General features: G+C 68.8%; 50 protein-coding genes (1 of these 50 only partly in view). 32 read left to right on the plus strand and 18 right to left on the minus strand.

Features of this window, described 5'->3' with window-relative positions:
- Window positions 1–383 carry the final stretch of an L-threonylcarbamoyladenylate synthase gene (locus VHAB30_RS27100; protein WP_159279220.1) on the plus strand. It extends 625 nt beyond the left edge of the window, so 383 of the gene's 1,008 nt are visible here — the last part of the coding sequence; its start codon lies off the left edge, out of view; the stop codon is at window positions 381–383.
- A 27-nt stretch (window positions 384–410) separates the two neighbouring features.
- Here VHAB30_RS27100 and VHAB30_RS27105 read toward each other — a convergent pair whose 3' ends face one another.
- The 3 genes from VHAB30_RS27105 to VHAB30_RS27115 all read right to left on the minus strand — a co-directional run bounded on the left by VHAB30_RS27105 (window position 411) and on the right by VHAB30_RS27115 (window position 4,162).
- Entirely contained in the window at window positions 411–2,012 is a 1,602-nt protein-coding gene (locus VHAB30_RS27105; protein WP_159279267.1) for an alpha/beta hydrolase family protein, read from the minus strand.
- Between the two features lie 133 nt (window positions 2,013–2,145).
- Window positions 2,146–3,567 (minus strand): D-alanyl-D-alanine carboxypeptidase/D-alanyl-D-alanine endopeptidase, encoded by a 1,422-nt coding sequence (gene dacB / locus VHAB30_RS27110; RefSeq protein ID WP_159279221.1) that lies wholly within the window; start codon window positions 3,565–3,567, stop codon window positions 2,146–2,148.
- A 7-nt stretch (window positions 3,568–3,574) separates the two neighbouring features.
- Window positions 3,575–4,162, minus strand: a complete 588-nt coding sequence (locus VHAB30_RS27115; RefSeq protein WP_159279222.1) for an NUDIX hydrolase — start codon at window positions 4,160–4,162, stop codon at window positions 3,575–3,577.
- A gap of 78 nt (window positions 4,163–4,240) precedes the next feature.
- Between VHAB30_RS27115 and VHAB30_RS27120 the strand changes: the two genes are divergently transcribed.
- The 6 genes from VHAB30_RS27120 to pyrF are packed head-to-tail and all read left to right on the plus strand — an operon-like array spanning window position 4,241 to window position 9,017.
- Window positions 4,241–5,008 carry a DeoR/GlpR family DNA-binding transcription regulator gene (locus VHAB30_RS27120; RefSeq protein ID WP_095747246.1) on the plus strand — a complete coding sequence of 256 codons (768 nt, stop codon included), beginning with the start codon at window positions 4,241–4,243 and terminating at the stop codon, window positions 5,006–5,008.
- A gap of 47 nt (window positions 5,009–5,055) precedes the next feature.
- Window positions 5,056–6,084, plus strand: coding sequence for a DMT family transporter (locus VHAB30_RS27125; RefSeq protein WP_159279223.1), 1,029 nt, complete (start codon window positions 5,056–5,058; stop codon window positions 6,082–6,084).
- Window positions 6,077–6,790, plus strand: coding sequence for a tRNA (adenosine(37)-N6)-threonylcarbamoyltransferase complex dimerization subunit type 1 TsaB (gene tsaB, locus VHAB30_RS27130; RefSeq protein ID WP_159279224.1), 714 nt, complete (start codon window positions 6,077–6,079; stop codon window positions 6,788–6,790). The genes VHAB30_RS27125 and tsaB overlap by 8 nt, the downstream gene beginning before the upstream one ends.
- Window positions 6,787–7,329 carry a ribosomal protein S18-alanine N-acetyltransferase gene (rimI, locus tag VHAB30_RS27135; protein ID WP_062483095.1) on the plus strand — a complete coding sequence of 181 codons (543 nt, stop codon included), beginning with the start codon at window positions 6,787–6,789 and terminating at the stop codon, window positions 7,327–7,329. The genes tsaB and rimI overlap by 4 nt, the downstream gene beginning before the upstream one ends.
- Complete coding sequence (locus VHAB30_RS27140) at window positions 7,326–8,159, plus strand: uracil-DNA glycosylase family protein (RefSeq protein ID WP_159279225.1); 834 nt, start codon at window positions 7,326–7,328, stop codon at window positions 8,157–8,159. The genes rimI and VHAB30_RS27140 overlap by 4 nt, the downstream gene beginning before the upstream one ends.
- 33 nt (window positions 8,160–8,192) lie before the next feature.
- Window positions 8,193–9,017 (plus strand): orotidine-5'-phosphate decarboxylase, encoded by an 825-nt coding sequence (gene pyrF / locus VHAB30_RS27145; protein WP_062477481.1) that lies wholly within the window; start codon window positions 8,193–8,195, stop codon window positions 9,015–9,017.
- Window positions 9,018–9,024: 7 nt separating this feature from the next.
- Here pyrF and VHAB30_RS27150 read toward each other — a convergent pair whose 3' ends face one another.
- Window positions 9,025–9,759, minus strand: coding sequence for a helix-turn-helix domain-containing protein (locus tag VHAB30_RS27150; RefSeq protein ID WP_062477478.1), 735 nt, complete (start codon window positions 9,757–9,759; stop codon window positions 9,025–9,027).
- 138 nt (window positions 9,760–9,897) lie between these two features.
- Here VHAB30_RS27150 and VHAB30_RS27155 point away from each other — a divergent pair, with 138 nt between their 5' ends.
- The 6 genes from VHAB30_RS27155 (at window position 9,898) to VHAB30_RS27180 (ending at window position 15,850) form a co-directional block, all read left to right on the plus strand.
- Window positions 9,898–10,755 (plus strand): hypothetical protein, encoded by an 858-nt coding sequence (locus VHAB30_RS27155; RefSeq protein WP_159279226.1) that lies wholly within the window; start codon window positions 9,898–9,900, stop codon window positions 10,753–10,755.
- 63 nt (window positions 10,756–10,818) lie between these two features.
- Complete coding sequence (locus VHAB30_RS27160; protein ID WP_159279227.1) at window positions 10,819–12,774, plus strand: MFS transporter; 1,956 nt, start codon at window positions 10,819–10,821, stop codon at window positions 12,772–12,774.
- Window positions 12,775–12,984: 210 nt separating this feature from the next.
- Entirely contained in the window at window positions 12,985–13,431 is a 447-nt protein-coding gene (locus tag VHAB30_RS27165; RefSeq protein ID WP_062477469.1) for a hypothetical protein, read from the plus strand.
- Complete coding sequence (locus tag VHAB30_RS27170) at window positions 13,428–14,228, plus strand: DUF2145 domain-containing protein (RefSeq protein ID WP_062477466.1); 801 nt, start codon at window positions 13,428–13,430, stop codon at window positions 14,226–14,228. Before VHAB30_RS27165 ends, VHAB30_RS27170 begins: the two co-directional genes overlap by 4 nt.
- Window positions 14,229–14,271: 43 nt before the next feature.
- Window positions 14,272–15,381 carry a serine endopeptidase gene (locus VHAB30_RS27175; protein ID WP_159279228.1) on the plus strand — a complete coding sequence of 370 codons (1,110 nt, stop codon included), beginning with the start codon at window positions 14,272–14,274 and terminating at the stop codon, window positions 15,379–15,381.
- Between the two features lie 91 nt (window positions 15,382–15,472).
- On the plus strand, window positions 15,473–15,850 hold the full coding sequence (locus tag VHAB30_RS27180) for a DUF3597 domain-containing protein (protein ID WP_095747238.1): 378 nt from the start codon (window positions 15,473–15,475) through the stop codon (window positions 15,848–15,850).
- A gap of 71 nt (window positions 15,851–15,921) precedes the next feature.
- Here the strand turns inward: VHAB30_RS27180 and VHAB30_RS27185 are convergent, their stop codons facing one another.
- Entirely contained in the window at window positions 15,922–16,704 is a 783-nt protein-coding gene (locus VHAB30_RS27185) for an SDR family NAD(P)-dependent oxidoreductase (protein WP_159279229.1), read from the minus strand.
- A gap of 135 nt (window positions 16,705–16,839) precedes the next feature.
- On the opposite strand from VHAB30_RS27185, the gene VHAB30_RS27190 reads away from it, so the two are divergent.
- Window positions 16,840–17,220, plus strand: a complete 381-nt coding sequence (locus tag VHAB30_RS27190) for a hypothetical protein (RefSeq protein ID WP_159279230.1) — start codon at window positions 16,840–16,842, stop codon at window positions 17,218–17,220.
- Here VHAB30_RS27190 and tgt read toward each other — a convergent pair.
- Window positions 17,217–18,389, minus strand: a complete 1,173-nt coding sequence (gene tgt / locus VHAB30_RS27195) for a tRNA guanosine(34) transglycosylase Tgt (RefSeq protein ID WP_159279231.1) — start codon at window positions 18,387–18,389, stop codon at window positions 17,217–17,219. The genes VHAB30_RS27190 and tgt overlap by 4 nt on opposite strands.
- 8 nt (window positions 18,390–18,397) lie before the next feature.
- A complete protein-coding gene (gene queA, locus VHAB30_RS27200) occupies window positions 18,398–19,441 on the minus strand; it encodes a tRNA preQ1(34) S-adenosylmethionine ribosyltransferase-isomerase QueA (RefSeq protein WP_159279232.1) in 1,044 nt (347 codons plus the stop codon).
- Window positions 19,442–19,566: 125 nt separating this feature from the next.
- Between queA and VHAB30_RS27205 the strand changes: the two genes are divergently transcribed.
- Genes VHAB30_RS27205 through recG form a run of 3 tightly spaced genes read left to right on the plus strand, consistent with a single transcriptional unit; the run spans window position 19,567 to window position 23,857 of the window.
- Window positions 19,567–20,250, plus strand: coding sequence for a DUF4166 domain-containing protein (locus VHAB30_RS27205; protein ID WP_159279233.1), 684 nt, complete (start codon window positions 19,567–19,569; stop codon window positions 20,248–20,250).
- Entirely contained in the window at window positions 20,247–21,737 is a 1,491-nt protein-coding gene (locus VHAB30_RS27210) for a TIGR01777 family oxidoreductase (RefSeq protein WP_159279234.1), read from the plus strand. The genes VHAB30_RS27205 and VHAB30_RS27210 overlap by 4 nt, the downstream gene beginning before the upstream one ends.
- Window positions 21,738–21,748: 11 nt before the next feature.
- On the plus strand, window positions 21,749–23,857 hold the full coding sequence (gene recG / locus VHAB30_RS27215; RefSeq protein ID WP_390904056.1) for an ATP-dependent DNA helicase RecG: 2,109 nt from the start codon (window positions 21,749–21,751) through the stop codon (window positions 23,855–23,857).
- Here the strand turns inward: recG and serB are convergent.
- Both serB and VHAB30_RS27225 read right to left on the minus strand, forming a co-directional pair.
- Window positions 23,847–24,533 carry a phosphoserine phosphatase SerB gene (serB, locus tag VHAB30_RS27220; RefSeq protein ID WP_159279236.1) on the minus strand — a complete coding sequence of 229 codons (687 nt, stop codon included), beginning with the start codon at window positions 24,531–24,533 and terminating at the stop codon, window positions 23,847–23,849. The two genes, recG and serB, sit on opposite strands and share 11 nt — an antisense overlap.
- A complete protein-coding gene (locus VHAB30_RS27225; RefSeq protein WP_223301447.1) occupies window positions 24,530–25,438 on the minus strand; it encodes a LysR substrate-binding domain-containing protein in 909 nt (302 codons plus the stop codon). The genes serB and VHAB30_RS27225 overlap by 4 nt, the downstream gene beginning before the upstream one ends.
- Before the next feature lie 198 nt (window positions 25,439–25,636).
- Between VHAB30_RS27225 and VHAB30_RS27230 the strand changes: the two genes are divergently transcribed.
- Genes VHAB30_RS27230 through VHAB30_RS27245 form a run of 4 tightly spaced genes read left to right on the plus strand, consistent with a single transcriptional unit; the run spans window position 25,637 to window position 30,797 of the window.
- On the plus strand, window positions 25,637–26,707 hold the full coding sequence (locus VHAB30_RS27230; RefSeq protein ID WP_062477439.1) for an ABC transporter ATP-binding protein: 1,071 nt from the start codon (window positions 25,637–25,639) through the stop codon (window positions 26,705–26,707).
- 15 nt (window positions 26,708–26,722) lie between these two features.
- Window positions 26,723–28,369 (plus strand): ABC transporter permease, encoded by a 1,647-nt coding sequence (locus VHAB30_RS27235; RefSeq protein ID WP_062477436.1) that lies wholly within the window; start codon window positions 26,723–26,725, stop codon window positions 28,367–28,369.
- A gap of 32 nt (window positions 28,370–28,401) precedes the next feature.
- Complete coding sequence (locus tag VHAB30_RS27240; RefSeq protein WP_159279237.1) at window positions 28,402–29,382, plus strand: ABC transporter substrate-binding protein; 981 nt, start codon at window positions 28,402–28,404, stop codon at window positions 29,380–29,382.
- Complete coding sequence (locus tag VHAB30_RS27245) at window positions 29,379–30,797, plus strand: L-serine ammonia-lyase (protein ID WP_159279238.1); 1,419 nt, start codon at window positions 29,379–29,381, stop codon at window positions 30,795–30,797. The genes VHAB30_RS27240 and VHAB30_RS27245 overlap by 4 nt, the downstream gene beginning before the upstream one ends.
- Window positions 30,798–30,816: 19 nt before the next feature.
- Here VHAB30_RS27245 and VHAB30_RS27250 read toward each other — a convergent pair whose 3' ends face one another.
- Window positions 30,817–31,443 (minus strand): LysE family translocator, encoded by a 627-nt coding sequence (locus tag VHAB30_RS27250; protein ID WP_159279239.1) that lies wholly within the window; start codon window positions 31,441–31,443, stop codon window positions 30,817–30,819.
- Window positions 31,444–31,797: 354 nt separating this feature from the next.
- Between VHAB30_RS27250 and VHAB30_RS27255 the strand changes: the two genes are divergently transcribed.
- From VHAB30_RS27255 to VHAB30_RS27275, 5 genes are all read left to right on the plus strand, one after another.
- Entirely contained in the window at window positions 31,798–33,414 is a 1,617-nt protein-coding gene (locus VHAB30_RS27255) for a C15 family peptidase (protein WP_235926931.1), read from the plus strand.
- 28 nt (window positions 33,415–33,442) lie between these two features.
- On the plus strand, window positions 33,443–33,703 hold the full coding sequence (locus tag VHAB30_RS27260) for a hypothetical protein (protein ID WP_225616844.1): 261 nt from the start codon (window positions 33,443–33,445) through the stop codon (window positions 33,701–33,703).
- 111 nt (window positions 33,704–33,814) lie between these two features.
- Window positions 33,815–34,795 (plus strand): TRAP transporter substrate-binding protein, encoded by a 981-nt coding sequence (locus tag VHAB30_RS27265; protein WP_235926932.1) that lies wholly within the window; start codon window positions 33,815–33,817, stop codon window positions 34,793–34,795.
- A 3-nt stretch (window positions 34,796–34,798) separates the two neighbouring features.
- Window positions 34,799–35,332, plus strand: a complete 534-nt coding sequence (locus VHAB30_RS27270; RefSeq protein ID WP_095747225.1) for a TRAP transporter small permease — start codon at window positions 34,799–34,801, stop codon at window positions 35,330–35,332.
- 9 nt (window positions 35,333–35,341) lie between these two features.
- Window positions 35,342–36,655: a TRAP transporter large permease gene (locus VHAB30_RS27275; RefSeq protein WP_159279240.1), complete on the plus strand. Its 1,314-nt coding sequence runs from the start codon at window positions 35,342–35,344 to the stop codon at window positions 36,653–36,655.
- Between the two features lie 32 nt (window positions 36,656–36,687).
- Here VHAB30_RS27275 and VHAB30_RS27280 read toward each other — a convergent pair whose 3' ends face one another.
- Window positions 36,688–37,392, minus strand: coding sequence for a GntR family transcriptional regulator (locus VHAB30_RS27280; protein ID WP_235926933.1), 705 nt, complete (start codon window positions 37,390–37,392; stop codon window positions 36,688–36,690).
- Between the two features lie 283 nt (window positions 37,393–37,675).
- Here VHAB30_RS27280 and VHAB30_RS27285 point away from each other — a divergent pair, with 283 nt between their 5' ends.
- The 6 genes from VHAB30_RS27285 to VHAB30_RS27310 are packed head-to-tail and all read left to right on the plus strand — an operon-like array spanning window position 37,676 to window position 44,217.
- Window positions 37,676–38,416, plus strand: a complete 741-nt coding sequence (locus VHAB30_RS27285; protein ID WP_139700670.1) for a DUF969 domain-containing protein — start codon at window positions 37,676–37,678, stop codon at window positions 38,414–38,416.
- Between the two features lie 5 nt (window positions 38,417–38,421).
- The gene (locus tag VHAB30_RS27290) at window positions 38,422–39,378 is read left to right on the plus strand and encodes a DUF979 domain-containing protein (RefSeq protein WP_062477418.1); all 957 of its coding nucleotides are present in this window, start codon (window positions 38,422–38,424) and stop codon (window positions 39,376–39,378) included.
- A 10-nt stretch (window positions 39,379–39,388) separates the two neighbouring features.
- A complete protein-coding gene (pcp, locus tag VHAB30_RS27295; protein ID WP_159279241.1) occupies window positions 39,389–40,066 on the plus strand; it encodes a pyroglutamyl-peptidase I in 678 nt (225 codons plus the stop codon).
- Window positions 40,067–40,101: 35 nt separating this feature from the next.
- On the plus strand, window positions 40,102–40,872 hold the full coding sequence (locus tag VHAB30_RS27300) for a LamB/YcsF family protein (RefSeq protein WP_159279242.1): 771 nt from the start codon (window positions 40,102–40,104) through the stop codon (window positions 40,870–40,872).
- An 8-nt stretch (window positions 40,873–40,880) separates the two neighbouring features.
- Window positions 40,881–42,470, plus strand: a complete 1,590-nt coding sequence (locus VHAB30_RS27305) for a 5-oxoprolinase subunit B/C family protein (RefSeq protein WP_159279271.1) — start codon at window positions 40,881–40,883, stop codon at window positions 42,468–42,470.
- A gap of 16 nt (window positions 42,471–42,486) precedes the next feature.
- Window positions 42,487–44,217 carry an acetyl/propionyl/methylcrotonyl-CoA carboxylase subunit alpha gene (locus VHAB30_RS27310; RefSeq protein WP_159279243.1) on the plus strand — a complete coding sequence of 577 codons (1,731 nt, stop codon included), beginning with the start codon at window positions 42,487–42,489 and terminating at the stop codon, window positions 44,215–44,217.
- Between the two features lie 13 nt (window positions 44,218–44,230).
- Here VHAB30_RS27310 and VHAB30_RS27315 read toward each other — a convergent pair whose 3' ends face one another.
- From VHAB30_RS27315 to VHAB30_RS27345, 7 genes are all read right to left on the minus strand, one after another.
- Window positions 44,231–44,518: a hypothetical protein gene (locus tag VHAB30_RS27315; protein WP_159279244.1), complete on the minus strand. Its 288-nt coding sequence runs from the start codon at window positions 44,516–44,518 to the stop codon at window positions 44,231–44,233.
- Between the two features lie 88 nt (window positions 44,519–44,606).
- Window positions 44,607–46,718 carry a T6SS phospholipase effector Tle1-like catalytic domain-containing protein gene (locus VHAB30_RS27320; RefSeq protein ID WP_159279245.1) on the minus strand — a complete coding sequence of 704 codons (2,112 nt, stop codon included), beginning with the start codon at window positions 46,716–46,718 and terminating at the stop codon, window positions 44,607–44,609.
- 45 nt (window positions 46,719–46,763) lie between these two features.
- The gene (locus tag VHAB30_RS27325) at window positions 46,764–47,249 is read right to left on the minus strand and encodes a DUF3304 domain-containing protein (RefSeq protein ID WP_159279246.1); all 486 of its coding nucleotides are present in this window, start codon (window positions 47,247–47,249) and stop codon (window positions 46,764–46,766) included.
- Between the two features lie 68 nt (window positions 47,250–47,317).
- A complete protein-coding gene (locus VHAB30_RS27330; protein ID WP_159279247.1) occupies window positions 47,318–47,800 on the minus strand; it encodes a DUF3304 domain-containing protein in 483 nt (160 codons plus the stop codon).
- A gap of 44 nt (window positions 47,801–47,844) precedes the next feature.
- Window positions 47,845–48,318, minus strand: coding sequence for a DUF3304 domain-containing protein (locus VHAB30_RS27335; RefSeq protein ID WP_159279248.1), 474 nt, complete (start codon window positions 48,316–48,318; stop codon window positions 47,845–47,847).
- A complete protein-coding gene (locus tag VHAB30_RS27340; RefSeq protein WP_159279249.1) occupies window positions 48,315–49,232 on the minus strand; it encodes a DUF4123 domain-containing protein in 918 nt (305 codons plus the stop codon). The genes VHAB30_RS27335 and VHAB30_RS27340 overlap by 4 nt, the downstream gene beginning before the upstream one ends.
- Window positions 49,233–49,240: 8 nt before the next feature.
- On the minus strand, window positions 49,241–49,764 hold a 524-nt coding region (locus tag VHAB30_RS27345), incomplete at its 5' end, for a DUF2345 domain-containing protein (protein ID WP_159279250.1).

Below are 49,764 nucleotides of genomic sequence, written 5' to 3' on the forward strand. Positions count from 1 at the left end.
AAGCCGCCGTCGGCGAGCCGCTGCGCGACCGCGAGGTGCTCGACACGCCCGACCCACGCGCCTCGGGCACGCTGGAGGCGCACTACGCGCCCGACGCCAAGGTGCGGCTGATGGACCCCAAGGCCATCCAGACCGGCCTCGATGTGCTCGGCGCCAACGCCGCGCACATCGCCGTGTGGACGCGCAGCAATGTGCGCAGCCGCTCGCAGCGCGTGCTGCTGCGGCGCATGCCCGACGACGCGGCGGCCACCGCGCAGCAGCTGTTCGCGGTGCTGCGCGAGTTCGACGCGCAGGGCGTGAAGCTGATCTGGGTCGAGACGCCGCCCGACACGCCCGAATGGGAAGGTGTGAAAGACCGCTTGCAGCGCGCTGCAGCGGCCTGATCAACGTCTCTCAGGCTGCGGCGGGGCTCAGCCCCCGGCCGCCAGCACCCCCTGGAAGAACCCGCGTGCTGCCGCCAGGCAGAACGGCGGCGCCAGCGTGCCGTGGTACGCGGCCGTCACGGCGCGCGCCTTGTCGGCGGCGCTGCCCGGCGTGCTCTGCGTCAGCAGGTCCTTGGCCTGCGCGAAGCCGGCGCGTGCCGCCGAATAGCTGTCGGTGGCGCCGCGGTCTTCCAGGTCGACCACCGCGAGCGCGGCGGCCGGCATGCCCTTGGCGCGGAAGTAGCCGGCCGTGGCACGGGTGCTCAGGAAGTTCACGGTCGGGTCGTTCGCGCCGCTGCACAGCAGCATCGGCTTGGTCGGCACCCAGTTGCGCAGGTCGTTGGCGATGGCCGCCTTGCGGAAGCCCGTGGCCGGCTTGCAGTCCAGCGGCGAGGCCGAGCCGAGCGACGCGGCCGTGGCCGGCAGCGCGTTGCCGGGGCAGGGGGCCGACTGGATGTCGGTGGCCGCCTGCGTGAGGAAGCTCTGCTTGATGAGGTTGTTGGCGCCGTAGAAGATCGCCAGCTCGGGGCTCACCGGGCCCGGCTTGCCGTCGGCCGGGAACAGCGCCAACTGCGGCAGCTTGCCGCTGGAGAACAACGTGCCCGGCGTGAGGGTGGGCAGCAGCGTGTCGATGCCGGTGGCGTACTGCGCCTCGTAGACGTCGTTGGTGCTGTTGTAGACGTTGCCGAACTGCTGCTGCCAGCTGGTCGACAGCAGCGGCACGAACAGCGTGGCGCCCAGCGCCGGCCAGCCCAGGTAGGTGTAGTCGGTCAGGAGGCTGATGGCCGAGGGCGCGGCCAGCGGGGCCGAGGCCGTCACGGTCTTGCCGGTGGCCTGCATCTCGCGGTGCGCGGCCATCGCCACGTAGCCGCCCTGCGAATAGCCGGTGATGAACAGCGAGCCGGCGTCGTTCGCGCCGATGTCCGAGAAGGTCTTGCGCGCCGCGGTGAGCGCATCGACCATGTCCTTGCCCTGCTGCTCGCCGTTGAGGTACGGGTGGTAGGGCAGCGTCGATTTGTCGTAGCCCGCGTAGTTGGGCGCCACCACGATGTAGCCCTGCGCCGCGAACATGGCCGCCACCATCAGGCCCTCGCCGGCGGCCGGCTGGGTGGTGTCGGTCCACTTGGCGAGGTTGTAGTTGCGCGCCGGCGTGGTGCCGTGCGCGTACAGCACCACGGGGCGCGCGCCGCTGCAGGCCACGTCGGAACCCGAGGGCACCATGATCGCGGCGGTGGCGTTGGTGGCTTCGTTCTTGCCGCCGACGGTGCGGTACTCGAGGTAGCGCATGTCGACGCCGCACTTGGGCGCGCCGGTGACCTGCAGCAGCGCCTTGCCCTGGTCGGAGGCCTGCAGGCTGGCCCTGAACTGGTCGGCCGTGAGCTTGGTGCCCTGCTCGGGCGGGCTGGTGACGACCGAGCCGCGCCCGGTGTCGCTGCCGCCGCCCGGCGGCGGAAAGCCGATGCCGACGCCGCCCCCACCGCCGCCCCCGCCACAGGCGGCGAGCAGCAACGTGGCGCCGGCGAGCGTCGCCGCGGCGGTGACCCGGCGGGCCGGGAAGGACGAGGGCTGTGAATGCCGTGGGTGCTGCAAGGTCAAGACGCGTCTCCTGGAGTTGTATCGAAAACGAACGAGCGTCCGATTCTGGGCAGCGCCATGGCCGCGCGCAAGCAGCGTTTGCGAGCAGAACCTATTCAGTAGCGGGGCGGCTCGGGCCCCGTCCGAGTCACTGGTCCTGCGCGGTCCAGTCGATCAGCGCGTCGAAGGCGGCGCGCGCGGCGCCGGCGTTCTCGCCGTTGGCGATGGCTACCAGCACGTAGCGCCGGCCGCTTGCGCCGTGCACGTAGCCGGCCACGCCCGAGGCGTCGCGCAGCGTGCCGGTCTTCAGGTGCGCCGCGCCGCCCGAGCGCAGCGTGCGCCGCTTCAGCGTGCCGTCCACGCCCATCGCGGGCAGCGAGGCCACCAGCTCGGGCATCACGGGCGAGCGCCACGCCACCTGCAGCATCTTGCCGAGCGCGGCGGCGCTGATGCGCTCGTCGCGCGACAGGCCCGAGCCGTTCTCGAACACCGGCGAGGCCTCGCCGGTGCCGATGCGCTCGCGCCACCACTGGCCCAGCGCGCCGCGCGAAGCCTCGAAGGTGCCGCGCTGCTTCTGTGTGAGGCCCAGCGTGAGGAACACCTGCTGCGCCATCACGTTGTTGCTGTACTTGTTGATGTCGCGCACCACTTCCGCGAGCGGCGGCGACTCGAAGTCGAAGGCCGGCTTCAGGCCCGCGGGCACGCGGCCTTCGCGCATCTGGCCGCCCACGCGCCCGCCCATCTCGGCCCACATGCCGCCGATGGCGCGCAGGCTGTAGGTGCGCGGGTCGGCGTAGGCCACGGCCCAGCTCTTCTCGCCGCAGCCCGTGGGAAAGCCGCCGTTGAAGCGGATGCGGTTCACGTCGCTGAAGTCGGGCTTGAGCGCACCGCGCCAGTCGCCGCATTCGCCGGGCGCCAGCGGCACGGTGGGCGGCATCGCCACGCTGGCCAGCGGGGGCTCGTAGCTCACGCGCGCGTACTGGCCGGCGCGGTCGGGCGCGAAGGTCATGTTGACCGACTTGAAGTTCACCAGCAGCGCGTCGGGCGAGGCGTTGTAGGGGCGCAGCGGCTCGCCGTCGAAGGCGGCCGGGTCGTTCTCGACCGTGGTCTCGAAGGCGCTGCGGTCGATCACGATGTCGCCGCTCACGGTGGTGATGCCCAGGCCCTGCACGTGGCGCAGCAGCAGCCACACGCGCTCCAGCACCAGCTTGGGATCGCCCTGGCCCTTGATGTAGAGGTTGCCGTTGAGCACGCCGTTGGCCACCGTGCCCTCGACGTAGACCGGCGTGTTCCAGCTGTAGGCCGGGCCGAGCAGGTCGAGCGCCGCGTAGGTGGTCACCAGCTTCATGATCGAGGCCGGGTTCACCGGCACCTGCGAACGCCAGGCCAGGCGCGGCGCGCGGCCCGCGTCGGCATCGGCCACGAGCAGGGTCACGGCCTCGCGCGACACCTTGGCGCGCGCGAGGGCGGCATCGACTTGAGGCGGAAGGGCTTGCTGGGCGAAGGCGCCGGCCGGAGCCAGCAGGGCGAGGGTCAGTGCGAGGGGCGCAGGGCGGAAGGCAAGAGGCATCCGCGGATTATCCCGGCGGGAAAACGTGCAGCTTCGCGTGGTACAGCAGCATGACCGTCTTGGCGTCGGCGATGCGGCCGTCGGCCACCATGGCCAGCGCCTCGTCGATGCGCAGCTCGAGCACCTCGATGTCCTCGCCCTCCTCCGCCAGCCCGCCGCCCGCGCCGACGCGCATCGAGGCCTCGTAGGGCGCGACGAAGAAGTGCAGCTTCTCGGTCACCGAGCCGGGGCTCATGAAGCTCTCGAACACCTTCTGCACGGTGCCGAGCCGGTAGCCCAACTCTTCTTCCACCTCGGCGCGGATGCGCTCCTCGGGCGCGGCGTTGTCGAGCAGGCCCGCAGCCGCCTCGATCAGCAGATCGTCGTGGCCGTTGACGAAGGCCGGGTAGCGGAACTGCCGCGTGAGCAGCACCGTGCGCTGGCCCAGGTGATACGGCAGCAGCGTGGCGCCGTTGCCGCGGTCGTAGGTCTCGCGGTGCATGCGCTGCCACTCGCCGTCGTTGCGCCGCCAGTCGAAGGCGGTGGTGCGCAGCGTGTACCAGTTGTCGGACAGGAGGGTGACTTCGTGCACCCGGACGCGGTCGTGAATGGTCATGGCGGCGAGCATAGAACCAAGTTCGTGCAATATCAAGAAGATTCGTGCAATAACGTGCAAATCCGTTACCATCGGCCCATGCTCACCCGACCGCGCAAGCAACACATCCTCTCGGTCCTGCGACGCGACGGCCAGGTCGTCGCCAAGGCGCTCAGCGAAGAGCTGGCCCTGTCCGAAGACACCATCCGCCGCGACCTGCGCGAGCTCGCGGCCGAAGGGCTGCTGCAGCGCGTGCACGGCGGCGCCCTGCCGGTAGCGGCGGCCGAGGCCGACTTCACCGGGCGCCAGCAGCTCGCGCCCGACGAAAAAGTGGCCATCGGCCGCGCCGCCGCGCGCCTCGTGAAGCCGGGGCAGGTGGTGTTCATCGACGGCGGCACCACGGCCGTGCAGCTGGCGCGCCACCTGCCGCTCGCGCTGCAGGCCACGGTGGTCACGCACAGCCCGTCGGTGGCGGTCGAGCTGGCGGCGCACGCCGGCATCGAGGTGGTGCTGATCGGCGGGCGGCTCTTCCGGCATTCGATGGTGGCGGTCGGCGCGGCGGCCATGGCGGCCATTTCACGCATCCATGCCGACACGTATTTCATGGGCGCCACCGGCGTGCACGCCGAGGCGGGCCTGACCACGGGCGACGCGGAAGAGGCCGAGATCAAGCGCGCCCTGATGGCCGCGGCGGCCGAGACCGTCGTGCTGGCCTCGTCCGAAAAGCTCGGGGCCGCGTCGGCCTGGGTGGTCAGTCCGCTGGCGGACGCGACGCAGCTGCTGGTGGCGCCGCAGGCCCCCGAGCAGGCGCTGGCGCCGCTGCGCGCGGCCGGGCTGGCGATCCTGCGCGCCGACGAGGCCGGCTGATTCGCCCCGCCCCTGCGCGGCCGGGGCCTGCCCTCGATAATGGCGGGATGCCCGCCGCGCCCCCGCAGACCTCCCCGCCCCTCTTGTCTCCCCGCATGCTCGGCATCGGCGCGGCCGTGGTCACCGTCGTGGTCTGGACCGCCTTCATCCTCATCGCGCGCGCCTCGGCTGCGCGCTCGCTCACGCCCTTCGACCTGGCCTTTGCGCGCGTCTGCGGCGCCAGCCTGGTGCTGGTGCCCTGGGGCGCGTGGCTGGCGACGAAGCACCGCGGCGCGGTGTCCTCGTTCTTCGGCCTGTCGCCGCTGTCGCTGCGCGTGACGGCCACCGCCGGCATCTTCGGCGGCGTGGCCTACGCGCTCATCGCCTACAGCGGCTTCTTCTTCGCGCCGGCCGGCCATGCCGCCGTGCTGATGCCCGGCAGCCTGCCGCTGTGGACCACGCTGCTGGCCGCGCTGGTGCTGCGCGACCGCATCACGCCCACGCGCGCCATCGGCCTGGCGATGATCGTCGCAGGCGACCTTGTGGTCGGCGGGCGCAGCCTGCTGCACGCCTTCGAGGGCGGCGAGGTCTGGAAGGGCGACCTGATGTTCATGGGCGCCGCCTTCTGCTGGGCCTGCTACAGCGTGGTGGCGCGCCGCCACGGCCTGGACGCCGTGCGCGCGACCATCGCCATCACCGTGTTCGCCTTGATGACCTACGTGCCGGTCTACACCTTGCTGGTGGCCTCGGGCGCGGTCGTGAGCCACATCGGCAGCGCGCCGTGGGGCGAGGTCGCATTCCAGATGGCCTTCCAGGGCGTCGGCTCGGTGGTGATCTCCGGCATCACCTTCACGAAGATGATCCAGCACTTCGGCCCCGTGCGCACCACGATGATCACGGCGCTGGTGCCGGGCCTGTCGGCCTTCGGTGCGGTGCTGTGGCTTGGCGAACCGATGCACTGGAGCCTGGTCGCCGGCCTTGCGCTGGTGACGGCCGGCATCCTGTTCGGCGTGCGCAAGGCAGCGGCCGTGCGCGCCGCGCCGGCGCCGGTCTGCCCGACGCCGTGCCCGGCGGGAATGGGGCGTCCGAATGTCTGACAAGCTGCTGGCCTTCGACACGAGCACCGAGCACCTGTCGGTCGCGGTGCGCCACGGCGACCGCGTGCTGGCGCACAGCGGCGTGGGCGGCGCGCAGGCGTCGAGCACGCTGCTGCCATTGATTCGCGAACTGCTCGCCGACGCGGGGCTCGCGCTGGCCGAGCTCGACGCCATCGTCTTCGGGCGCGGCCCGGGCTCCTTCACCGGCCTGCGCACCGCCTGTTCGGTGGCGCAGGGCCTGGCCTTCGGCGCCAAGGTGCCGCTGTTGCCGGTCGACACCTTGCTGGCCGTGGCCGACGAGGCGCGCCATGCCTTTGGCGCGCAGCGCGTGGTGGCCGTGCTCGACGCGCGCATGGACCAGCTCTACGCCGCGCACTACGACTTCGACACCGCCGGCCCGTTTGGCGGCGACCCCGAGCCGCTGCTGCTGGCCCCCGAGGCGCTCGAGGTGCCGGCCGGCTGGGCGCTTGCCGGCAATGCCTTCACCGCCTACGGCCCGCGCCTGGCGACCGCCACGGCCCGCCACGAAGTGCTGCCCACGGCCGCCGCCATGCTGCGGCTGGCGCCCCCGCTGCTCGCGGCCGGCCGCACCGTGCCCGCCGCGCAGGCCTGGCCGCTGTATGTTCGCGATAAAGTGGCGCAAACGACCGAGGAACGCGCCGCCATCAAGGCGGCGGCCGCTGCCGTTCCGCCGAACCCCGCATGAGCGCCGTCCTCCAGTCCGTCGAAGCCCGTCTTGAACCGCTCACCGTCGAGCGGATCGATGCCGTGTGCGCGGTCGAGCAGACGGCCTACACGCACCCCTGGACGCGCGCCAACTTCACCGATTCCATGGCCGTGGGCTACCACTGCCAGTGCCTGTTGGCGCCCGGCGTGGCGCCGGGTGTCGAGTCGCCCTGCACGAGCCTGGGCGAAACGCTGATCGGCTACTTCGTCGCCATGAAGGGCGTGGACGAGGTGCACCTGCTCAACATCACCGTGGCGCCGGCCTTCCAGCGCCAGGGCTGGGCGCCGCTCATGCTCGAGGCGCTGGCCGGCTGGTCGCGCGGCGAGGGCGCGCTGTGGCTCTGGCTCGAGGTGCGCGAAAGCAACCGGCGCGCGCTCGACATCTACCTGCGGCAAGGCTTTCGCAGCGTCGGCGTGCGCAAGGGCTACTACCCGGCGTTCGACGGCAAGCGTGAAGACGCGGTCGTCATGAGCATGCGCCTCAACGAAACAGGCTCCGCCTGGGGAGCTTTGCGATGACGGACACCGCGGTCCACACCCTGCGCCTGGACGCGCGCCAGCGCGCCATGCTCGACGAGATGGGCGTGAAGGTCTGGTGGCCCGTGCCGCCGGAGCCCGAGATCGAAGTCGAAGCCGAGCCAGAGGTCCCCGTGGCCGCTGACTCCGGCATGCCCGACATGCCCGAAGGCCCGCCGCTGGAGCTCGACGATCGCGACCAGTCTTACGACGCGCCGCCCCCGCCGCGCCCAGCCCCGGCGCCCGTTGCCCGCCCGGTGGCCGCCCCGGTGCCGCGTCCTGTCGCGCCGGCGCCCGTGGCGCAAGGCGCCGCCGTGCTGGTCGAGGCGCCCTGCCGCCTGTATGCCGACAAGGCCGACGCCGCGGCGCCGGTGCAGGGCGGCTGGCTGGTCGTGGCCGACATGCCCCCCGAGGCCGACGGCCGCCACGGCGAGCCCTTCGCGGGCGACGCCGGCCGCCTGCTCGACAACATGCTGCGCGCGCTGAAGCTGCACGACGGCCGCACGCCCGTGCACCTGATGCGCACGCACCGCGGCGTGGCCGCCGGCCAGCCCGGCAGCCCGCAGCCGATCGACGCCGCCTTCGACGCCCATGCGGCGGCGCTGGCGCCAAGCATCGTGCTGGCGATGGGCCCACTGGCCGCGCAGAGCCTCATGCAAAGCCGCGATCCGCTGGGCAAGCTGCGCGGTCGCGCCGTGCCGCTGGCATCGGCCAATGGCGTGCCGGTGGTCGCCACGTACCACCCCGCCTACCTGCTGCGCAACCCGGCCGACAAGGCCCGCGCCTGGGCCGACCTGTGCCTGGCCGCAGAGCAGGCCACCCCTTCGGCCTGAGGCCGGCGGGCGGGGTCCGTAAAATCGGGCCCCATGACTTTCCTCGACAAGCTGGCCGCTGCACAGCAAACCAACGGTTCGTTGCTCTGCGTGGGCCTCGACCCGGAGCCAGCCAAATTCCCGGGGGCGTACAAGGGCGACGCCAGCCGCATCTATGACTTCTGCGCGCGCATCGTCGACGCGACGGCCGACCTGGTCATCGCCTTCAAGCCCCAGATCGCCTACTTCGCGGCCCACCGCGCCGAAGACCAGCTCGAACGCCTGATGGAGCACATGCGCCGCAACGCGCCCCATGTGCCCACCATCCTGGACGCCAAGCGCGGCGACATCGGTTCCACCGCCGAGCAGTACGCGCTCGAAGCCTTCGAGCGCTACGGCGCCGACGCCGTGACCCTGTCGCCCTTCATGGGCTTCGACTCGGTCGCGCCGTATCTCCAGTACGAAGGCAAGGGCGCCTTCCTGCTGTGCCGCACCAGCAACCCCGGCGGTTCCGACCTGCAGGGCCAGCGCCTGGCCAGCGTCGAGGGCCAGCCCTTCCTGTACGAGCACGTCGCCCGCCTGGCGCAAGGCCCGTGGAACCTCAACGGCCAGCTCGGCCTCGTGGTGGGCGCGACCTACCCGGCCGAGATCGAGCGCGTGCGCGAACTCGCGCCGACGGTGCCGCTCTTGATCCCGGGCGTCGGTGCCCAGGGCGGCGACGCGGTCGCCACCGTGCGCGCCGGCTGGCGCGCCGACGCGCCGATCATCGTGAACTCGTCGCGGGCGATCATCTACGCCTCGTCGGGCGAAGACTTCGCCGACGCCGCGAAGAACGCCGCGCGCACCACGCGCGACGCATTGGAAGCAGCGAAGCCCTGACGGGCCTTCAGTTCCGCCGCAGGCGGGTGAAGAGCTCGAATTCCCAGTTGCGCATGCCCAGCAGCAGGGTGTAGCCCTCGCGGTCCTTGGCCGACAGCTTCTGGTCGGTCTGGTGCTGCTGCGCAAAGTCTTGCGCCACGCGCTGCAGGCGCTCCATGAAGGCGGGCGCCAGCGACCGGCTGATCGAGCCGTGTACCAGCAGCAGGCCCTCGGCCGGGCCGTCGAAGCCGCCCTTGTAGTAGTCGAGCACCACGTTCTCGCGGAAGAACTCCATCACCGGGCCGTGCGGGCGCCAGCGGAAGGTCTTCGCGAGCTTCAGGCGGTACCGGTTGAGCGGGCGCAGCTCGATGATGCCGATGCGGTCCAGCTGCGCCAGGCAGCCGATGCACTCGGCCTCGGTGATCCGGTACGACGACACGATCTGCTCCAGCGTCCACTGGCTCAGCACGCTGATCGCCACCAGCAGCAGCTTCTTGTCCTTGACCACGGCCTTTTCCTGCTCGTGGGTCAGCTCCTTCAGCAGCGGCTGGGCGTCGGCCACGCGCCGCGCCAGCTCGGCGAAATCGATCTTCAGGGCGCGGCAGATCGCATCGACGCGCGACAGCGGCATGTCGCTCTTGGCCAGCATGCGCTTGACGCTGGACTCCGCCATGTCCAGCGACCGGGCCAGGTCGGCATACGTCATGCGGGCGCTTTTGAGTTCGTTCTTGAGGGCCTGGACCAGGTCGACGGTGGTGCTCATGAAGGGAGGGTACGGGTTGAAGGTATAGAAAAAGGATACCGAAGGGAGTGAAATAGTGCCTCGTATCGATTCTCGATGCCTGGGGGAGGGCTGGCAACTAGATTCCACCCGCCAGCCACCACCCCACCGAGGAACGCCATGCTTCTGCCCACCCTGACACGCCGCGAACGCGGACTGTTGTTCACCTTCGCGCTGCTCCTGCTCGTCGCCTTCTTCGGCCCGGCGCTGCCGGCCGCCGACGTGGCGATCGCCTCCGTGTTCGCCGACAACCGGCCGCTGTTTCACCTGCCCAACGCGATGGACGTGCTGAGCAACCTGCCGTTCCTGGCGATCGGCTGCCTGGGGCTGTACCGGCTCAACCGCATCGACCGCTCGCACCAGGAGGCGCTGGCCGGGTTCCCGCTGGCGCCGCCCGCCAACGACCCGCCGGACAACACGCTGGACTGCGCCTGGCTGTTCTTCGCCGGCCTGATCGCCACCGCTGCCGGCTCGGCCTTCTATCACCTGCTGCCCGACGCGCCCCGCCTGGCCGCCGACCGCGCCGGCATGGCCGTGGCCTTCGCGGGCCTGATCGGCATCGCCGTCTGCGAGCGCGTCAGCCAGCGCGCCGGCTGGCCGGCCGCCTGGTTCGTGCTCACGGCCGGCCTGCTGGCGGCCGAGGTCTGCCAGGAAACCGGCAACGTGCTGCCCTGGGCGCTGGTGCAGTTCGGCGGCATGGCGGTGGTGCTCACGCTGGCGCTGGCCACGCCGATGCGCGGCGCTGTCGGGCTCAAGCTGGGCTGGGTGATCGCGTTCTATGTGGTGGCCAAGGCCTTCGAACTGGGCGATCACGCCATCTACGAAGCCACCGGCCACCTCGTGTCGGGCCACACGCTCAAGCACCTGGTGGCGTCGCTGGCCGGCTTGCCTGTGCTGATGGCGCTGTACCGCCTCGAAAAGGGCTGGCGCGCCACCCTGCTGCGGCACAATCCCGACCCAGCCGCCATCGCGGCATGACGCGGCTTGGCCACTGGAACGCCCGTGGCGCAGCGGTAGAAGACAAAGAGGAGATTGCATCGCATGACAACCCCCGCCGCCGCCGCGACTGCGCCCGTGGTGCATGAGCCCAACGCCCACGCGAACCAGTTCGCCCTGCTCGGCCAGCGGCGCTTCGCGCCCTTCTTCTGGACCCAGTTCGCGGGCGCCGCGAATGACAACCTCTTCAAGTTCGCCTTCACCGTCATGGTGACCTACCAGCTGCAACTGAGCTGGATGCCGCCGGCGATGGCGGGGCTGGTGATCGGTGCGCTGTTCATCCTGCCCTTTTTGCTGTTCTCGGCCACGGCCGGGCAGCTGACCGACAAGTTCGACAAGACGAAGATGATCCGCTTCGTCAAGAACCTCGAGATCGCGATCATGGTGATCGCCGCCTGGGGGTTCGTGCGCGCCGACGCGGTGGTGCTGCTGGGCTGTGTGTTCCTCATGGGGCTGCACTCCACGCTGTTCGGGCCGGTCAAGTTCGCCTACCTGCCGCAGGTGCTCGATTCGCGCGAGCTCACGGGCGGCAACGGCATGGTCGAGATGGGCACCTTCGTCGCCATCCTGCTGGGCCAGGTGGCGGGCGGGCTGCTGGTGGCGATGCCGCAGATCGGCCACACCACGGTGGCCGTGGCCTGCTTGCTGCTCGCGCTGGTGGGGCGCGGCGTGGCGCAGGCCATTCCGCCCGCGCCGGCCACCGACCCGGGCCTGTCGATCAACTGGAACCCCTTCAGCGAAACCTGGCGCAACCTGATGCTGGCGCGCGAGAACATCGTGGTGTTCCGCTCGCTGCTGGGCATCTCGTGGATGTGGTTCTTCGGCGCGGTGTTCCTGAGCCAGTTCCCCAGCTTCGCCAAGGAAGTGCTGCACGGCGACGAACAGGTGGCCTCGCTGCTCTTGGTGGTGTTCTCGGTGGGCATCGGCGTGGGCTCGCTGCTGTGCGAGACGCTGAGCCGCCGGCAGGTGGAGATCGGCCTGGTGCCGCTGGGCGCCATCGGCATGAGCGTGTTCGCCATCGACCTGTACTTTGCCTCGCGCGCCTTGCCGCCTTCGGCCGGCATGGGCCTGGGCGCTTTCGTCCACCAGGCCGCGCACTGGCGCGTGATGGCCGACCTCGCGCTGCTGTCGCTCTTCGCGGGGCTGTACAGCGTGCCGATGTACGCCCTGATCCAGCTGCGCAGCCAGCCCACGCACCGCGCGCGGATCATCGCGGCGAACAACATCCTCAACGCGCTCTTCATGATCGGCAGCTCGGTGCTGGCCGGCGCGCTGCTGGGCGCGGGTTTCACCATTCCGCAGATCTTCCTGTTCACCGGCATCGCCAACGCGGTGGTGGCGTTCTACATCTTCATGCTGGTGCCCGAGTACCTGCTGCGCTTCGTGGCCTGGGTGCTGTCGCGCTTCGTGTACCGCTTCGACATCAAGGACGACCAGCACATTCCCACCGAGGGCGCCGCCGTGCTGGTGTGCAACCACGTGAGCTTCATCGACGCGGTGCTGCTGATGGCGGCGAGCCCGCGCCCCATCCGCTTCATCATGGACCACCGCATCTTCAAGGTGCCGGTGCTCGGCTGGCTGTTCAAGCTGGCCAAGGCCATTCCGATCGCACCGCAGAAGGAAGACCCGGCCGCGTACGAGGCGGCCTTTGCCAAGGCCATCGGCGTGCTGCGCGAGGGCGACCTGCTGGGCATCTTCCCCGAAGGCGCGATCACGCGCGACGGCGAGCTGCAGCCCTTCAAGGGCGGCGTGATGAAGATCCTCGAAGGCGCGCGCGCCGAAGGCATCGAGCCGCCCGTGGTCCCGATGGCGCTGACCAACCTCTGGGGCTCGTACTTCAGCCGCATCGAACTGCGCGGCGGCCAGCAGGTCGCCATGGCCAAGCCCTTCCGCCGCGGCCTCTTCAGCCGCGTGGGCCTGCGCGTGGGGCACCCCGTGGCGCCGCAGGAGGTGCAGCCCGAGACGCTGCGCCAGCGCGTGGCCGGCCTGCTGGCCTCCTGAGGCGTGCGCTCCAAAGTATCTCTTCGGGATACTGCGGGACGCCAGAATCGCAACTGGTTGAAGTATTCGAGCCCCGCGGCGTGAAGGCGAACCATCATTCGCTCACCTTCACTGCGCCGCGAGGCCTTCATGCAACCCCTCTCATCCTCCACCGTTTCGATCACCCAGCGCGACCTGCCGGCTTCGCGCAGGACCGCCCTGGCGCGGTCGATGGCCGCCCTGGCCTTCGCCGCCTGCGCCGCGTTCGCGGGTGTCGCGACGCCGCTGCCCGCACGGGCCCAGAGCGAGGCCTCGGCCGCGCTGTCGCTGCTGCCCGTGGCCTCGGTGGTCGGTGCTGCTTCGGTCGTCGGTGCCTCGGCCACGGCGGTGGTCGCCGTGCCCGCGGCGCTGTCGGTGGGCGGTTCGGTGCTCACCGTGATCGCGGTCGAGGCCTCGGTCGACGGCACCGTCTACCTGCTCGAACGCGCCTCGGACGGCGCCCGCGCCAGCGTCAAGGTGATGGGGCGCGCCACCCGTGGCGTGTCGGCGGCCGCCGGCACGGCCGTGGTCGTCAGCGTGATCGGCACGGGCGTCGTGCTCTCGGCCGCGGGCGAGGTGCTGGCCTTCGTGCCCAACGCGGTCGGCCGCGCACTGCTCCACAACGAAAGACTGTCGTGAAACCCGCCTTGCGCCCCGCGCTGCTGCTGGCGTTCGCCATCGCTGCGGTGCTGCCGCTGCAGGCAAACGCCGGCCGCTCGTGCGAACAGGTCAGGCCGACGCCGGCGCTGATCGTCAAGGGCATGCAGCTGGCCGAGCGCACTTCGCAGCAGCTCGACGCGAGCGGCGCGCGCGTGGTCATCCTGGCGCGCGCCGGACAGGACCTGAGCAAGTACGGCCTGCGCTATTCGCACCTGGGCATCGCCTACAAGACCGACGAAGGCCCGTGGCGCGTGGTGCACAAGCTCAACCACTGCGGCACGGCGGTGGCCGCGGTCTACCGGCAGGGGCTGGGCGAGTTCTTCCTCGACGACCTGTGGCGCTACGAGGCCGCCTGGTCCGTGCCGACGCCCGCGGTGCAGGCGCAGCTGATGGCCGCGCTGCGCGAGCCCGACGCGCGCCTCGTGCGCCTGAACGTGGCGCCCTACAGCATCGTGAGCTACGCCTGGGGCCAGAAGTACCAGCAGTCGAACCAGTGGGCCATCGAGACCCTGGCCGCCGCGATGGAGCCCGCCACCATCGGCACCCGCGCGCAGGCGCAGGCCTGGCTGCAGTTCAAGGGCTACGAACCCACCACGCTGAACCTCGGCCCGCTGACCCGCCTGGGCGGGCGCGTGGGCTCGGCCAACATCGCGTTCGACGATCATCCGAACGAGAAGCGGTTCTCGGACCGCATCGAGACCGTGACCGTCGACTCGGTGTTCGCCTGGCTGCCCCGCGCGGGCCTGGGCGCGGCGCCGGTCACACTCAAGCTCTGAGCGAAGAGAAGCAACGAAGAAAAGAAAGAACGAAGGAAAGACCATGAGCAAATCCCTGCGCCTCTCCGAGAAGTGGTTCCGCCGCGGCCTGTGGCTGGTGGCGTTCGTGTTCGCGAGCTTCCTGATCGGGCTGGGCAGCACGATCGTGGGCGACCTGCCGCAGGTCGAGCGCGTGCGCGTGCTCGACGACTTCATCGACAAGCCGGCGGCCGAGCCGCTGCGCGCCACCATCAAGGCCTCGGAGGCCGCCGAGCTGCAGGCCTCGCGCGACCTCGACCAGGCACAGCTGCAGCTCAACACCGCGCAGCAGGCCAGCGCCAACGCGCGCGAGACCTTCGGCAACTGGATCGCCACGCGCCGCGCCACCGCGCAGCCCGACCAGGACACCGAGCTCATCGCGCGCACCAAGGCGCTCGACGCCTTCAAGCAGAAGGAAGACGCGGCGCAGCGCAAGGCCGACGCGCAGCGCCAGATCGCACTCGACGCGCGCCAGGCCGAGCAGCGTGCGCGCGCGGCATTGGGCGTGCTGGAGCACGACGCACAGCAGCGCCTGGACGCCGAGTACCGCCGCGTCGAACTGCGCGTGTTCGGCTACCGGCTCGCGCTGACCCTGCCGCTGCTGCTGGTGGCCGGCTGGCTGTTCGTGAAGAAGCGCAAGAGCACCTACTGGCCCTTCGTGTGGGGCTTCATCTTCTTCGCTCTGTTTGCCTTCTTCGTCGAGCTGGTGCCCTACCTGCCGAGCTACGGCGGCTATGTGCGCTACGTGGTGGGCATCGTGCTCACGGTGCTGGTGGGGCGCTACGCCATCGTGGCGCTCAACCGCTACCTGGCGCGCCAGAAGCTCGCCGAGCAGCAGCCCGACCAGGTGCGCCGCGAAGAGCTGAGCTACGACGTCGCGCTGGCCCGCCTGGCCAAGAGCGTGTGCCCCGGCTGCGAGCGGCCGGTCGACCTGAAGAACAACGAGATCGACTTCTGCCCGCACTGCGGCATCGGCCTGTTCGACCACTGCGGCCACTGCAGCACGCGCAAGAGCGCGTTCTCCAAGTTCTGCCATGCCTGCGGTACCTCGGCCGCTGCGCAGGCGCCGCATACACCTGTGACCGGCACTGCGCAATCGGTCACGCCGGGCGCGCCGGTTCAGCCGGCCACGTAGCGAAAGCGCCGCACGGTCGTGCTACAACCCCGGGCTGCGTCACGCAACGCCGTGCCGCGGGTTTTCCCATTCACATTGACGGAGTACACCCATGAGCATTTTCGGCAAGATTTTTTCCAAGATTTTCCCGTCGGCCAACGCCGCTGAAGTCGTCGCCGCACCGCCGGCGGCTGCACCCGGCGCGCCGGCCGTTGCCGCACCGCCGCCCGCGATCCCGCTGGGCGACGTGCCCGCCGTCCTGGACGCGATGCCGGGTGCCGCCGGCCTGAACTGGCGCACCTCGATCGTCGATCTGCTCAAGTTGCTGGGCCTGGACAGCAGCCTCGCCGCGCGCAAGGAACTGGCCAGCGAAATCCTCTACAGCAACGGCGAACCGGGTTCGGCCGAATGGAACATCGGCCTGCACAAGCAGGTGATGACTCGCATCGCCGCCAATGGCGGCACGCTGCCGGCTGAACTGCGCGACTGATCGTCCCGTCACCCACGCAGCAAAAAGCCCGGCATGCCGGGCTTTTTCTTTGGGGCGAGCGTTGAAGCGCTTCAGGTCCAGCCTGCGTCCACCACGTAGTCCTGCGCGGTGCACATGCGCGAATCGTCGGCCGCGAGGAACAGTGCCATCGCGGCGATGTCCTCGGCCATCACGCGGCCCGGCAGGCATTGCGCCGCATCGATCTCCGCGGCGGATTCGGGCTTCACCCAGAGCTTGATCTGCCGCTCGGTCATCACCCAGCCCGGCATGATCGTGTTGACCCGGATGTTCTGCTTGCCCAGGTCGCGCGCCAGCGAGCGCGTGAGGCCGTTCACGCCCGCCTTGCAGGCCTGGTAGACCGGGTAGCCGCGGCCCTTCATGAGCCAGCTGATCGAACCGAAGTTGACGATCGAGCCGCCGCCCAGCGCGCGCATGTCGTCGGCCACGGCCTGCGCGGCAAAGAACTGGTGCTTGAGGTTGACGGCCACGAGGCGGTCGAAGTCGTCGCTGGTCACGTCGGCCATCTCGTGGCGGCGGTCGTTGGCGGCGTTGTTCAGCAGCACCGACACCGGCCCGAAGCGCTGGCGCACCGCATCGATGGTGGCGGCGAGCGCGGCCGTGTCGGTCACGTCGCAGGGAACGAACAGCGCGGGGTGCGCGCCCTGCAGCTGCGCGGCGAGCGCAGCGCCGGCCGCGGCGTCGAGGTCGCAGAAGCCGACCTTCGCGCCTTGGGCATGAAAGGCCCGCACCAGCGATTCGCCGATGCCGCTGGCGCCGCCCGAGATGAACATGGTGCGGCCGGCCAGCGAGGGGTAGCGGGCGGTATAGGCCGTGGGTGGGGAGGCGTTGGTCATGAAGGTGAGGGCAACCGCAGTGAAGACAGGGCAAGCGTACCGGATGACGGCGTCCCTGATGCCGGCCGGGCCTCCACCCGGCGTATGGCTTCCGGCCTGTGGGCAGGGCGCCGTGGCAGGCATACGCTTCGGCCCATGAGCTCCTTCAACCGCCGCTTCGTCTTCTGCCTCGCGCTGCTTCCGGCCGCCTTCGCGGCGCGGCACGTCCGCGCGCAGGCGCAGGCACCGGCGCCCGTGCTGCTCTTCAAGGTGGTCTCGCCGCGAGACGACATCGTGGTGGGCATCGAGGCGGCCCAGCTGGACGCCGGCGCGGCGCCGCCCGTGCAGCGGCTGGCCGCCATGCTGGCCGAGAAGGGCCAGCTCACGCTCTGGCAATACGCCTCGCACAAGGACGCGAGCGGGGCGCTGGTGCAGGCGCCGCTCAGGCAGGTCGTGGTCTTCAGGAACGAGCTGCTGCGCATCGAACCCTACGCGACGCCGCTGGCCATCAGGCCGCCGGGCGCCGCAAAGTCCTAGACGCCGCGTGCGCGGTCGGCCTTGAACTGCGCGCGGAACGCCGTGAAGGTGCCCGCGTCGAGCGCCGCGCGGATCTCCGTCATCAGGTTCAGGTAGTAGTGCAGGTTGTGGATGGTGCACAGCATCGGACCGAGCATTTCGCCGCAGCGGTCCAGGTGGTGCAGGTAGGCGCGGCTGAAGCCTTCGCGCCCGCCGTCGTTCCAGCTCATGCCCGAGGTGCCCGCGCAGGCGTGGCAGGTGCAGCTGGGGTCGACCGGCTGCGGGTCGCTCTTGTGGCGCGCGTTGCGCATCTTCAGGTCGCCGAAGCGCGTGAACATCGTGCCGTTGCGCGCATTGCGCGTGGGCATCACGCAGTCGAACATGTCGACGCCGTCGGCCACGCCCTGCACCAGGTCCTCGGGCGTGCCCACGCCCATCAGGTAGCGCGGCTTGTTCGCGGGCAGCCGGTGCGGCGTGTGGCCCATGATGTGCAGCATCTCTTCCTTGGGCTCGCCCACGCTCACGCCGCCGATGGCGTAGCCGGGAAAGTCCATGTCGACCAACGCCGCCAGCGACTCTTCGCGCAGGTTCTCGAACATGCCGCCCTGCACGATGCCGAACAGCGCGTTCGGGTTCGAAAGGCGCGTGAACTCCGCCTGGCAGCGCTTGGCCCAGCGCAGGCTCAGTTCCATCGAGACGCGCGCCTCGGCCTCGGTCGTGATGTGGCCCTTGGTGTCGTAGGGCGTGCACTCGTCGAACTGCATCACGATGTCGCTGTTCAGGATGGTCTGGATCTGCATCGAGACCTCGGGCGTGAGGAACAGCTTGTCGCCGTTGACGGGCGACGCGAACTTCACGCCCTCTTCGCTGATCTTGCGCATCGCGCCCAGCGACCACACCTGGAAGCCGCCCGAGTCGGTGAGGATGGGCTTGTCCCATTTCTCGAACTGGTGCAGCCCGCCGAAGCTCGCCATCACGTCCAGCCCCGGGCGCATCCACAGGTGGAAGGTGTTGCCCAGGATGATCTGCGCGCCCATCTCTTCGAGGCTGCGCGGCATCACGCCCTTGACGGTGCCGTAGGTGCCCACGGGCATGAAGATCGGCGTCTGGACCTTGCCGTGGTTGAGCGTGAGCGTGGCGCGGCGCGCGTGGCTGTCGGGGTCGGTCTTGAGGAGTTCGAAGTTCAGCATGATGTCGTTCAGTCCTGGGTGCGTGCGAGCAGCATGGCATCGCCGTAGCTGAAGAAGCGGTAGCCGTTGACGATGGCGTGGGCGTACAGCGCCATCACGCGCTCATACCCCGCGAAGGCCGAGACCAGCATCATCAGCGTGCTCTTGGGCAAATGGAAGTTGGTCACCAGCACGTCGACATGCGCGAAGGCGAAGCCCGGCGTGATGAAGATGCGCGTGTCGCCCGTGGCCTCGCCGCTTTTCGCCCACGACTCGAGCGTGCGTACGGTGGTCGTGCCCACCGCGACCACGCGCCCGCCGCGTGCCTTGCATTCGGCAATGGCGCGCTGCGTGGCCTCGGGCACCTCGTAGCGTTCGGCGTGCATCGTGTGTTCGGCGATGTTCTCGGTCTTCACCGGCTGGAAGGTGCCGGCGCCCACGTGCAGCGTGACGTTGGCGCGCTGCACGCCGCGCGCTTCGAGCTCGGCCAGCAGGCCTTCGTCGAAGTGCAATGCGGCCGTGGGCGCGGCCACGGCGCCGGGCACGCGCGCGAACACGGTCTGGTAGCGGCTCTCGTCGTCGGCCGAGTCGGTGTGCGTGATGTAGGGCGGCAGCGGCACGTGGCCGCAGCGCTGCATCAGCGCATACGGGTCTTCGCCCGCGTCGCTCTCGAAGCCGAAGCGGAACAGCGCGCCGTCTTCCTCGGGCCAGCGGCCCAGCAGCGTGGCGCGAAAGCCGCCGACCATCTCGAGCGTGGTGCCCACGGGCGGCTTCTTGCTGACCTTCATGTGCGCGACCACCTCGTGGCCCTGCAGCACGCGCTCGACCAGCAGCTCGAGCTTGCCGCCGGTCGGCTTCTCGCCGAACAGGCGCGCCTTGACCACGCGCGTGTCGTTGAAGACCAGCAGGTCGCCCGCGCGCAGCAGCGAGGGCAGTTCCTTGAAGATGCGGTCGGCCGGGGCGGGGCCTGTGCCGTCGAGCAGACGGGAGGCGGTGCGTTCGGTGGCCGGGTGTTGTGCCACCAGTTCGGGCGGCAGATGGAAATCGAAATCGGAAAGCGTGAAGGCGCGCATGGTGCTTGAGGGCCGGACGGGCCCGTGCCAAGGAGGCATGGGAAGGGAAAAAGGCGGAGAGCGGCGATTGTCCCATGGCCCGGAATCACGGGCGCCGCCGGGGGTTGCCGAGGCAGAATCGACGCATGGTCGATTCTTCCGTCGCGCGTGTCACGCCGTCCCCAGCCCCTCCTTCCGAAGGCGAGCTCTTCAAGAAGATCCTGGGCGGCGCCTGGATGGGGCTGCACCCCGACATCCGCCGGCGCTTCGACAAGAACCCCCTCCCGGGCAAGGCGCTGCACTACCTGGGCGCGCTCAGCGAGCTGCGCTGCTCGCGCTTCGGCAAGCTCTTGGGGCACCTCACGCAGCCGATGATCCAGGGCGCGCTGATCCCCTACAGCGACAGCCACTTCCCGGTCGAGATCCAAGTCTACACCCGGCCCGACGACCCGGCCATCTACAAGCAGCGCATCTACCGCCTGCACGGCCGCCAGCCGATCCAGTTCACCAGCTTCATGCGCGAGAGCGAGCGCGGCGAGGTGCTGGAGTACGTGGGCATGGGGTTGGGCATGAAGCTGGTGCTGAGCGTGGAGCCCAACGGCAGCCTGCATTTCCAGAGCGACGGCTATTTCTGGGAGGTGTTCGGCTGGCGCATTCCGCTGCCGGGCCTGTTCACGCCGGGCAAGACTTTTCTCTGGCACCACAACGAGACGCCCGAGCGGTTCAACATCCGCATCGAGATCTGCCACTGCCTCATGGGCACCACCTTCACGCAGGTCGGCGTGTTCGAGGAAGTGCCGGAGCCGCAGCCGCAGGCGGTGTCCGCATGATCGACACGCACCTGCTGGCCCTGCAGCTCATGGCGGCGCAAGGCGCGCTGGGCGCCTTCGACACGCTCTACCACCACGAAGGCACAGAAGCCCTGCCGCGCCGCGGCACGGCAGGGCGCGAGCTGGCGATCCACGCCACGCGCTCGTCGATCTACTGCGCGCTGTTCCTCGGCCTGTCGGCGTGGGCCTGGCACGGCGCCTGGGCGTGGGTGCTGCTCGCGGTGTTCGGCGTCGAGATCGTGCTCACGCTGTGGGACTTCGTGGTCGAAGACGGCAGCCGTCTGCTGCCGCCCACCGAACGCGTGACGCACACGGTGCTGGCCATCAACGCCGGCGCGTTCATCGCGCTGCTGGCGATGAGCGCGGTCGGCTGGGCAGCGCAACCGACGGCGATGGTGTGGCAGCCGCACGGCTGGCTCAGCGCCTTCCTGGCGTTGTGCGGCGTGGGTGTGGGCATCTCCGGGCTGCGCGACGGCTTCGCGGCGCGCGCGCTGTTCAAGCAGCAGAAGCAGGCGCAGGTGCGCGCCGTCGAAGCCCCGGTGCACTTCGGCACGAAGCCGCAGCAAGTGCTGGTGACGGGCGGCACCGGCTTCATCGGCCAGATCCTCGTGCGCCACCTGCTGGCCGACGGCCATGCGGTGACGGTGTGGACGCGCGAAGCGCGTGGCGCCGCCTGGGGCTTCGGCGGCGCGGTGCGCTGCGTGCAATCGCTCGACCAGATTCCCGCCGCCGACGCCATCGACGTGGTCGTCAACCTCGCGGGCGCACGCATCCTCGGCCAGCGCTGGAGCGCAAGGCGCCAGCAGCAGCTGCTGCGAAGCCGCGAAGGGTTGACGCAGCAGCTCGTCGCGTGGATCGCCACGCGCCCGCGCAAGCCGTGGCTGCTGCTCTCGGGCTCGGCCATCGGCTACTACGGCGTGCAGCCGCAGGGCGACGCCACCGAGCTCGCCGAAGACGCGCCGCCGCAGGACATCTTCATGTCGACGCTGTGCCAGCGCTGGGAGCAGGCCGCGCACGCGGCCGTGGCGCACGGCGTTCGCGTGGCCTGCCTGCGTTTCGGCTTCGTGCTGGGCCACCAGGGCTCGCTGCCGCAGCTGCTGATGCCGGTGCAGCTGGGCATGGGCGGGCGCCTGGGCAGCGGGCGGCAGTGGCTGTCGTGGGTGCATGTGCATGACCTCATCCGCGCCATCGCGCACGTGTGGACGGTGACAGAGTCCGCCACCGATCCCGTCGCCGCGCAGGCCTTCAACGTTACTGCGCCGGGTGCAGTCAGCCAGGAGGCCTTCACCCGCGTCGCCGCCGGCGTGCTGCACCGCCCCTGCTGGATGCCCACGCCCGCCGCGCCCGTGAAGCTGCTGCTCGGCGAGCAGGCCGACCTGCTGCTCGAAGGCCAGCGCGTGGTGCCGGCGCAGCTGCTGCGCAGCGGCTTCCAGTTCATGTTCCCCGATGCCCGCAGCGCCTTGACGGACCTTTGCCGTCCACGCTAGAAGCCTTGTCCGTGCCCGCCAAGAAAGATCCGACTCCCCCCGCCGCGCCGGCGCAACCGCCCGGCACCGGCCTGAGCCTCGTGCAGCGCGCGCTGCGCAAGCTCGGCCTCGTGCGCGACATCGACTTCGCGCTCTACCTGCCGATGCGCTACGAGGACGAGACGCGCATCGTGCGCCTGGCCGACACGCGCGACGGCGACATGGCGCAGGTCGAGGGCGTGGTCACCGAGTGCGAGGTGGTGTACCGCCCGCGCCGCCAGCTCATCGCCACCATCGACGACGGCTCCGACACCTGCCAGCTGCGTTTCTTCAACTTCTATCCGTCGCAGCAAAAGCAGTTGGCGGTGGGCGCGAAGGTGCGCGTGCGCGGCGAGATGCGCGGCGGCTTCGTGGGGCGGCAGATCATGCACCCGACCGTCAAGGCGGCCGGCACGGCGCTGCCCAACGCGCTCACGCCGGTGTACTCGACCGTGGCCGGGCTCGCGCAGCCGGTGCTGCGGCGCGAGGTGCGCTCGGGCCTGGCGCGTGCGCTGCTCGACGAGACCATCCCGGTGCAGATCGGCCTGCGCGGCGCGTGGGATCTGCGCAGCGCGCTGAGCTTCCTGCACTACCCGACGCCCGACGTGTCGATCGCCGCGCTCGAAGACCACAGCCACCCGGCGTGGCAGCGCATCAAGGCGGAAGAACTGCTGGCACAGCAGCTCTCGCAGCTGCAGGCGCGGCTGGAGCGCGCGGCGCAGCGTGCGCCGGTGCTGCCTGCGTCCACCGACGCGGCGGCGAGTTCGCTGCATGCGAAGTTGCTCGCCGTGCTGCCCTTCGGCCTCACCGGTGCGCAGCAGCGCGTGGGCGAGGAGATCACGGCCGACCTGCACCGCCAGATCCCGATGCACCGCCTGCTGCAGGGCGACGTGGGCTCGGGCAAGACCGTGGTCGCGGCACTGGCCGCGGCGCGCTGCATCGACGCGGGCTTCCAGTGCGCGCTCATGGCGCCCACCGAAATCCTCGCGGCCCAGCACTTCGGCAAGCTGGTCGGCTGGCTCGATCCCCTGCTGGCCGAGCGCGGCCTGCGCGTGGCCTGGCTCACGGGCAGCCAGAAGAAGAAGGAGCGCGACGAGATGTCGGCCGCCGTCGAAAGCGGCGAGGCCGCGTTGGTCATCGGCACGCACGCGGTCATCTCGGAGAAGGTGCGCTTCAAGAACCTGGCGCTGGCCATCATCGACGAACAGCACCGCTTCGGCGTCGCGCAGCGCCTGGCCCTGCGCGGCAAGGCTGGCGGCGACCTCGAGCCCCATCTCTTGATGATGAGCGCCACGCCGATCCCCCGCACGCTCGCGATGAGCTACTACGCCGACCTCGACGTCTCCACGCTCGACGAGCTGCCGCCGGGCCGCACGCCCATCGTCACCAAGCTGGTGGCCGACCACCGGCGCGACGAGGTCATCGACCGCATCCAGGCGCAGATTTCGCAGGGCCGGCAGGTCTACTGGGTCTGCCCGCTGATCGAGGAGAGCGAGGCGGTCGACCTGCGCAACGCCACCGAGACGCGCGACGAACTCGCCGGCACGCTGGGCGATCACATCCAGGTCGGCCTGCTGCATTCGCGCATGCCCACGGCCGAGAAGCAGGCGGTGATGGCCGCCTTCACCGCCAACGAGATCCAGGTGCTGGTGAGCACGACGGTGATCGAAGTGGGCGTGGACGTGCCCAACGCCTCGCTGATGGTGATCGAGCATGCCGAGCGCTTCGGCCTCTCGCAGCTGCACCAGCTGCGCGGGCGCGTGGGGCGCGGCGCGGCGGCCTCGGCCTGCGTGCTGCTCTATGCGCCGGGCGACAGCGGGCGCGTCGGCGAGGCGGCGCGCGCGCGGCTCAAGGCGATGGCCGAGACCGGCGACGGTTTCGAGATCGCGCGGCGCGACCTGGAGATCCGTGGCCCCGGCGAGTTCCTCGGCGCACGCCAGTCGGGCGCGCCGCTGCTGCGCTTTGCCGACCTCGCGACCGACACGCTGTTGCTCGACTGGGCGCGCGAACTCGCGCCGGTGATGTTGCAGAAGCACCCCGAGCTGGCGCAGCGCCACATCGACCGCTGGCTCGGCACGAAGGCCGAGTACCTCAAGGCTTGAGAAAACCCAGCAGCCGGTCGAGCCCGCCTTCGTCGATCGCCAGCATCGCGGCCTCGCGCACCAGGGGCTTGGCGTGGTAGGCCACCGACAGCCCGGCCACGCGCATCATCGGCAGGTCGTTCGCGCCGTCGCCCACGGCGATGGCCCGGGCCGGCGGGATGCCCATCGCGCGGCAGCATTCGAGCAGCTTGTCCTTCTTGGCTTCGCCGTCGCAGATGTCGCCCCAGGGCTGGGGCAGCATGCGCCCGGTGAGCCGGCCGTCTTCGATCTCGAGCACGTTGGAGCGCGTGTCGTCCAGCTGCAGCCGCTCGCGCAGGCGGTCGGTGAAGAAGGTGAAGCCGCCGCTCAGCAGCACGACGCGCAGGCCGGCTTGCTTGCACGCGCCGATCAGCGTCTCGGCGCCGGGGTTCAGGTGCAGGCGCTGGTCGTACACGGCCTGCAGCGCCGACAGCGGCACGCCGCGCAGCAGGGCCACGCGCCGGCGCAGGCTGTCCTTGTAGTCGGTGATCTCGCCGCGCATCGTGGCCTCGGTGATCGCCGCGACCTCGGGGCCGCAGCCCGCGATGTCGGCGATCTCGTCGACCGTCTCGATGTCGATCAGCGTCGAGTCCATGTCGAAGGCGATCAGCTTGAAGTCCGACAGCCGCAGGGGAGGAAGAGTGAGCGTGGTGGTCATGGGGTGGGGCTTCCCGCGTTCCAGTGCTGCGTGCCGAGCCAGTCGACGAACTGCCGTGCCAGCGCGGCCACCGGCCCTTCGGTGCGGTACAGCGCGTAGACGCCGGAGGCCGGCAGGCGCGGTTCGGGAAACACCAGGCGCAGCCGGTCGGCGCGGATGTCTTCCTCGAGCAGGCACCAGGGCGCCAGCGCGAGCCCCAGGTCGTTCATGGCGGCCTGCATGCAAAGAAACTGGTGGTCGAACACGGGGCCGGGCAGCTGGGGCGGCACGCGCACGCCGGCCAACTCGAACCAGCGCGGCCAGTTCTCCACTTCGCCGGCGGCCTGCAGCAGCGGGTGACCCAGGCAGTCGGCCATGCTGGCGATGCGGTGCCGTTCGATGAAGCGCGGCGACGCCACGGCCACGAGGTGGTCGTCCAGGCAGCGCACGCAGGTGTGGTCGGGGCGCTGCATGGGAATGCGGCGGATCAGCACGTCGCTGCCGGCCTCGGCCTGGTCGAAGAACTGCCGGCCCAGGGTCGACAGCTGCACGTCGGTCTGCGGCGCCAGGGCCTGGAAGCCGGCCAGCCGCGGGATGAGCCACTTCATCGCCAGCGAGGGCGTGGTGCACACGCGCAGGCTGGCGCGCTGGTGGGGCGACTTCAGCGCGGCCGTGGCGCTGGCGATGCGGTCCAGGCTGGCCTGCACCTCGGCGAAGTAGTCGCGCGCATGCGGCAGCAGCGTCGCGCCGCGGGCCTCGCGCGCGAACAGCGGCTGGCCCAGGTAGTCCTCCAGCAGGCGGATCTGCTGGCTGACGGCGCTGTGCGTGATGCTGAGTTCGTCGGCGGCCGCGGTGAAGTTGGCATGGCGCGCCGCCGCTTCGAAAGCGCGCAGCGCCTTCAAAGGGGGGAGGCGTCGGGTCACCACATGCGTACCTTGGCGAGCGGGCTTGTCTTCCTCATGTTCTTTTCGTGTTCGGTTGCGTGCCGCCCGGGGTTGGAGGCCGGCGCGCATCGTAGACCGGGAAGCCTGCAGAAAAACTAACCGGCCGCCTTAAAAAATACGGCTGGTGGCACGCAGGGGGCGCACCTAGCATCGCGCTTCCTTCCACCCTGAACAAGAGACATGGCTTCCATCACCATCGACAACGTCGTGAAGCAGTTCGCCAACCAGACGGTGCTGCAGAACCTGTCGCTGCATGTGCCCGATGGCGCCTTCTACACCCTGCTGGGCCCCAGCGGCTGCGGCAAGACGACCCTGCTGCGCTGCATCGCGGGCTTCAACGAGCCCGACGGCGGCCGCATTCTTTTCGACAAGGACGACGTGACGCGCGTGTCCACCCACCACCGCGACATCGGCATGGTGTTCCAGGACTACGCGCTGTTCCCCGACAAGACGGCCTTCGACAACGTGGCCTACGGTCTGCGCGCGCGCAAGGTGCCCAAGGCCGAGATCGCCCGGCGCGTCAACGAGGCGCTGGACAAGGTGAGCCTGCTGGCACTGGCCGACCGCTACCCGGCGCAGATGAGCGGCGGCCAGCGCCAGCGCGTGGCGCTGGCGCGCGCGCTGGTGATCCGCCCGCGCGTGCTGCTGATGGACGAGCCGCTGTCCAACCTCGACGCCAAGATGCGCCTGCAGATGCGCGACGTGATCCTGGACCTCGTGCGCGAAGCCGGCATCACCACCGTGTTCGTCACGCACGACCAGGAAGAGGCGTTGGCCATGTCCGACCGCATCGCCATCATGGACCGCGGCAGCATCGCGCAGCTGGGCACGCCCGAAGAGCTGTACGGCACGCCGGTGAACGCCTACGTGGCGGACTTCATCGGCTCGGCCAACGTGATTCCCGTGCCGGCCGAGTCCGCCGGCGGGGCCGCGTCGCACGTGCGCTACCAGCTGTGCGGCCAGCAACTCGACGGCAAGCAGGGCGGCGCCGCGCTGGGCGCGCAGGGCATCCTCATCGCGCGCCCCGAGGCGCTGTCGCTGATGGCGCCCGCGCCCCACGTGCCCAACGCCATCGCGGGCGAGGTGCTGCGCCGCCAGTACCTGGGCTTCAAGACCGCCTACCGCATCCGGCTGCACGACCAGTCGGAGATCCGCGTCGAGCTGCACGCCGGCAACATGGTGGCCGACTTCCAGGCCGGCGATGCGGTGCAGGTGCTGGTGCCGGCCGACAGCCGCGTCGTCGCCGCCTGAACGGACACGCACGCCATGAAAATCAACTGGTGGCCCTGGGGTTTCCTGACCCTGCTCAGCCTCGTGCTGCTGCTGTTCTTCGTGTTCTATCCGCTGGGCACGCTGTTCGTGAACAGCGTGCGCGACGAGTCGGGCGCGTTCTCGCTGTCCGGCTTCATCACCTTGCTGCAGGACAGCGAATACCTGCTCGCGTTCCGCAACACGCTGGTGCTCGGCGTGTCGGTCACGGCCTGCACCGTGGCCGTGGGCGTGCCTTTCGCCTACATGGTGGCGCGCTACGACTTCCCGCTGAAGAACCTGGTGGCGGTGCTGCCGATCATGACCATCGTGATCCCCGAGATCATCGTCGGCCAGTCGTGGCTGCTGCTGCTGGGCAACAACGGGCTGGTGACCAACCTGCTCGCGGGCGCGGGCATCACGCTGCCGACCTTCTACGGCTGGACCGGCATGGTGTTCTCCATGACGCTGGTCTACTACACCTACATCTACCTGGGCGTGCTGGCCGCGCTGCGCGGCTTCGACGGCCAGCTCGAAGAGGCCGGCCTGAGCCTGGGCACTTCGCCGCTGGTGACCAAGCTGCGCGTGCTGGTGCCGGTGATCCTGCCGGCGGTGCTGGTCAATGCGCTGGTGGTGTTCACGCTGGTGGTGGGCAACTTCGCGCTGTCGGTGGTGCTGGGCAGCAGCGTGCCGCTGCTGTCGGTCATGACGTACAACGCCTTCGTCGGCGAGATGGGCGGCAGCCCCACGCTGCAAAGCGCGATGTCGGTGGTGTCCATCGGCATCGTGGCCATCGTGCTGTTCTTCCAGAAGCGCGTGGTCGAACGCAAGATCTACACGATGACGCAGGGCCGCGCACCCGCCGTGGTGCGCGTGCGCTCGGGCGCGGCGGTGTTCTACACGCTCAGCGTGGGCGTGATCATCGTGCTGTCGATGCTGCCGCTGCTCATCGTCTTCGTGGGCGCCTTCACCGAGACCAGCGGGCCCGTGATGCGCTGGGGCCAGTGGTCGCTGTCGAGCCTGGAACGCGCGCTGCGCGGCGCGCCCGAGCCGATCATCAACTCGCTGAAGTTCGCCTCGATGGCGACGGTGGTGGGCGTGGCCTTCGCGGTGCTCGTGAGCTACCTGACGATCAAGAAGCGCAACCCCTTCACCCAGCTGCTGGACTACATCGTGGTGCTGCCGCTGACCATCTCGGGCACGGTGCTGGGCATCGCGCTGGTGCAGACCTTCAACACCGGCTGGCTGGTGCTGGCGGGCACCTCGGGGATCATGGTGCTGTGCTACACGGTGCGCCGCCTGCCGTTCGCGGTGCGCAATGCGTCGTCGACGCTGTTCAACATCTCGGACTCCATCGAGGAGGCCTCGATCAGCCTGGGCGTGTCGCCGCTGAAGACCTTCTTCAAGGTGCTGCTGCCGGCCATGAAGGCCTCGATCATCTCGGCCGCCATCCTGATGTGGGTGACCACGATCTCGGAGCTGTCGGCCTCCATCGTGGTCTACACGGGCGGCCTGGAGACCATGCCCATCGCCATCTTCCGCCAGGTCGACGGCGGGCGCCTGGGCCTGGCCTCGGCCTACGGCGCGGCGCTGGTCAGCGTGATCCTGCTGCCCATCGTGGTGGCGATCAAGGTGTTCCGCATCAACCTCTTCTCCAGCAAATGACCCACCCATTCACTTCAACCTGCGAGGTTTTCATGTCCTTCAAGTCCCTGGCGAAATGCGCGTTCGCGACCCTGGCCCTCACGGCGGGCGTCGCGGGTGCGCAGACGGTGGTGCTCTATTCGTCCAACAACACCGAAACCGTCGAGACCGCGCTGGCCGTGGTCAAGAAGAAGACGCCCGGGCTCACGGTGCAGCAGGTCACGGGCGGCACCGGCACGCTGATGAAGCGCATCCAGGCCGAGGCCAAGAACCCGCGCGGCGACGTGCTGTGGAGCGGCGGCTTCGGCACGCTGGGCGCCTACAAGGACCAGATGGCGCCCTACAAGTCGCCCGACCTCGCGGCCGTGCCCGCGGCCTTCCGCGGCCCGAACGACCTGTGGGTCGGCACCAACGTGCACGTCATGGTGATGATGGTCAACGAGCGCCAGCTCAAGGGCATGCCCGCGCCCAAGACCTGGTCGGACCTGATGCGCCCCGAGTGGAAGGGCAAGTTCGCCATCACCGACCCGAGCAAGAGCGCCACCGCCTACATGCTGGTGTACGGCCTGCTCAAGCAGTTCGGCCGCGACGGCCTGGGCAAGCTGGCGGCCAACGCGGTCGTCACCGCCTCGTCGGGCAGCACCTACAAGGGCGTGGCCGCCGGCGAGTACCCGGTGGGCCTGACCATCGAGTACGCGGCGCAGGAGTACGTGGCGGGCGGCCAGAAGGAGATCAAGCTGGTCTATCCCACCGAGGGCAGCTACCTGGCGCCCGAAGGCATGTTCATCGTGAAGGGCGCGAAGAACATGGACGCCGCCGTCGCGCTGTACAACGGCCTGCTGAGCAAGGAGACGCAGCAGGAGCTGCTGGTGAAGAACTTCCGCCGTCCGGTGCGCAGCGACATCGCGGTGTCCAAGCTCACCTCGCTGCCCGACCTGAGCGCCATCAAGATCTTCCCGCTCGACCAGGAAGCGGCCTCGGCGGAGTACGAGCAGCTCGTGGCGCTGTGGAACCTGGCGGTGAAGGCGCGGTGACGGGTACGGCGAAGGCGCCTTCGACGCCGGTCAGCGCCTTCGATCTGTTCAAGATCGGCATCGGCCCTTCGAGCTCGCACACGGTCGGGCCGATGATCGCGGCGCGGCAGTTCGCCTGCCTGCTGCAAGCGCGGGGCCTGCTGCCGGAGGTGACCGCGCTGGTGACGCAGCTGTACGGCTCGCTCAGCGCCACCGGCCGCGGCCACGGCACCGACCGCGCCGTGCTGCTCGGGCTCGCAGGCCACCGGCCGGACCGGATCGACCCCGACACCATCGAGCCCGCCATCGCGGCCATCCGGCGCGAGCGGCGGCTGCGCCTGCTCGGCACGCACGCCGTGGCGTTCGACGAGAAAGAGCATCTGCTCTTCCTGCGCAAGAGCCTGCCTCGGCACCCGAACGGCCTGCGCTTCATCGCGCTCGACGCGCAGGGCCAGACCTTGGCTGAGGCGGACTACTTCTCGGTCGGCGGCGGCTTCGTCGTCGATGCGCAGGGCGAGAGCGTGCGCAACGAAGCCGGCGTGCAGCGTCCGGAACCGGCCGCGCTGCCCTTCGCCTTCGACACTGGCGCGGAACTGCTCGCGCAGTGCCGCGCGCAGGGCCTGTCGATCGCCGCGCTGATGATGGCCAACGAAACGCAGTGGCGACCGCAGGCCGAGGTGCGATCGGAGCTGCTGCAGGTGTGGGACGCCATGGCCGGCGCCGTGCGCCGCGGCTGCGCGAGCACCGGCACCCTGCCCGGGCGCATGCAGGTGCGGCGGCGCGCGGCCGACCTGTTCGCTCAACTGCAGGACAGCGGCACGGCGCAGGCCGCGCCCGACCCGCTCGCGGCGATGGACTGGGTCAACCTGTACGCCATGGCCGTCAACGAAGAGAACGCGGCCGGCGGGCGCGTGGTCACCGCGCCCACCAACGGCGCGGCGGGCGTGATCCCGGCGGTGCTGCACTACCACCAGCGCTTCTTTCCCGGCGCGGGCGACGAGGCCGTGGTCGAGTTCCTGCTCACCGCCGCGGCCATCGGCGTCCTCTACAAGAAGAACGGCTCGCTCTCGGGCGCCGAGGTCGGCTGCCAGGGCGAGGTCGGCGTGGCCTGCTCGATGGCGGCGGGCGCGCTCGCCGCGGTGATGGGCGGCACGCCGGGCCAGGTCGAGAACGCGGCCGAGATCGGCATGGAGCACAACCTGGGCATGACCTGCGACCCGGTCAGCGGGCTGGTTCAGATCCCGTGCATCGAGCGCAACGCGATGGGCGCGGTGAAGGCCATCAACGCGGCGCGCATGGCCCTGCGCGGCGACGGCTCGCACTTCGTGTCGCTGGACAAGGTCATCCAGACCATGATGCAGACCGGCGCGGACATGAAGACCAAGTACAAGGAAACCTCGCGCGGCGGCCTCGCCGTGAACATCGTCGAGTGCTGACCGCCGCGCGGGCGGGCACTCAAGCAGGCCGGCGCGTGAACGCGAGGATCAGCCCGAAGCCGACCATCATGCTGCCGCTCACGCGGTTGAACCAGCGCATCGCGCGGCTGCCGTTGGCCAGGCGGCGCATGCGCGCGCCGAGCAGCGCATACAGCGCGATCGCGACCAGCTCGAACACCAGGAAGGTCACGCCCAGCAGCACGTAGCTCGACGCGTATGCGCCGGGCACCACGAACTGCGGGAAGAAAGCGGTGAACACCAGGATCGCTTTCGGGTTGCCGGCCGCCACCGTGAACTCCTGGCGCACCAGCGCGCGCATCGACGGCGGCGCGGCCTCGTGCGCCTGCACCTGCGCAGTCGGTGCCGGCGCGCGCAGCAGCCGGACGCCGATCCACACGAGGTACGCGGCGCCGATGTACTTGATGACGTCGAAGGCCAACTCCGAGGCCACCAGCACCGCGCCCATGCCCAGGCCCGCGATGGCGATCATGACCGCGAAGGCCACGAGCCGGCCGCTCGCCGCGATCACGGCCGGCGACACGCCGTGCTTCGCGCCGTTGGTGACCGACAGCAGGTTGTTGGGGCCGAACGCCATGTTGATGGCGAAGCAGGCGGGCAGGAACAGCAGATAGGCGGACAGGGTCATGGCGCATCCGGCGGTGGGTGTGGCGGGGTGGTCATTATTTCAGCAGTCCGGGGCGGCGCGTCGCTCTGCCTGCGGTGCTCGTTTGCCCTCGCGCGCACCCCACGAATCACCAAGGCGCCGCTGTGCAGCGTTGGTGGGCGCGTCCTTCATCTCGCGGGTTTGCACCAATTTCATGACGAATATGGTGGGGCATCATTCGATTAATTGTTCAACAAAACATCAATCTAAGCTCAACCAAGATCGAATGGTTGAGACCTGGATGCATGGTGGTGTTGACCAATTGCCGAGGCTCACGGCAACCGGCCGCGAGGCTTTCCTTGTCTGCACACACCACATTCATGGGAGCGATTCGTCATGGCAAGCGACTTTCATCCGAGCCCCTCTGCGGGGGACGACTGCGAAGCGAAGGACGCCACAGGCGCCCCGCAGGGCGGCATCTCCTGGCGTCGGAATGCACTGGGGCTGGGCATCTGCGCGGCGGTATTGGCGGGATGCGGAGGTGGCGGCGGAGGTGGCGGTGCTGACCCGGCCACCGTCGCGGCCATTGCAGCAGCGATCGCCGCTGCCAACGCACCGCCGCCCGCACCGCCACCGACGACGAATCCCCCACCACCCGCGCCGCCGGCGATCCAGGCCAGGTGCGCGATGGACACCGGCGTCGCGGCCTCGTACGAAGAGCAGCGCCTGCCCAACAAGCTCAGCGCCAGCGATGCGGCGAGCTTCTCGCAGCAGCTGCTGCAGGCCAGCGGCTTCGACAAGTTCGGCCCGGCGTTCGCACTCAAGCTGTGCAAGGACGGCCTGGCCGGCGCGTCGAGCTACGACGCGGCCGTGGCCCTGCTGAAGGCCGAGGGCCAGCAGCTGTGGCAGGCCGCGGTGGACCGGGTGCAGGGCCGCAAGGTCGAGGGCAGCCTGCCGCAGAGCGACGACCGCATGCTGTACTGGGCGCGCCTGACCATGACGTTCGCGCTGCGCCAGTGGAAGCCCGACTTCCCGCTCGACGACGCACAGCGCGCCGCGCTGGAGAACGAATTCGAGCGCGCGTCGCGCGGCCAGTACGCGATCGATTTTCCGGAAGGCGCGGGCCACAAGCGCATCCTCGTCAGTGGCTTCGATCCCTTCACGCTGGGCACGCCGGGCGTTCACGACAACCCGAACATCCGCATCGGCAATCCCTCGGGCGCGACCATCCTCTCGCTGGACGGCAACACCGTGGCGCTGGGCGACGGCACCACGGCCGTCATCCGCACCTTCATCCTGCCCGTGAACTACCCGCCCTTCCTGCAGGGCATGCAGGAAGACACGCTGGGACCGTGGTTCAAGCCCGGGCCCAAGCGCGTGGACGCGTCCATCTCCATGAGCCAGGGCGGCGGTGCCTTCCACCTGGAGCACTTCAACGGCCGCTATCACCTGGCCAGCATCCCGGGCAACGACAACGTCTGGCCCGCCTGCATGGACGGCGACAGGTTCCCTTCGGTGCTCGACTGCGACATCTATCCGCCGGAGCGCTGGCTCGGCTTCCTGCCGCGGCCCTGGGCCAAGGAGACGCCGCCGCAGTTCACGGTGTCGACGCTGCCGTTCCAGGCCATGATCGACGCGAAGACCGGCGAGGGCGTCATCAACCGCGACACCGGCACGCCCGGTGGCTGGGACGTGCTGCGGCGCGACACCTACAGCGTGCAGCCGTGCAAGAAGGACGCGCTGGGCCCGCTGGACAACAACTGCGCCAGCCGGGGCGGCGGCGGCAACTACCTCTCCAATGCGAGCGCGTACCGCAACACGCTGCTGCGCGACACCTTCAAGCTGAACATTCCCGCCGGGCACATCCACACGCCGGTCATGACGCGCTTCGGCGCGGGCAGCGACGGCAAGATCACGGATGCAACCTTCGAGGGCTTCCGCGATTCCATCGTGGCCCAGGGCCGCAACCTGGTGATCGCGATGGCGAAGACCCTGTCGGCGCCGGCACCCTGACAACGTTGCATCACAAGAAGGCATGGACATGAAACACCAACTCTTCATCGGCATCGTCGGCCTGGCGTTGTCAGGCGCGGCCCTGGCGCAACCCACCGAGAGCTTCTACCTGATGCGCAACAAGGTCAGCGGCAAGGCCGTCTGCGCGCAGCATCCGATCAGCCCCGACTGGGTGCGCGAGGCCGGACCCTTCAAGGACCAGGACTGCAAGGTCGCGGACAAGCCCGAGCCCCGGCGCTCCGACCTGCCGGCCAGCCCGCTCGAGCTGGCCCCCAAGAAGAAGGAATAGCCGGCTTGGCCGTCGGCGCCACGGCGTGCATGGATTGCACGCCGCGGCTTCGCCTTGTTCATTCGTTTTCTCTCCCTCTCTTTTCCCTCTTTGCACTCCTGGAGCGTTTCCATGCGAAATCCCTACGCGCACGCCGTCGTCACTGCCTTCGCGGGCCTGGCCTTTTCCCTCGGCGCTCACGCCCAGACCAAGTGGGATCTGGCCAATGCCTACCCCGCGACCAACTACCACACCGAGAACATCACGCAGTTCGCGAAAGACGTGGACGCGGCCACCGGCGGCAAGCTGAAGATCACGGTGCACGCCAACGCGTCGCTGTTCAAGGCGCCCGAGATCAAACGCGCCGTGCAAAGCGGCCAGGCCCAGGCCGGTGAGATCCTGCTGGCCAACTACGCCAACGAGAACCCGATCTACGCACTGGACGGCGTGCCCTTCCTGGCGACGACCTATCCCGAGGCCCGCAAGCTCTACGACGCCTCCAAGCCCGCGATGGACAAGCTGCTGGCCGCGCAAGGCATCAAGGTGCTGTTCGTGGTGCCCTGGGCGCCGCAGGGCATCTACACCAAGAAGGAGATCGGCTCGGTGGCCGACCTGCGCGGCATCAAGTGGCGCGCCTACAGCCCGGCCACCGCCAAGATCGCCGAGCTCATCGGCGCGCAGCCCGTACAGATCCAGCAGGCCGAACTGAGCGCCGCCATGGCCACCGGCGTGATCGAGAGCTACATGAGCTCCGGCTCCACCGGCTACGACACCAAGACCTTCGAGCACATCAAGAACTTCTACGACACGCAGGCCTGGATTCCGAAGAACGCGATCCTCGTGAACGCCAAGGCCTTCGATGCGTTGGATGCGACCACCAAAGCAGCGGTGACCAAGGCCGCGGCCGACGCCGAGGCGCGCGGCTGGAAGGTCGCTCAGGAGAAGAACGATGAGTACAAGCGCCTGCTCGCCGAGCGCGGCATGAAGGTGCACAAGCCTTCGTCCAAGCTGGACACCGACATGCGCCAGGTCGGCGGCATCATGCAGGCCGACTGGCTCAAGGCTGCTGGTGCAGACGGTGCTTCCATCGTCGACACCTACAAGAAAAAGTAAGCCGTGCGCCGCTTCCTCGACCGCCTGTACGACGGTGCAGGCGCGCTGGGCGCTTTCTGCGTCTTCCTGATCTTCGTGCTGATGATCGTGGCCGGTGTGGGCCGCCAGATGAACTGGCACGTGAGCGGACTCAACGACATCGTCTCCTGGCTGTGCGCCGCTGCGGCCTTCTTTGCGATGGCGCATGCGTTCCGGCATGGTGACTTCGTTCGCGTGACACTGCTGCTGGACGCGGTGCCGCTGAAAGTGCGACGTGTGCTGGACGTGATGTGCCTGCTGATCGCGGCAGTGTCGGTGGCCTACCTCACCTACTGGGCCACCAGCTTCACCTACGAAAGCTACGAGTTCGCGGAGATGGCCACAGGGTTGGTGGTCATTCCGATCTGGATTCCGCAGTCCGCCTTCGTGATCGGCTGTTGGCTGCTCTTGATCGCCATGCTCGATGAGCTGGTGGGCGTGGTGCGCGGCGAAAAGCCCAGCTACCAGCGCGCCATCGAAGAACGGCACGCAGCCGGCGATTTTTCCTCCGACGTCTGAACGCACGCCATGCTCGAAACACTGCTCATGGGCGCGCTCTTGCTCGCCATCATGCTTCTCTTGCTCGCCGGCGGCGTCTGGATCGCCATGACCCTGGCCATCGTCGGCTGGGTCGGCCAGGCCTTCTTCACCAACACGCTGCCCGGCAAGAACCTGTTCTCGGCCTTCTGGGAAAGCAATGCGAGCTGGGAGCTGGCGGCGCTGCCCCTGTTCATCTGGATGGGCGAGATCCTGTTCAGAACCAAGCTCAGCGAAGAGATGTTCGAGGGTTTGAGGCCGTGGCTCAACCGCGTGCCCGGCCGGCTCATGCACACCACCATCCTCGGCTGCGGCGTGTTCGGCTCGGTCTCGGGCTCCTCGGCCGCCACCTGCGCGACCATCGCCAAGGTGGCACTGCCCGAGCTCAAGCGCCGCGGCTACAACGAGAAGCTGGCCATCGGCTCGCTGGCCACCGCCGGCACGCTGGGCATCCTGATCCCGCCCTCGATCACCATGGTGGTGTACGCGGTGGCGGCCGACGCCTCGATCATCCGCATCTTCCTGGCCGGCTTCCTACCGGGCTTCCTGCTGATGCTGCTGTTCTCGGGCTACATCGGCTGGTGGAGCCTGCGCCACCCCGACCAGGTGCCGCCGGCCGACCCGCCGACCACCTTCATGGAGAAGATCAGGCTCTCAGGCAACCTCATTCCCTGCGCGCTGCTGATCGTGTTCATCGTCTGGGTGCTGGTGGCCGGCTGGGCCACGGCCACCGAGTGCGCGGCCTTTGGGGTGCTGGGCTCGTTGGCGATTGCGGCCTACGGCAAGAGCCTGACCTGGCAGAACTTCAAGGACGGGATCATGGGCGCCACGCGCACCAGCTGCATGATCATGTTCATCCTGGCCGGCGCGGCCTTCCTCACCAAGACCATGGCCTTCACCGGCATCCCGCGCGAACTGGCCGAGTGGGTCGACAGCATGCACCTGTCGCCCTATGCGCTGATCGGTGCGCTGGTGGTGGTGTACCTGGTGCTGGGCACGGCGCTGGACGGCATCTCGATGATCGTGCTGACCAGCGCGGTGGTGTTGCCGATGATCCAGAAGGCGGGCTTCGACCTGGTCTGGTTCGGCATCTTCGTGGTGCTGCTGGTCGAGATCGCCGAGGTCACGCCGCCCGTGGGCTTCAACCTGTTCGTGTTGCAGAACATGACGGGCAAGGACAGCAACGTGATCGCCAAGGCGGCGATTCCGTTCTTCTTCTGCCTCGTGCTGTGCATCGCGCTGATCACGCTGTTCCCGGGTATCGTCACGATCCTGCCCGACCTGGTGATGGGCAAGGAGCGCTAGCGCAGCAGCCCGCGCGGCGCGGGCGGACTCAACTAGTTGTCGAGTCCGCCGTCCGGCATCTGCCGCGCATACACCGCGAGCACGATGCGCTCGGAGTGGATCAGGTAGTCGTTCAGCGCCGCCGAGCCCTCGGCGAACTTGCCGGCCTCGATGAGCTCGAGCAGCTTCGTGTTCATGTCCACGTAGGGTGCGTGCAGGAACTCCGGGTCTTTCAGCAGCCCGAAGGCCAGCCGCAGCTCGACCAGGATGTGGGCGAACAGCACGTTCAGCCGCTCGCTGTCGGCCAGCTCGACGATGCCCTTGTGGAACTCCATGTTGGCCGTGCCCACGCCGAGCCAGTCGCCGGCGTCGCGGCACTTCAGCGCCATCTCGACCGCCTCGCGCATGTGCTTCTTGGCGGGGTGGCGCGGGTAGGCCTGCGCCAGCGCCTGGCACTCGATGAGCCGGCGCACGCGGTAGATGTCGATGATCGACGCGATGCTCGGCACCGCCACGAACACGCCGCGGTTCGGCGCGTGCTTGAGCAGGCCTTCCTTGGTCAGCGTGCGGAACACCTCGCGCAGGGTGTTGCGCGAAATCTCCAGGCTGTCGGCCAGCGCGGCCTCCGACAGCCGCTGCCCTGGCGAGAACTCGCCCTTCACGATCTTCTGGCGGATCAGCTCGGCCACGCGGTCGTTGAGCGTGAGCGCGCCGGCGGCCGGCGAGGTGGGGGAGGAGGGGGAATCCAGTCGGGTCATGCCGGTCGGTCGGAGGGGAAAAGAGTGGGGCGCAACGAGCCTGCGTTGTAACAGACGGCCCCCGCACCACGCCGCGCCTGTGCACCGAAACGCTCCCGTTCAGGGTTTTCATGGGGGTATTCAGGCACTGTTGTTGGGCACACTATATGAAATTGTTCAACAACTTGTTTGAAATGAGTGATTCATAAGAAATGAATTGCTCATTCATTGGCATGAGGTTTGCATCAATCGACCGCACCGGGGCCCTTGCGCCGGTGTTTTGCATTGCAACGAAAGACCAACCATGACACCTGAAGTCCCCCTGTGGCCGCTGATCGGCGTGGCCGTGATCATTGCGGGGTTCATCCTGCGCTTCAATCCGATGCTGGTGGTGATCGTCACGGCCATCGTCACGGCGTTCGCCGCCGGCTTCGGCCCGATGGCGATCCTCACGGCCATCGGCACCGGCTTCATCAAGACGCGCAACCTGCCGCTGATCATTCTTCTGCCGCTGGCGGTGATCGGCCTGCTGGAGCGCCACGGCCTGCGCCAGCACGCGCAGAACTGGATCAGCCGCATCAAGTCGGCCACCGCCGGGCGCCTGCTGATCGTCTACCTCGCCGCGCGTGAACTCACGGCGGCCATGGGCCTGACCAGCCTGGGCGGCCATCCGCAGATGGTGCGTCCGCTGCTCGCGCCGATGGCCGAAGGCGCCACCGAAACGCGCTACGGCAAGCTGCCCGACCGCATCCGCCACAAGCTGCGCGCCTACGCCGCGGCCACCGACAACGTGGGCCTGTTCTTCGGTGAAGACATCTTCGTGGCCTTCGGCGCCATCGTGCTCATGACCACCTTCCTGCACGAAGCGGGCATCGACGTGGAACCGCTGCACATCGCGATGTGGGGCATCCCGACGGCCATTGCCGCTTTCATCATCCACGCCTGGCGCCTGCGCCGGCTCGACCAGGCACTGGCCCGTGAACTGGGCGGCGCCGCGCAAGCCGACGTGCCCGCCACCGCCGTGCCCGCCAAGGAAGGACGCTGAGCATCATGATTCTCTCGATCCAGCACCTGTACCTCCTGGTCGGCTTCATCCTCGCCGTCACGGCCGTGATGACGCTGGCCGACCGCCAGCATCCCAAGCGCTACACCAGCGCGCTCTTCTGGGGCATCTATGCGCTGGTCTTCCTGGTCGGCGACAAGCTGCCGCCCGCGCTCGTGGGCGCCGGTGCGATCGGCATGGCCGTCATTGCCGGCCTGCGCGGCGTCGGCGCGGGCAAGCACCGCGAGCCCACCCCTGAGCAGTACCAGGCCAGCGCCACGCGCCTGGGCAACAAGCTGTTCATTCCGGCGCTGGCGATTCCGCTGGTCACCGTGATCGGCACCGTGGGCATGAGCCACATCAAGCTCGGCGGTACGCTGCTGCTCGACCCCAAGAACACCACGCTGGTGAGCCTGGGCATCGGCTGCGTGGTGGCGCTGGCGCTGGCCTGCTGGCTGACGCGCGAGACGCCCGTGCAGGGCATGCGCGAGTCGCGCCGCCTGACCGACGCGCTCGGCTGGGCCGTGGTGCTGCCGCAGATGCTCGGCATGCTGGGCCTGGTGTTCTCCGATGCCGGCGTGGGCAAGGCGGTGGCGCACATCACCACCAGCTACATCAACATGGACATCCGCTTCGTCGCCGTCGCGGTGTACGTGCTGGGCATGGCCCTCTTCACCATCATCATGGGCAACGGCTTCGCGGCCTTCCCGGTGATGACGGGCGGTGTCGGCGTGCCGGTGCTGGTGGGCGTGTACCACGGCGACCCGGCCGTGATGGCGGCCATCGGCATGTTCTCGGGCTACTGCGGCACGCTCATGACGCCGATGGCGGCCAACTTCAACATCGTGCCCGCGGCGCTGCTGGAGCTGCCCGACAAGAACGCGGTGATCAAGGTGCAGATACCCACGGCGGCCGCGCTGCTGGTGGTCAACATCTTCCTGCTGTACTTCCTGATGTTCCGCTGAGGCACCGCGCATGACCACAGCCACCGATGCCAAGGCACGCCGCGTGCTGCTCGCGGGCTTCGAGCCCTTCGAGAACGACCCGGTCAACCCCGCGTGGGAGATCGCCCGCGCGCTCGACGGCTGGGCCTGCGAAGGCGCCGTGGTGCAGGCGGTGCAACTGCCCTGCGTGTTCGGCCGCGCCATCGACACGCTCGACGCCGCGCTGGTCGGCCCACCCCTGCAGTTGGTGTTGTGCATCGGCGCGGCGGGCGGGCGCACCGAAATCTCGATGGAGCGCGCCGCGCTGAACATCGACGACGCGCGCATTCCCGACAACGCCGGCCAGCAGCCCATCGACCTGCCCGTGGTCAGGGACGGCCCGGCGGCCTACTTCTCGACGCTGCCGATCAAGGCCATGGTGCGCGACATGCGCGCGGCGGGCCTGCCCGCGGCCGTGTCCAACAGCGCCGGCACCTTCGTGTGCAACCACATCTTCTACGCGCTGATGCACCGGCTCGCGACGCGCCCGGCGCTGGCGCACACGCGCGGCGGCTTCGTCCACGTGCCCTACCTGCCCGAGCAAGCCGCCTCGAAACCCGGCGTGGCGAGCATGGCGCTGGACGCGCAGGTGGAGGCTTTCCGCGTGGCGATCCGCACCGCGCTCACCGTGCGCCACGACGTGCGCGAAACCGCCGGCCGGCTGCATTGATTCCTGAGGCGTGCCGTGCACGCCGGAGACCCCCGATGAACATCGACTTGAACAGTGACCTCGGCGAAAGCCTCGGCGTCTGGCGCATGGGCGACGACGCCGCCATGCTCGACATCGTCAGCAGCGCCAACGTGGCCTGCGGCTTCCACGCCGGCGACCCGGCAGGCATCCTGCGCACGCTGCGCCAGGCGAAGGAGCGCGGCGTGGCCGTGGGCGCCCACGTGGCCTACCGCGACCTCGTCGGCTTCGGCCGCCGCAACATGGACGTCGACAGCGCCGACCTGCGCGCCGACGTCATCTACCAGATCGGCGCCCTGAAGGGCCTGGCCGCCGCGGCCGGCACCGAGGTGCGCTATGTGAAGCCGCATGGCGCGCTGTACAACACCATCGCGCACGACGAGCGCCAGGCGCGCGACGTGATCGCCGCCCTGCGCGAGATCGACGCCAGCCTCGTGCTCGTCGCGCTCGCCGGCTCGCCGCTCGTGGGCTGGGCCGAGGCCCAGGGCCTGCGCGTGGTGGCCGAGGCCTTTGCCGACCGCGCCTACACGCCGCAGGGCACGCTGGTGTCGCGCCGCGAACCCGGCGCCGTGCTGCACGACGCGAACGACGTGGCCGAGCGCATGCTGCGCCTGGCGAACGAAGGCACGGTCACCGCCATCGACGGCAGCGTGGTGCGCATCCGCGCCGATTCGATCTGCGTGCACGGCGACAGCCCCGGCGCGGTCGAGATGGCGCGCCGCGTGCGCGAGCGGCTCGTGCAGGCCGGCGTGACGATCCGTCCCTTCGCCGAGGCCACCACCGCATGACGACCTCGATGCGCTTTCTTCGCGTCAACCTGAATGCCGTGCTGGTCGAGCTCGACGACCTGGCGCAGACGCTCGCGCTGCTGGCTTCGCTGCGCGCCGAGCCCCTCGCCGGCATCGACGAGCTGGTGCCCGCCGCGCGCACCATCCTCATCACCTTCCGCCCTGCCGTGCTGTCGGCGGCTGCGCTGGCACACGCCGTGCGCCAGCGAAAGCTCGACGCCCGCGAGACGCGCATCGACAAGCGCATCGAGATTCCCGTGCGCTACGACGGCGAAGACATCGCCGAAGTGGCGGGCCTGCTCGACATCACACCCGACGAACTCGTGCGCCGCCACACCGGCAGCGACTACACCGTCGCCTTCACCGGCTTCGCGCCCGGCTTCGCCTACCTGAGCGGTGGCCATCCGAGCCTGAACGTGCCGCGCCGCGCGGTGCCGCGCACCCGTATCCCGGCCGGCGCGGTCGGGCTCGCGGGCAGCTTCAGCGGCGTGTACCCGCAGGCCAGCCCCGGCGGCTGGCAGATCATCGGCGTGACCGACACGCCCATGTGGGACCTGTCGCGCGAGACGCCGGCGCTGCTGCAGCCGGGCGATGCGGTGCGCTTTGTCGATGCCTCGTCGTTGAAGGTTGCACTGCCGGTGATCGCGCAAGTTGTTGCGGCACCCGCACCCGCAACCGTCGAAGGTGGCAGCGCGTTCGAAGTTCGCGCCGCTGGGTTGCAAGCGCTGTGGCAGGACGGCGGCCGCCATGGCCAGGCGCGGCAGGGCGTGTCCGCCTCCGGTGCGATGGACCAGCGCTCGCTGCAGGCGGCGAACCGGCTGGTCGGCAATGCGTCGGACGTGGCCTGCCTCGAGTTGGCCTACGGCGGCTTCCAGTTCGTCTGCCGCGGCAACGCAGTGATCGCTGTCACCGGCGCCGACGGCCCGCTCACGCTGACCCGCGCCGACGGCGCGCAATGGCCGCTGCCGCGATACCAGCCCGTCGCGCTGGCCGACGGCGACACCGTCACCTTCGGTGAGCCCGCCGCCGGCATCCGCAGCTACCTGGCCGTGCGCGGCGGCTTTGCCGTGGCGCCCGTGCTCGGCAGCTGCGCGACCGACACGCTGGCCCGCATCGGCCCGCCCGCCGTGGCGGCAGGCGACGTGCTGCCCGTGCGCAGCGTTGCCACCGGCGCCGTCGTCGGCGTCAACGAAGTGCCATCGATCGATCTGCCCACCGTGCAGGAAGAAGTCGTGCTCGACATCGTGCTCGGCCCGCGCACCGACTGGTTCACCGCCGACGCCGTCGAGCGCCTGTGCAGCCAGCCGTGGGTGGTGACGCCGCAGTCGAACCGCGTCGGCATCCGCCTGAATGGCGAAGCGCCGCTGGTGCGTGCCAACACCGCCGAGCTGCCCAGCGAGGGCACGGCGCGCGGCTCGATCCAGGTGCCGCCCAGCGGCCAGCCCGTGCTGTTCCTGGCCGACCACCCGCTCACCGGCGGCTACCCCGTGATCGCGTCGGTCGCCACCCACCACCTGGACCGTGCGGGGCAGATCCCCGTGAACGCCCGCGTCCGCTTCCAACCGATGGCCGGCTCTCACGGCGCCATCGAACTTTGAGATCGAGAGTCCTGCGATGAAAAAAGTCCTGATCGCCAACCGCGGCGAAATCGCCGTGCGCATCGCCCGCGCCTGCGCCGACCACGGCGTGCAGTCGGTCGCCGTCTACGCCGATCCCGACCTGGATGCGCTGCACGTGCGCCGCGCCGACGAGGCCTACGGGCTGGACGGCCACCGCCCGGCCGACACCTACCTGAACATTCCCAAGCTGCTGGCCATCGCCAAGCGCAGCGGCGCCGACGCCGTGCACCCCGGCTACGGTTTCCTCTCGGAAAGCGCGGCCTTCGCGCAGGCCGTGATCGACGCCGGCCTCACGTGGATCGGCCCTTCGCCTTCGGCCATCGCCACGCTGGGCGACAAGGTGCAGGCCCGCAAGCTCGCCCTGAAGGTTGGCGCACCGCTCGTCGCGGGCACGGCCGACCCGGTGAGCAACGCGGGCGAGGTGCTCGCCTTTGCCGAACAGCACGGCCTGCCGATCGCCATCAAGGCGGCCTTCGGCGGCGGCGGGCGCGGCATCAAGGTCGCGTGGCGGCTTGACGAAGTCGAAGGCCTCTACGAATCGGCCGTGCGCGAAGCCATCACCGCCTTCGGCCGCGGCGAGTGCTACGTCGAGCAGTTCCTCGACCGCCCACGCCACGTCGAGGCGCAGGTCATCGCCGACACGCACGGCAACGTCGTCGTGCTCGGCACGCGCGACTGCTCGCTGCAGCGGCGCAACCAGAAGCTGGTCGAAGAAGCGCCCGCGCCCTTCCTGAGCGACGCACAGCGCGAGCGCATCCACCAGTCGGCGCGCGACATCTGCGCGGCCGCCGGCTACACCGGCGCCGGCACCGTCGAGTTCATGCTGAGCGCGAGCGGCGCGATTTCCTTCCTCGAGGTCAACACGCGCCTGCAGGTCGAGCACCCCGTGACCGAGGAGACCACCGGCATCGACCTCGTCATCGAGCAGCTGCGCATCGCCGAAGGCCTGCCGCTGTCCGTCAAGGAAACGCCCGCACCGCGCGGCCATTCCTTCGAGTTCCGCATCAACGCCGAAGACGTGGGCCGCGGCTTCCTGCCGACGCCCGGCCCCGTCCATGTGTTCGACGCCCCCTCGGGCCCGGGCGTGCGTGTGGACACCGGCGTGGACGCCGGCTCGCAGGTGCCCGGCACCTTCGATTCGCTGATGGCCAAGCTCATCGTCACCGGCGCCACGCGCGCCCAGGCCATCGCACGCGCACGCCGCGCCCTCAAGGAATTCCGCATCGAAGGCCTGGCGACCGTGCTGCCGTTTCACCGCGCGGTGATGGCGCACCCCGACTTCGTGTCGGAAGACGCCTTCAAGGTCCACACGCGCTGGATCGAGACCGACTTTGCGAACGACGAGGCGGCAGACATGCGGCCCGATCCGCTGCCGGATGCGTCGCTGCACCGCACGGCCATCGAGATCGACGGCCGGCGCATGTCGCTGGGGCTGCCGGCGGAGTTGCTGCGCGGGTTGGCGTCGGCGGGTGGTGATGCTGCTGCGCCTGGCGTTGCGAACGCACCCGCGGCCGATGCCGCCGCGGTGGCTGCGCCGGTGTCGGGCACGCTGCAAGGATGGAAGGTCGCCGATGGTGATGAGGTCGCCGAAGGCGCCGTGATCGCGGTGATGGAGGCGATGAAGATGGAGATGCAGGTCGTCGCGCACCGCGCGGGGCGCATTACCTTCGCTGCCGCAGCGGGTGGCTATGTGGCAGCCGGGACGGCGATCGCGCGCATCGGGTGAATGAGGGCGGCCGTCAAGGCTTGAGGAACAGGGCGACGAGTCCTGAAACGATGCAGGGTGTGAACGTCACGGCGGCCATGTAGGTTTCAAGACGCGCGCCTGTATCGCGTGCATCGACGAGCAAGTAGCGTGCGCCGAGATGAAGCAACGCGGTGCCGGCCAGCACGAGCACGAACAGCCAGGCCTTCTTCAAGGGAAGCGTCCAGGATGGATGTGGACGCACGCGATGGCCGATGAGGAAGAGCGTGCACACCAGTGATGGCATGGTGCCGGCGATCAGGATGAGGGGGATCGGATTCATCTTGGTCCGGCGTCACCGAGCGGCGATGGCCTGGCAGTTGACTGTTGCAGGTTCCGCGAGGTGATGACAGAACCTGCAGCGGGTTTCTTCAACTCTTGTCGAACACGCGCCGGTAGCGGCCGTGGCCGCGCGGTTCGCGCCGGCTGGCGGTGCCCAGGAGCTTCAAGGCGAGCGATGCCATCGTGCCCGCGTTGTCTCGCAGATCTTCCGCATCTGCATCCGTCATCAGAGGCAGTGTTCCCGGTTCTTTTGCATCCTGTGCGATCACGCGGCGTTCGAAGTTGTTGAGTTCATAGCCGCGGGCATAGTTGCGCAGGTTCGTCGCCCGAGAGGGGAGGGTCTCCTCTTCTGCCGCCTTCAGCAACCGGTCGTGCGTGGCTTTTTTCTGCTTGATGGCGGCCACGAAGTCCTCGCGGTTCTCCTTCGTGATGGGGCCGAGCATCCAGAACCCACCGTGCGAGTCGTGGACATACTTGTCGAAGAAGTCGTTGGCGGTTTGCGGAACATCCTTGGCGGCAGCGACGGCGCGCAGGAGGCGCTTTTCCACCTCGTTGGCGCGGGGCGGCTGGTCAACGTAGACGCCCGCTCTGGGAACGAACACCCGTCGGGGCTGGTTGGCCGCCTGGGCGGCCTTGATGTCCTCACGCCAGTCGAGTTCCGATTCCCAGAGATCTTGCTGGTCTTGCTCTTTGGATGCCTTGTAGCTCGCCATGGCCTTGAAGGTGGCATCGTCGCTCTTGGACGCACGCCAGCGCCAATACAGTTCCATGTGATAACGCATGCGGTTTTGCACGGGCTCGCCCCCGTTGGCGACGTTCTGCTTTTCCTCCGTCGTGGTCCAGGCTGCGTAGTCGCTGAAGGCTTTATCGAGCCCAGGGTCGACCTTGAAGTCTCGCTCGATCACCGCGTCCATTTCGTTCAATGGGCGGACTCGTACGCCTGCCGAAACTGCCTCGAAATACATGTCCATCAAGGGAATCTGCGAGAGCAATGAGGTACGTCCGCCTACGCCTTTTCCCTGGGACTTCGACGGGTAGCCTCCGCCCAGGTCAGAGTGGGCCCCCGGATAGACGAACTCCTTGGTGTTCGGCGGGTAGCTCGTGGCCCTGATGCGCGCCGTAGACAGCGGAAACGACTGGCGTATTTCATGCGCCGCCACATAGTGGACGGTCTGGTTGACACCGTGGATGTCCATGGTGCCGTCAGCCCAGTCCTGAAAGCCTTCGCCAACGGGCGACGAATCGGCCAGCCCGACAGACGCCACGGTGTCGAAGATGCCCAGGAAATGAAGCTCCAGCGTCGCTTCGCCGATCGTCATGTTCTCGGCGACCAGCTGGATCCACTGGCAAAAGGCGCGCGCTTCGGCTGCACCACGCGAAAAGCCGAAGACCGACAGGTGCATCTTGGTCACCCGCGGCCGCTGGTCCTTGATGGCTTTCAGCAGGCGCTCTTGAATGCCCCTGAAGATGCTGATCATCTTGTTGTCGCTCAAGCGCCACCAAGTCTTCAGCCGGTCGGTGCAGAGCTCCTTCATCTCGTCCGGCTGGATGAGGTCGGACGTGTGATACGCCCGATGCAATGCGTTGTAGACCTGAATCAAGGCCCAATGGATGCGTGCCTCACCACCGGTGCCGAAACGCTTGCCGTTGTCCAGTTCCTTGTCCTCGCCGATCTCGGGGAAGTGCGTGCCGACGCCGGGTATGTAGTAGCGAAAATTCTCGACCTTGTCGTCCTTGTGCGCGTTGAAGAGACTGACCACGTTCGTGTGGCTTTGGTCGCGTGTGTCGCGAATCAGGTTGTTGTTGGTGCCGTCGAAGAACAGGCCCACATGGATCTCTTTGGCGCAACTCAGGGCATCGGCCTTGCTCGGGTCGGCGCTGGCGGCGCGTTGGCACAGTTCGCGTGCGGTCAGTGTCCGGTCGGCGCGCGAGTGGTCGCCAGGCAGTGCGGGCTGGTAGTTCGCGCCGCCCGGGTCGTTGTCCCACCAGTCGCCTGTGGGCGCTGTGGGTAGCGGTCGATAGGTCGAGGACCATGTTTCGGCCCTGCCTGCCCCGTCCGACCACACCAGTATCTGCAGCCCTGTTTCCTTGAGGATGCACTCGGCTGTACAGAGTTCGATGGTCTTGAAGTAGAAGCAGCGCTTGTCGTAGGTGTTGGCGTCAAAGCTGACCTCGTACCAGCCTTCGCGAAATTCGTCCATGTGTCGCTCCCCGGGTTCTTTGGGATGTTTCTTGGCTGACCTGGCTCACCATTTCCAATTGGGTGGTTTCACGGGGTACGCAGGGCCGGGGTAGTCCTTGGCCCCTGCCCCCTTGCTGGAAATGATCAGCCGAACTTCACCTCCGGAAAGGAAGTGGATGTTGAGCGTGCTGCCCGGGACGTCATATTTTTCGATCGGGACGACTTTCTCGTGCCACTGCTGGACATACGCCTCCGGCCGCCTGTCACCGGGAATCCCGCTGGATGTAGCCCACCTCACTTTCGCGCTGAGGCCCGGACGCCATTTGGCGGGGTAGGAGATGCAGCAGACGAAGCTTCCGCCGCCACCGTAGGCGCTTGAGTGCCCGGCGAAGATGCCATCGACGTACGGTTCGATGTGGTCGCCCGTGTGGTTGTACGGGCTGAGGTTGGCGCTGTAGCTTTCTGACGTGCGCTCCTTGCTGCTGCAAGCAGCCAGCGGGAGCACCAGCAGTGCCAATGCGCAAAGTGTCAGGGTGGTCGTGCGTTTCATGACGTGTGGCCTTTCAATGCGTTCACGTGTTGTGTCTCGGGTTTCCGAAAATTCTTGCTCGCCTTGAGTCACCACTTCCAGCTCGGCGGCTTCACCGGGTAGTCGGGGCCGGGGTAGCCTTTCGCGCCGGAGCCTTTGCTGGAGATGACCAATCGAACATCGCCTTCAGCCAGGAAGTGCACGTTGAGCGTGCTGCCTGGGATGTCGTATTTGTCGATCGGGACGATCTTCTTGTGCCAGTGCGGCTTGATTGCGTCGGGACGCGTATCGCCTGGAATCCCGCTCGAGGTTGTCCACTCCACCGTTGCGCTGAGTCCGGGACGCCATTGAGCCGGATAGGAGATGCAGCATACAAAGCTGCCGCCACCGCCGTAGGGGCGCGAATTGCCGCCACCTGCCCCATCCACATAGAACTCGTGGATGTAGTCCTCTGTGTGGTTATAGGCACTGAGGTTGGCGCTGTAGCTTTCAGCTGCCGGCTTCTTGCTGCTGCAAGCTGCCAGCGGCAGTACTGCCAGTGCGCAAAGCGTCAGGAGCGCGGTACGTTTCATGGCGTGTGGCCTTTCAATGCGCGCATGGATTGTTTGCCTCATGCTCACCATTTCCAATCCGGCGGTTTCACCGGAGAGGCGGGGCCAGGGTAGTCCTTGGCGCCGGCCCTCATGTTGGAGAGGACCAGCCGCACTTCGTTGTTCGGCAAGAAGTGCACGTTCATCAGACCACCCGGCACGTCGTATCGATCGATCGGAACGACCCTCTCGTGCCAGCGGGGCGTGATGGCTTCGGGGCGCTTGTCGCCAGGAATTCCGCTCGATGTCGTCCATTTCACCGTCGCGCTGAGCCCGGGACGCCATTGAGCTGGAGCAGAGATGCAGCACACGAAACTGCCGCCGCCTCCGTACGGACTCGAGTTGCCGCCACCCGCTCCGTCCACATAGAACTGATGGATGTAGTCCTCTGTGTGGTTGTAGGCGCTGAGACTGGCGCTGTAGCTTTCAGCCGCCGGCTTCTTGCTGCTGCAAGCTACCAGCACCAGCACGCAAAGAACCAGGAGAGCAAAACGCTTCATGAAGCCTTGCCCTCCAACGCCTTCCACAGCGCGTCGCTCCAGCCCTTCATCAGGCCCGACAGGCTGGTCCCTTGTGCGACGGCCTTCCATGTGTCCGACAGATCGGGATGCTGATAAAAGTCATCGCCGCAGGTCAGCGAGAGCACCACGAACTGCAGCCGGTCGGGGTTGCCTGCCACGTGCAGGCGCGTGGCAACCGCGAGGGCGCGCTGGAGCCGCTGATGAAACGCCGCCCGGTCGGTCTGCGGCACCAGCTGCGACACCGTCTCGAGCAACTGCGCAAAGATGCCGTCGGCTTCCGAGGCATCCAGGAGCGTCGCGAATTGCGATGCATCGAGTTCGAGATGGTCGCGGGCATCGGCCACACCGTCCTTCCCAGAAGCTGCAAGCCAGTTGCCGACCACGGCACCGCTGCGATCGAACCACTGCCATTGCGAGATGGCCTGCGCCACGCGCCGTGCCTGTGGCTCGGCCAGCGTGGCGAGCAGCGTCGGAAGCACGCGCGTATCGCCCATGCGGCAGTGCAGCTTCAGGCCGTCGTGCCGCGCCTGGGCCAGGTAGCCGAAGCAGGCCTGCAAATCCGCAGCGACGCGGCTGGATGCGATCCAGCTGAATGCGGGTGCTGCCGGGTCGATCGTGGCGAGGCGCCGCAAGCCCTCGGCGCGCACCTCGTCGTCCAGTGGCAGTTCCAGCAGCTGCGGTCCCCTTGCGCCATAGGCCGCCAATGGTGTGTTGGCCAGCGCATTGACGTGCGACCACCCGTTGCGGCGCAGCACCGATGCGAGGCGCGCCGGGTCGAGCAAGGCCGCATCGACCAGCAACCAGAGGCCGAAGGATGACGGTTGGGCGTCGGCCATCGCTTGCACGGCATGGGCAAGGTGGAGGGGGCCGATCGGATCGGTCGCGAATTCCAACGCCACGCTCACTGCAAGGCGGAGAAGGGGGCTCCGCTTTGTGCCGCCTTCAGCATGCACTCGATGCAGATGCTCTGCGGGAACAGCGGCAGGCCGTAGGGTGAGCTCGTCGGCCCAGCCAACTTCCGCTGCACCGAGTGATAAGTGATCTTCCCCGGGCACTCGAAAGTGATGTCCCCGTCCTGCAGCGTGATCGACGCGCCTTGCGCCGTCGCGATGCGGATCTTCTTCTTGGCCGCGAACTCCACCGTCTGGTCGGTGCTGGCGATCTTCAGGGCCTCCTTGGCCTGCACGCGCAACTCGTCGTGCTGCGCCTGGAAGTCCAGGTCGTCGTTGCCCGCGATGACCGACAGGCCTGTGTCGGCATCGGCCTTCTGCGCCCCCGCAAGCACGCCGATGGCCTGGCCGCTGTGCACGCGCAGCACGTCGGCCAGCGCCATGTTGATGTCGCCGCCGCTGGCCAGCGTGGCAGTCTCGCCGCTGACGACCTGCAGCTGCTGGCCCGCCACCATCGCCAGGCCGCCGCGTGCGG

This window comes from Variovorax boronicumulans (assembly GCF_009811375.1).
Lineage (GTDB): Bacteria > Pseudomonadota > Gammaproteobacteria > Burkholderiales > Burkholderiaceae_C > Variovorax > Variovorax boronicumulans.

Coding starts and splice junctions, on each gene's coding strand:
- dacB (WP_159279221.1), bottom strand. CDS start 3,567: ATGCCTCTTGCCTTCCGCCCTGCGCCCCTCGCACTGACCCTCGCCCTG.
- VHAB30_RS27115 (WP_159279222.1), bottom strand. CDS start 4,162: ATGACCATTCACGACCGCGTCCGGGTGCACGAAGTCACCCTCCTGTCC.
- VHAB30_RS27120 (WP_095747246.1), top strand. CDS start 4,241: ATGCTCACCCGACCGCGCAAGCAACACATCCTCTCGGTCCTGCGACGC.
- VHAB30_RS27125 (WP_159279223.1), top strand. CDS start 5,056: ATGCCCGCCGCGCCCCCGCAGACCTCCCCGCCCCTCTTGTCTCCCCGC.
- tsaB (WP_159279224.1), top strand. CDS start 6,077: ATGTCTGACAAGCTGCTGGCCTTCGACACGAGCACCGAGCACCTGTCG.
- rimI (WP_062483095.1), top strand. CDS start 6,787: ATGAGCGCCGTCCTCCAGTCCGTCGAAGCCCGTCTTGAACCGCTCACC.
- VHAB30_RS27140 (WP_159279225.1), top strand. CDS start 7,326: ATGACGGACACCGCGGTCCACACCCTGCGCCTGGACGCGCGCCAGCGC.
- pyrF (WP_062477481.1), top strand. CDS start 8,193: ATGACTTTCCTCGACAAGCTGGCCGCTGCACAGCAAACCAACGGTTCG.
- VHAB30_RS27150 (WP_062477478.1), bottom strand. CDS start 9,759: ATGAGCACCACCGTCGACCTGGTCCAGGCCCTCAAGAACGAACTCAAA.
- VHAB30_RS27155 (WP_159279226.1), top strand. CDS start 9,898: ATGCTTCTGCCCACCCTGACACGCCGCGAACGCGGACTGTTGTTCACC.
- VHAB30_RS27160 (WP_159279227.1), top strand. CDS start 10,819: ATGACAACCCCCGCCGCCGCCGCGACTGCGCCCGTGGTGCATGAGCCC.
- VHAB30_RS27165 (WP_062477469.1), top strand. CDS start 12,985: ATGGCCGCCCTGGCCTTCGCCGCCTGCGCCGCGTTCGCGGGTGTCGCG.
- VHAB30_RS27175 (WP_159279228.1), top strand. CDS start 14,272: ATGAGCAAATCCCTGCGCCTCTCCGAGAAGTGGTTCCGCCGCGGCCTG.
- VHAB30_RS27180 (WP_095747238.1), top strand. CDS start 15,473: ATGAGCATTTTCGGCAAGATTTTTTCCAAGATTTTCCCGTCGGCCAAC.
- VHAB30_RS27185 (WP_159279229.1), bottom strand. CDS start 16,704: ATGACCAACGCCTCCCCACCCACGGCCTATACCGCCCGCTACCCCTCG.
- VHAB30_RS27190 (WP_159279230.1), top strand. CDS start 16,840: ATGAGCTCCTTCAACCGCCGCTTCGTCTTCTGCCTCGCGCTGCTTCCG.
- tgt (WP_159279231.1), bottom strand. CDS start 18,389: ATGCTGAACTTCGAACTCCTCAAGACCGACCCCGACAGCCACGCGCGC.
- queA (WP_159279232.1), bottom strand. CDS start 19,441: ATGCGCGCCTTCACGCTTTCCGATTTCGATTTCCATCTGCCGCCCGAA.
- VHAB30_RS27205 (WP_159279233.1), top strand. CDS start 19,567: ATGGTCGATTCTTCCGTCGCGCGTGTCACGCCGTCCCCAGCCCCTCCT.
- VHAB30_RS27210 (WP_159279234.1), top strand. CDS start 20,247: ATGATCGACACGCACCTGCTGGCCCTGCAGCTCATGGCGGCGCAAGGC.
- serB (WP_159279236.1), bottom strand. CDS start 24,533: ATGACCACCACGCTCACTCTTCCTCCCCTGCGGCTGTCGGACTTCAAG.
- VHAB30_RS27230 (WP_062477439.1), top strand. CDS start 25,637: ATGGCTTCCATCACCATCGACAACGTCGTGAAGCAGTTCGCCAACCAG.
- VHAB30_RS27235 (WP_062477436.1), top strand. CDS start 26,723: ATGAAAATCAACTGGTGGCCCTGGGGTTTCCTGACCCTGCTCAGCCTC.
- VHAB30_RS27240 (WP_159279237.1), top strand. CDS start 28,402: ATGTCCTTCAAGTCCCTGGCGAAATGCGCGTTCGCGACCCTGGCCCTC.
- VHAB30_RS27250 (WP_159279239.1), bottom strand. CDS start 31,443: ATGACCCTGTCCGCCTATCTGCTGTTCCTGCCCGCCTGCTTCGCCATC.
- VHAB30_RS27255 (WP_235926931.1), top strand. CDS start 31,798: ATGGCAAGCGACTTTCATCCGAGCCCCTCTGCGGGGGACGACTGCGAA.
- VHAB30_RS27260 (WP_225616844.1), top strand. CDS start 33,443: ATGAAACACCAACTCTTCATCGGCATCGTCGGCCTGGCGTTGTCAGGC.
- VHAB30_RS27265 (WP_235926932.1), top strand. CDS start 33,815: ATGCGAAATCCCTACGCGCACGCCGTCGTCACTGCCTTCGCGGGCCTG.
- VHAB30_RS27275 (WP_159279240.1), top strand. CDS start 35,342: ATGCTCGAAACACTGCTCATGGGCGCGCTCTTGCTCGCCATCATGCTT.
- VHAB30_RS27280 (WP_235926933.1), bottom strand. CDS start 37,392: ATGACCCGACTGGATTCCCCCTCCTCCCCCACCTCGCCGGCCGCCGGC.
- VHAB30_RS27285 (WP_139700670.1), top strand. CDS start 37,676: ATGACACCTGAAGTCCCCCTGTGGCCGCTGATCGGCGTGGCCGTGATC.
- VHAB30_RS27290 (WP_062477418.1), top strand. CDS start 38,422: ATGATTCTCTCGATCCAGCACCTGTACCTCCTGGTCGGCTTCATCCTC.
- pcp (WP_159279241.1), top strand. CDS start 39,389: ATGACCACAGCCACCGATGCCAAGGCACGCCGCGTGCTGCTCGCGGGC.
- VHAB30_RS27300 (WP_159279242.1), top strand. CDS start 40,102: ATGAACATCGACTTGAACAGTGACCTCGGCGAAAGCCTCGGCGTCTGG.
- VHAB30_RS27305 (WP_159279271.1), top strand. CDS start 40,881: ATGCGCTTTCTTCGCGTCAACCTGAATGCCGTGCTGGTCGAGCTCGAC.
- VHAB30_RS27310 (WP_159279243.1), top strand. CDS start 42,487: ATGAAAAAAGTCCTGATCGCCAACCGCGGCGAAATCGCCGTGCGCATC.
- VHAB30_RS27315 (WP_159279244.1), bottom strand. CDS start 44,518: ATGAATCCGATCCCCCTCATCCTGATCGCCGGCACCATGCCATCACTG.
- VHAB30_RS27320 (WP_159279245.1), bottom strand. CDS start 46,718: ATGGACGAATTTCGCGAAGGCTGGTACGAGGTCAGCTTTGACGCCAAC.
- VHAB30_RS27325 (WP_159279246.1), bottom strand. CDS start 47,249: ATGAAACGCACGACCACCCTGACACTTTGCGCATTGGCACTGCTGGTG.
- VHAB30_RS27330 (WP_159279247.1), bottom strand. CDS start 47,800: ATGAAACGTACCGCGCTCCTGACGCTTTGCGCACTGGCAGTACTGCCG.
- VHAB30_RS27335 (WP_159279248.1), bottom strand. CDS start 48,318: ATGAAGCGTTTTGCTCTCCTGGTTCTTTGCGTGCTGGTGCTGGTAGCT.